This window comes from Thermostichus sp. MS-CIW-26 (genome assembly GCF_054059115.1).
In genome coordinates this window covers 1-57079 of the sequence record NZ_JBSSBV010000004.1, presented here as the reverse complement: position 1 = coordinate 57079, position 57079 = coordinate 1, and the positions used below count along the sequence as shown (strand labels likewise).

General features: G+C 58.8%; 49 protein-coding genes and 1 pseudogene (1 of these 50 cut by a window edge). 23 read left to right on the top strand and 27 right to left on the bottom strand.

Annotation, left to right across the window (positions count from 1 at the left end; translation table 11 throughout):
• From sppA to ACVWZU_RS02685, 5 genes are all read right to left on the bottom strand, one after another.
• Positions 1-665 carry the 5' portion of a signal peptide peptidase SppA gene (sppA, locus tag ACVWZU_RS02705; protein ID WP_414424508.1) on the bottom strand. 142 nt of this gene lie to the left of the window's left edge, so only the first 665 of its 807 coding nucleotides appear in the window; it begins with the start codon at positions 663-665; its stop codon lies beyond the left edge, outside the window.
• 74 nt (positions 666-739) lie between these two features.
• Complete coding sequence (fabG, locus tag ACVWZU_RS02700) at positions 740-1444, bottom strand: 3-oxoacyl-ACP reductase FabG (protein ID WP_457443230.1); 705 nt, start codon at positions 1442-1444, stop codon at positions 740-742.
• 105 nt (positions 1445-1549) lie between these two features.
• Complete coding sequence (gene rsmA, locus ACVWZU_RS02695) at positions 1550-2398, bottom strand: 16S rRNA (adenine(1518)-N(6)/adenine(1519)-N(6))-dimethyltransferase RsmA (protein ID WP_457443228.1); 849 nt, start codon at positions 2396-2398, stop codon at positions 1550-1552.
• A 75-nt stretch (positions 2399-2473) separates the two neighbouring features.
• Complete coding sequence (locus tag ACVWZU_RS02690; RefSeq protein WP_457443226.1) at positions 2474-4219, bottom strand: sensor histidine kinase; 1746 nt, start codon at positions 4217-4219, stop codon at positions 2474-2476.
• Between the two features lie 44 nt (positions 4220-4263).
• Positions 4264-5397: a PIN domain-containing protein gene (locus tag ACVWZU_RS02685; RefSeq protein ID WP_457387685.1), complete on the bottom strand. Its 1134-nt coding sequence runs from the start codon at positions 5395-5397 to the stop codon at positions 4264-4266.
• 221 nt (positions 5398-5618) lie between these two features.
• Here ACVWZU_RS02685 and ACVWZU_RS02680 point away from each other — a divergent pair, with 221 nt between their 5' ends.
• From ACVWZU_RS02680 to ACVWZU_RS02660, 5 genes are all read left to right on the top strand, one after another.
• The gene (locus tag ACVWZU_RS02680; RefSeq protein WP_011432622.1) at positions 5619-5861 is read left to right on the top strand and encodes a NifU family protein; all 243 of its coding nucleotides are present in this window, start codon (positions 5619-5621) and stop codon (positions 5859-5861) included.
• Between the two features lie 132 nt (positions 5862-5993).
• Positions 5994-7091, top strand: a complete 1098-nt coding sequence (gene rseP, locus ACVWZU_RS02675; protein WP_457443224.1) for an RIP metalloprotease RseP — start codon at positions 5994-5996, stop codon at positions 7089-7091.
• Positions 7092-7097: 6 nt separating this feature from the next.
• Positions 7098-7802: an endonuclease III gene (gene nth, locus ACVWZU_RS02670; RefSeq protein WP_457443222.1), complete on the top strand. Its 705-nt coding sequence runs from the start codon at positions 7098-7100 to the stop codon at positions 7800-7802.
• 102 nt (positions 7803-7904) lie between these two features.
• The gene (gene rapZ / locus ACVWZU_RS02665) at positions 7905-8888 is read left to right on the top strand and encodes an RNase adapter RapZ (protein ID WP_457443220.1); all 984 of its coding nucleotides are present in this window, start codon (positions 7905-7907) and stop codon (positions 8886-8888) included.
• Positions 8881-10245 carry a gluconeogenesis factor YvcK family protein gene (locus ACVWZU_RS02660; protein ID WP_414424283.1) on the top strand — a complete coding sequence of 455 codons (1365 nt, stop codon included), beginning with the start codon at positions 8881-8883 and terminating at the stop codon, positions 10243-10245. The genes rapZ and ACVWZU_RS02660 overlap by 8 nt, the downstream gene beginning before the upstream one ends.
• 24 nt (positions 10246-10269) lie before the next feature.
• On the opposite strand, the gene ACVWZU_RS02655 is transcribed toward ACVWZU_RS02660, so the two are convergent.
• Together ACVWZU_RS02655 and ACVWZU_RS02650 are read right to left on the bottom strand one after the other, a co-directional pair.
• A complete protein-coding gene (locus ACVWZU_RS02655) occupies positions 10270-11856 on the bottom strand; it encodes an ArnT family glycosyltransferase (RefSeq protein WP_457443218.1) in 1587 nt (528 codons plus the stop codon).
• A 75-nt stretch (positions 11857-11931) separates the two neighbouring features.
• Positions 11932-12753 carry a hypothetical protein gene (locus tag ACVWZU_RS02650; RefSeq protein ID WP_457402216.1) on the bottom strand — a complete coding sequence of 274 codons (822 nt, stop codon included), beginning with the start codon at positions 12751-12753 and terminating at the stop codon, positions 11932-11934.
• A gap of 631 nt (positions 12754-13384) precedes the next feature.
• Here ACVWZU_RS02650 and ACVWZU_RS02645 point away from each other — a divergent pair.
• Positions 13385-15130, top strand: coding sequence for a peptidoglycan D,D-transpeptidase FtsI family protein (locus ACVWZU_RS02645; protein ID WP_457443216.1), 1746 nt, complete (start codon positions 13385-13387; stop codon positions 15128-15130).
• A 111-nt stretch (positions 15131-15241) separates the two neighbouring features.
• On the opposite strand, the gene ACVWZU_RS02640 is transcribed toward ACVWZU_RS02645, so the two are convergent.
• The 4 genes from ACVWZU_RS02640 to ACVWZU_RS02625 form a co-directional block, all read right to left on the bottom strand.
• Positions 15242-16459, bottom strand: coding sequence for a glycosyltransferase (locus tag ACVWZU_RS02640; RefSeq protein WP_457443214.1), 1218 nt, complete (start codon positions 16457-16459; stop codon positions 15242-15244).
• Positions 16460-16680: 221 nt separating this feature from the next.
• Positions 16681-19179: an HD family phosphohydrolase gene (locus ACVWZU_RS02635; protein ID WP_457443212.1), complete on the bottom strand. Its 2499-nt coding sequence runs from the start codon at positions 19177-19179 to the stop codon at positions 16681-16683.
• Between the two features lie 66 nt (positions 19180-19245).
• Positions 19246-19695, bottom strand: coding sequence for a plastocyanin/azurin family copper-binding protein (locus ACVWZU_RS02630; protein ID WP_457402224.1), 450 nt, complete (start codon positions 19693-19695; stop codon positions 19246-19248).
• Positions 19696-19876: 181 nt separating this feature from the next.
• Entirely contained in the window at positions 19877-20614 is a 738-nt protein-coding gene (locus tag ACVWZU_RS02625) for a 4'-phosphopantetheinyl transferase family protein (RefSeq protein WP_457443210.1), read from the bottom strand.
• Between ACVWZU_RS02625 and ACVWZU_RS02620 the strand changes: the two genes are divergently transcribed.
• Together ACVWZU_RS02620 and htpG are read left to right on the top strand one after the other, a co-directional pair.
• On the top strand, positions 20613-22076 hold the full coding sequence (locus tag ACVWZU_RS02620) for an LCP family protein (RefSeq protein WP_457443208.1): 1464 nt from the start codon (positions 20613-20615) through the stop codon (positions 22074-22076). The genes ACVWZU_RS02625 and ACVWZU_RS02620 overlap by 2 nt on opposite strands.
• Positions 22077-22183: 107 nt before the next feature.
• Positions 22184-24043 (top strand): molecular chaperone HtpG, encoded by a 1860-nt coding sequence (gene htpG, locus ACVWZU_RS02615; protein ID WP_414348507.1) that lies wholly within the window; start codon positions 22184-22186, stop codon positions 24041-24043.
• On the opposite strand, the gene ribH is transcribed toward htpG, so the two are convergent.
• Together ribH and ACVWZU_RS02605 are read right to left on the bottom strand one after the other, a co-directional pair.
• On the bottom strand, positions 24037-24621 hold the full coding sequence (gene ribH / locus ACVWZU_RS02610) for a 6,7-dimethyl-8-ribityllumazine synthase (protein WP_011432636.1): 585 nt from the start codon (positions 24619-24621) through the stop codon (positions 24037-24039). The genes htpG and ribH overlap by 7 nt on opposite strands.
• An 82-nt stretch (positions 24622-24703) precedes the next feature.
• A complete protein-coding gene (locus ACVWZU_RS02605) occupies positions 24704-25921 on the bottom strand; it encodes an RNA-guided endonuclease InsQ/TnpB family protein (protein WP_457443206.1) in 1218 nt (405 codons plus the stop codon).
• Positions 25922-25982: 61 nt separating this feature from the next.
• On the opposite strand from ACVWZU_RS02605, the gene glnT reads away from it, so the two are divergent.
• Complete coding sequence (gene glnT, locus ACVWZU_RS02600; protein WP_457443307.1) at positions 25983-27278, top strand: type III glutamate--ammonia ligase; 1296 nt, start codon at positions 25983-25985, stop codon at positions 27276-27278.
• Between the two features lie 63 nt (positions 27279-27341).
• Here glnT and ACVWZU_RS02595 read toward each other — a convergent pair whose 3' ends face one another.
• The 5 genes from ACVWZU_RS02595 to ACVWZU_RS02575 form a co-directional block, all read right to left on the bottom strand.
• The gene (locus ACVWZU_RS02595) at positions 27342-28208 is read right to left on the bottom strand and encodes a shikimate dehydrogenase (protein ID WP_457443305.1); all 867 of its coding nucleotides are present in this window, start codon (positions 28206-28208) and stop codon (positions 27342-27344) included.
• 62 nt (positions 28209-28270) lie between these two features.
• Complete coding sequence (locus ACVWZU_RS02590; protein WP_457443204.1) at positions 28271-28774, bottom strand: hypothetical protein; 504 nt, start codon at positions 28772-28774, stop codon at positions 28271-28273.
• A 50-nt stretch (positions 28775-28824) separates the two neighbouring features.
• A complete protein-coding gene (locus ACVWZU_RS02585; protein WP_457443202.1) occupies positions 28825-30135 on the bottom strand; it encodes a response regulator in 1311 nt (436 codons plus the stop codon).
• Between the two features lie 494 nt (positions 30136-30629).
• The gene (locus ACVWZU_RS02580) at positions 30630-31385 is read right to left on the bottom strand and encodes an SIMPL domain-containing protein (RefSeq protein ID WP_457443200.1); all 756 of its coding nucleotides are present in this window, start codon (positions 31383-31385) and stop codon (positions 30630-30632) included.
• Positions 31386-31415: 30 nt separating this feature from the next.
• Complete coding sequence (locus ACVWZU_RS02575) at positions 31416-31727, bottom strand: hypothetical protein (RefSeq protein WP_414409074.1); 312 nt, start codon at positions 31725-31727, stop codon at positions 31416-31418.
• 9 nt (positions 31728-31736) lie between these two features.
• On the opposite strand from ACVWZU_RS02575, the gene ACVWZU_RS02570 reads away from it, so the two are divergent.
• The 4 genes from ACVWZU_RS02570 to ACVWZU_RS02555 all read left to right on the top strand — a co-directional run bounded on the left by ACVWZU_RS02570 (position 31737) and on the right by ACVWZU_RS02555 (position 33882).
• On the top strand, positions 31737-31877 hold the full coding sequence (locus tag ACVWZU_RS02570; protein ID WP_457443198.1) for a hypothetical protein: 141 nt from the start codon (positions 31737-31739) through the stop codon (positions 31875-31877).
• A 57-nt stretch (positions 31878-31934) separates the two neighbouring features.
• Positions 31935-32210: a DUF4404 family protein gene (locus ACVWZU_RS02565; RefSeq protein ID WP_414356579.1), complete on the top strand. Its 276-nt coding sequence runs from the start codon at positions 31935-31937 to the stop codon at positions 32208-32210.
• A gap of 81 nt (positions 32211-32291) precedes the next feature.
• Entirely contained in the window at positions 32292-33602 is a 1311-nt protein-coding gene (gene hemL / locus ACVWZU_RS02560) for a glutamate-1-semialdehyde 2,1-aminomutase (RefSeq protein WP_457443196.1), read from the top strand.
• A 1-nt stretch (position 33603) separates the two neighbouring features.
• Positions 33604-33882 (top strand): hypothetical protein, encoded by a 279-nt coding sequence (locus ACVWZU_RS02555; protein ID WP_457443194.1) that lies wholly within the window; start codon positions 33604-33606, stop codon positions 33880-33882.
• Here ACVWZU_RS02555 and ACVWZU_RS02550 read toward each other — a convergent pair.
• The 5 genes from ACVWZU_RS02550 to murQ all read right to left on the bottom strand — a co-directional run bounded on the left by ACVWZU_RS02550 (position 33879) and on the right by murQ (position 39902).
• Positions 33879-35279 (bottom strand): ferredoxin:protochlorophyllide reductase (ATP-dependent) subunit N, encoded by a 1401-nt coding sequence (locus tag ACVWZU_RS02550; protein ID WP_457443192.1) that lies wholly within the window; start codon positions 35277-35279, stop codon positions 33879-33881. The genes ACVWZU_RS02555 and ACVWZU_RS02550 overlap by 4 nt on opposite strands.
• 41 nt (positions 35280-35320) lie before the next feature.
• Entirely contained in the window at positions 35321-36298 is a 978-nt protein-coding gene (locus ACVWZU_RS02545) for a protochlorophyllide reductase (protein WP_457443190.1), read from the bottom strand.
• Between the two features lie 158 nt (positions 36299-36456).
• Positions 36457-37293, bottom strand: a complete 837-nt coding sequence (gene bchL, locus ACVWZU_RS02540; RefSeq protein ID WP_041437180.1) for a ferredoxin:protochlorophyllide reductase (ATP-dependent) iron-sulfur ATP-binding protein — start codon at positions 37291-37293, stop codon at positions 36457-36459.
• Positions 37294-37664: 371 nt separating this feature from the next.
• Positions 37665-38951, bottom strand: coding sequence for a recombinase family protein (locus tag ACVWZU_RS02535; RefSeq protein WP_457443188.1), 1287 nt, complete (start codon positions 38949-38951; stop codon positions 37665-37667).
• A gap of 24 nt (positions 38952-38975) precedes the next feature.
• Positions 38976-39902 carry an N-acetylmuramic acid 6-phosphate etherase gene (gene murQ / locus ACVWZU_RS02530; protein ID WP_457443186.1) on the bottom strand — a complete coding sequence of 309 codons (927 nt, stop codon included), beginning with the start codon at positions 39900-39902 and terminating at the stop codon, positions 38976-38978.
• Between the two features lie 351 nt (positions 39903-40253).
• Here murQ and ACVWZU_RS02525 point away from each other — a divergent pair, with 351 nt between their 5' ends.
• Positions 40254-41645: a histidine phosphatase family protein gene (locus ACVWZU_RS02525; protein ID WP_457439286.1), complete on the top strand. Its 1392-nt coding sequence runs from the start codon at positions 40254-40256 to the stop codon at positions 41643-41645.
• A gap of 2 nt (positions 41646-41647) precedes the next feature.
• Entirely contained in the window at positions 41648-43018 is a 1371-nt protein-coding gene (locus tag ACVWZU_RS02520; protein ID WP_457443184.1) for a dihydroorotase, read from the top strand.
• An 88-nt stretch (positions 43019-43106) separates the two neighbouring features.
• On the opposite strand, the gene ileS is transcribed toward ACVWZU_RS02520, so the two are convergent.
• From ileS to ACVWZU_RS02505, 3 genes are all read right to left on the bottom strand, one after another.
• Complete coding sequence (gene ileS / locus ACVWZU_RS02515) at positions 43107-45890, bottom strand: isoleucine--tRNA ligase (RefSeq protein WP_457443303.1); 2784 nt, start codon at positions 45888-45890, stop codon at positions 43107-43109.
• A 566-nt stretch (positions 45891-46456) separates the two neighbouring features.
• Positions 46457-47650 (bottom strand): RNA-guided endonuclease InsQ/TnpB family protein, encoded by a 1194-nt coding sequence (locus ACVWZU_RS02510; RefSeq protein ID WP_457443301.1) that lies wholly within the window; start codon positions 47648-47650, stop codon positions 46457-46459.
• A gap of 351 nt (positions 47651-48001) precedes the next feature.
• Complete coding sequence (locus ACVWZU_RS02505) at positions 48002-48916, bottom strand: hypothetical protein (protein ID WP_457443182.1); 915 nt, start codon at positions 48914-48916, stop codon at positions 48002-48004.
• A gap of 120 nt (positions 48917-49036) precedes the next feature.
• On the opposite strand from ACVWZU_RS02505, the gene ACVWZU_RS02500 reads away from it, so the two are divergent.
• Both ACVWZU_RS02500 and ACVWZU_RS02495 read left to right on the top strand, forming a co-directional pair.
• The gene (locus tag ACVWZU_RS02500) at positions 49037-49411 is read left to right on the top strand and encodes a rhodanese-like domain-containing protein (protein WP_011432658.1); all 375 of its coding nucleotides are present in this window, start codon (positions 49037-49039) and stop codon (positions 49409-49411) included.
• A 157-nt stretch (positions 49412-49568) separates the two neighbouring features.
• On the top strand, positions 49569-51371 hold the full coding sequence (locus ACVWZU_RS02495; protein WP_457443180.1) for an aminopeptidase P family protein: 1803 nt from the start codon (positions 49569-49571) through the stop codon (positions 51369-51371).
• A 27-nt stretch (positions 51372-51398) separates the two neighbouring features.
• Here the strand turns inward: ACVWZU_RS02495 and rlmN are convergent, their stop codons facing one another.
• Positions 51399-52457 carry a 23S rRNA (adenine(2503)-C(2))-methyltransferase RlmN gene (gene rlmN, locus ACVWZU_RS02490; protein ID WP_457443178.1) on the bottom strand — a complete coding sequence of 353 codons (1059 nt, stop codon included), beginning with the start codon at positions 52455-52457 and terminating at the stop codon, positions 51399-51401.
• A gap of 82 nt (positions 52458-52539) precedes the next feature.
• Here rlmN and ACVWZU_RS02485 point away from each other — a divergent pair.
• The 6 genes and pseudogenes from ACVWZU_RS02485 to ACVWZU_RS02460 form a co-directional block, all read left to right on the top strand.
• A pseudogene (locus ACVWZU_RS02485) lies at positions 52540-52726 on the top strand (hypothetical protein); the annotation flags it as partial.
• A gap of 429 nt (positions 52727-53155) precedes the next feature.
• Positions 53156-53812 (top strand): CpcT/CpeT family chromophore lyase, encoded by a 657-nt coding sequence (locus ACVWZU_RS02480; protein WP_457388211.1) that lies wholly within the window; start codon positions 53156-53158, stop codon positions 53810-53812.
• A gap of 48 nt (positions 53813-53860) precedes the next feature.
• Entirely contained in the window at positions 53861-54280 is a 420-nt protein-coding gene (locus ACVWZU_RS02475; protein ID WP_457443176.1) for a YihY/virulence factor BrkB family protein, read from the top strand.
• Between the two features lie 25 nt (positions 54281-54305).
• Complete coding sequence (locus ACVWZU_RS02470) at positions 54306-55397, top strand: L-threonylcarbamoyladenylate synthase (RefSeq protein WP_457443174.1); 1092 nt, start codon at positions 54306-54308, stop codon at positions 55395-55397.
• A gap of 14 nt (positions 55398-55411) precedes the next feature.
• Entirely contained in the window at positions 55412-55951 is a 540-nt protein-coding gene (gene purE / locus ACVWZU_RS02465; RefSeq protein WP_414384463.1) for a 5-(carboxyamino)imidazole ribonucleotide mutase, read from the top strand.
• Positions 55952-56017: 66 nt separating this feature from the next.
• Entirely contained in the window at positions 56018-56776 is a 759-nt protein-coding gene (locus ACVWZU_RS02460; protein ID WP_457443171.1) for a hypothetical protein, read from the top strand.
• Positions 56777-57079: the final 303 nt, after the last annotated feature.

The following is a 57079-nucleotide window of genomic DNA, read 5'->3' as shown; positions in this document are numbered from 1 at the left end:
AAACCCGCCAGCTCTGCCGCCCAAAGGCGGGCATCTTCTTCTGTGCCCAAGCGATCCACCACACCCAAGTGGAGGGCCTGCTCTCCGCTGAAAATGCGGCCATCGGCAAAAGTTTTGACCACATTCAAACTCAACTTGCGGGCAGCAGCAACCGTCTGCACAAACTGGCCGTAGGTGATGTCGATCAACTCTTGCAGGATGTTTCGCTCTTCTGGGGTCAGCTCGCGATCAAACGAGAGAATATCTTTGTAGGGGCCAGACTTAATTACCTTAAATGAAATCCCCACCTTATCCAGGAGGCGTTCGATATTGTTGCCTCGAATGATCACACCAATGCTACCGGTGATCGTTCCTGGGTTGGCGACAATTTTTTCGGCTCCCATGGCAATATAAACCCCCCCAGAGGCGGCAATGTTGCCAAAGCTGGCGACAATACGGGTGCCCTTTTTCTCCCGCAAACGCAAGAGGGCATTGTAGATTTCTTGGGAGTCGGCCACCGTCCCACCTGGACTATCGATGCGCAGCACCACGGCAGGGATATGGTTTTCTTCCACCTCTTTCAGGGCCTTGAGAACCCGCTCGCGAGTTTTACCATCAATGGCCCCTGCCACCTCAATGCGACCGATTTGCCGGCGCAAACCACCCAAGAATAACCGCTTTAGCATGGAAAAGAACTGGATAGGGATAAGTGCATATTCTGTATCATGAATGGCGGCTCATGGCTTGGTCAACCAGTTGCCTAGACGTTGCCATACACCGGGATCACCGCCCCTCGCAGATCCCGCGCTGCTTCTGAGACCAAAAAGGCGATCACCTGCCCGATGGACTCTGGCTTGACCCACAGCTTGGCTCGCTCGGATCCCATGGCAGCTCGGTTGGCCGGCGTGTCGATGATGCTGGGCAGGATGACGTTGGCTGTGATGTCGGTGCCTTGGGTTTCGGCGGCAATGGTACGGGTCAGGGCCACCACCCCTGCTTTGGAAGCGCAGTAGGCGGCCAATTGCGGGCCCGGCTCCACCGCTCCTCGGGATCCCACCGTTACAATCCTCCCATAGCCCTGTTGCCACATTCTGCGCAGGCTGTGCTTGCAGGTCAGGAATGTGGTGGTGAGGTTGAGGTCGAAGTCGCGATACCAGTCCGCCAAGCTGTACTCGTGGGTGGGGCCCATGGCAAAGCCCCCCACCAGGTGGATCAGCCCATCTACGCGGGGTAGGTCGGCAATGACGCGGGCAACCGCCGCCTCATCTGTTAAATCCACTTGCACAAAGCGAACCCGATCCAGAGCATTGGCCGGCAGGCGCTCCCGCAAAATGGTGAGATCTTTTTCTTGTCGATAGGTCAAGGTCAGCTCTGCTCCGCTGGCCAGCACCACGGGAACCACCCCCAAACCCAGCCCGCCTGTGCCACCGGTCAAGAGGATTTGCTTGCCTTGGTTGCCCTGCATGGATGCACCTGCATTGACGAAAGGGATCCAGAACAAGATCGGGAAGGGACTTCAAAAACCCCAGAGGATGTTTGGGTTCGTCCAACTGAGCTTCCCTCTCTCACCCTACCCCGGTTCCTGCTCCTCTTGAAGAACAACAGCCCTTTTGGGCGCTTTCTCCAGCAGCAGGTCGCTCAAGGCCAGCCAGTGGGGCAGGGCCAGCTCTTCGGCGCGGGCATCGGGGTTGAGGCGGAGCTGAGCCAAAGCTGCTGCGACCACCTCTCGCTCCACCAAGCTTCCCAGGGCATTGACGAGCTTCTTGCGGCGGGTGGAGAACCCCTGTCGAAGGAGGTGGTTAAACCAGCAGGGATCCCGGACGGGGGTGGGGGCGGGGCGGGGGGTGAGGCGAATCACGGCAGATTCCACCTTGGGGGCGGGCTTGAAAGCGGTGGGGGGCACCCTGCAGATCAGCTCGCAATCGGCCAAATACTGCGTCCGCAGGCTCAGAGCACCATAGGCTTTGCTGCCGGGGCCGGCCTGCAAGCGCTCTGCCAGCTCTTTTTGCACCAGAAGGACAATGCGCTCGAATTGCCGAACCGGCTGGGCCGGGGATCCGAGCACCTTTTCCAAAATGGGGCCGGTCAGGTTGTAGGGGATATTGGCCACCAGCAGGCGGGGTTGAGGGGGCAACGGCAGGCGAAGAAAATCTCCCTCCAGCAGGTGAAAACGGGGTTGGCCGGCGAACCGTTTTTGCAGCAGTCGGCACAGATCCCGGTCGATCTCCACCGCCACCACCTGGACACCCTGGGCCAGCAATCGCCGCGTCAGTTGGCCGGTGCCGGGGCCGATCTCCAGCACCCAAGTGGGATCCGCGTCTCCCTCTAGATCATTCAACTGGGCAGCCCGCACAATCGCCTCGTGAACAGCGGGATCCTTGAGCCAATGCTGACCAAACCGTTTACGAGGATAGGGCATGGGGGAATGTTCGCGCAGTGCTGCGCCGCAACCGAGAGGTACCCAGAGCGGTTGAAGGAGAAATGGCCGGGTGGGTCATCGCTGGACTGAGTTGGGAACAGAAATCAAGGTGGGATCCGCATCCTCAGGTCTATCTCGGGCGGGTTGAGCAGGGAGCGCCTCTGGGTTCGGATCCCCGCTCAGGAGCGGCTTGCGGTAGAGGGGCACCGTAAAGGTGACGGTGGATCCCAGCCCTTCGCCCAGGCTGTAGAAATTGATCTCCCCTCCCATCGCCTCCACCAGGCGTTGGCTGATGGCCAGGCCCAAGCCGGTTCCTCCATATTGGCGGGTGGTGGAACCATCCACCTGCGTGAAAGCCTGAAACAGCTTCTGCTGCTTTTCCAGCGATACCCCGATCCCGGTGTCGATGACGCGGATGCGGGCCAAACCCGGGTTGCCGGGCAGGATATCCGCTCGCACGGTTACCGAGCCCTTGGGGGTAAACTTGATGGCATTCCCCACCAAATTGAGCATGACCTGCAACAGGCGTTGGTAATCGCCCAAGAGCAAAATCTGATCCGAGGTGTTGGGCAGGTGGAAGCTCAGTTGTAGGCCCTTTTGGCTGGCCTGCAGGCTAGTCTTGGCCTCCACATCCTTAAACAAAGCTCGCAGGTCGCAGGGCTGGAACTCCAACTGCATTTTGCCCGCCTCGATCTTGGCGATATCCAGCACATCGTTGATTAGGGCCAGCAGGTGCAGGGCAGAGCGATAGGCCTCTTGCAAAAAGTCCAGCTCCTCTTCGCGGTTTTCGGCCATCCCGTCCAGCACCAGCTTGATAAAGCCGATGATCCCGTTGAGAGGGGTGCGCAGCTCGTGGGAGGTGTTAGCCAAGAATTGGCTTTTGAGCTGGTTGGCCGATTCTGCTTGGGCACGGGCCTGCTCCAGCTCCTTATTTTTCTGGCGCAGCGTCTGGTTGGCTAACTGCAAGCGGGTTGCCAGTTGGCGACTTTGATCCAGCAAAATGGCGTGGGCAATGGCTGCGCCCAGGTAGGTGGCAATGCTCTGGAGTACCTGAATGTGGCTTGGCTGCCAAACAGGAACCCTGTTCGGATCCAGCATTTCCAGCCAGAGCAGGCTGTTGGCGTAGCCCTGGTAAGACATGGCAATGGCCAGATGTCGCCCCGCCTCCACCGGTTCTTCCTGTCTGAGGGCCTGCAACAAATGGGGGTAATCTGCCAGCTTCAGGGTCTGGTGGAGCAGGGAGGGATCCCCAGGATGGCGGCGGTACTCGGCATTGACCGTGAGGGAGTCTTGCCCCACCTCGTAGAGGGCCATCAGGCAGCGATCTACCTCAAACAGTTGCCCCAACTGCTCCACGGTCTGCTGGCACAGTTGCCGGATATCCAGGGAATGCCGGATGTTGCGCACCAACTGCGTCGTGATCCCCTGTACCGGATCGGCCGGGACAGGATGGGGCTGGCTGTTGGGGCTGCTGGCTCCTCCGGCCAGCGCAAAAGGTGTGGCCCCCAGCAACTTGCCCACCACCGAAATCGCCACCACCTCCCCTTCCGTGTCCCGTACAGGGTTGAGCGAAAGATGCAGATGCAACTTGTAGCGGGGCGAGAGCACCTGGCATTCGTAGGAGAGGGGATCCCCGCTTGCAAAGACCTGGTTGAGCTTGGCTTCGTACTCTCCAGCGTTGGCCACCTCCCAGATTTGCTGTCCGCTCACGATGTGCTGAGGGTGGATGCCATATTTCTCGGCATCTTCCCAGTAAAAACTCCAGAAGCGCCTCTGGCGATCCTGCGTGTAGAACATCGGAGTGGGTCGGAGGGCGCCCATTTGGGATGAAGCCACCATTGCGCTAGGGGAACGTAGGCCAAAACTCAGGTTTTTCCAGAGGAAGCCGGGCTGGCCGGATCAGAGGCCGGGCGGGTTAGTGGGGCAGAGTCCTTGTTGAGGCGGGCGAAGATCATGCGGCCTGCTGAGGTTTGAATGGCGCTGGTCACAACCACAGAGCGGGTTTTGCCCACAGAGCGCTGCCCTTCTTCCACCACCACCATGGTGCCGTCTTCCAAGTAGCCTACCCCTTGACCTGGCTCTTTTCCTTCGCGGGTGATCTTGATATCAAAGCTGTCGCCGGCAACATAGATGGGCCGCAGCGCCTCGGCCAACTCATTCACATTCAGCACCTTGACCCCCTGCAGAGCCGCCACCTTCTTCAGGTTGTAATCGGTGGTGAGCAGCGTTCCCCCCACGGTTTGGGTGAGGCGCACCAGCTTTTCATCGACAGTGGTCAGATCTGGATAGTTGGCTTCGTGAATAACGAAACGATCGGGGTAGGCCTCTCGCAAAGACTGCAGGGTATCCAAGCCTTTGCGGCCCCGCTCTCGTTTTTGGGCATCGGCTTTGTCGGCAATGGTCTGCAATTCCGTCAGCACAAAGCGAGGAACCACCAGGGTTCCTTCCAAAAAACCTGTCTCGATTAACTGAGCCACTCGGCCATCGATGATGGAGCTGGTGTCCAAAACCTTGGCCGTGGCAGCCACCACATTGCCCTCCGCCCAGAGGGCTGCCTGCAAAGCATAGTTGGGGTTAAACAGCCGCAGCAGCGAGGGGCCGTGGGTATCGGCCAGGCTGACCCCCAGGTAAGCAAAGGCCAAGCTGAAAAAGACCGAAGCCAGCGGCTCGAGGAACCTATTGAGTTGGGGGGGCAGGGGCAGCAAGTAGACAGGAGCCATGGCCAGATTGGCAATCACCAAGCCGATCACCAACCCCACCGAGCGGCTGATCAACACGTCCGGCGGCAGGGAGCGCACATTGGCCTCGAAGCGACGGTAGCTCCAGCGCACCAGGGATCCCAGAGCCAGTCCTGCCAGCACGCCAAAGCCGCTGGTGACGACACGGGCTCCTTCCACATTGGCCCCCTGAATGGCAGCAGGAGGGAGCAAATCCAGGCCATAAAACCCGAGGCCAGCTCCCGCCAACATGAAGATCGCGATCAGTAAAGCGTCTAGCATAAGAAAAAAGACGGCCCTGCTGAGTGGGTGATGCTGCTGGGAATAGGCAAATCTGCTTCCTACTCATTCTAGTCGTCTGGTGTTGGAGGGATCCGGACAACCAAGCCAGCCCTCCCCCAGAAGGATTCAGACTATGCTGAAATCATAGCGATCCCTTGCCAGCTTGAGGGATCTGTGGATAAACCGCTACAATCCAAATCTCAACGAGGCTAAAAGCAACCATGGCACAAGCACTGGAACTCAATACCGAGAACGTCGAGAAAGTCCTGAACGAGCTGCGTCCTTACTTGATGGCCGATGGGGGCAATGTGGAATTGGTGGAAATCGATGGCCCGGTGGTCAAGCTGCGCTTGCAGGGGGCCTGTGGAGCCTGCCCCAGCTCGACCATGACTCTAAAGATGGGCATTGAGCGCAAGTTGCGGGAGAGCATTCCCGATATTTTGGAGGTGGAGCAGGTATTCTGAGGGGCCCTGTAGGTTTTTGTGAGATTCCTTTAGGGTTCTTTATCATGTGTTGGATTATGTGCCTTGATAAATAGCCTCGGGTGGCTCTCTGCTCCCCACTTCTTTCTTCTGTGCCTTCTTCAGAGCTAGCGCATGTCTGTTCTCCTCTCCATCGCCATTCTCGCCCTGCTGATCCTGGTGCATGAGGCAGGGCACTTTGCGGCAGCCAAACTCCAAGGGATCCATGTCAACCGCTTCTCGCTGGGGTTTGGGCCGGTGCTGTGGCGATACCAGGGCAGGGAGACAGAGTATGCCATTCGCGCCCTGCCGCTGGGGGGCTACGTGGGCTTTCCTGACGAGGATGAACATTCCCCCTACCCGCCCGACGACCCGGATCTGCTGAAAAACCGCCCCGTGTTGGATCGCCTGGTGGTGATGAGTGCGGGGGTGATGGCCAACCTGCTCTTCGCCTATCTGGTGCTGGTGTTGATGTTCGCCTCGGTGGGGATCCCCTCGGTAACGCGCCTCCATCCCGGCATTCTCATCCCTCAGGTGATGCCCGATAGCCCGGCGGAGCGGGCCGGCCTGAAGGCAGGGGATGTGGTGTTGCAGGCAGCCGATCGCGATTACAGGGGGATTGCCGACGAGACGGCGGCCTTGGCAGCTCTGAACGATTTTCAGGTGCTGATCCGCAGCAGCGAGAACCGGCCCATTCCCCTGGAGGTGCAGCGTGGGGAAGGGGATCCCCTGCAATTGACGGTGATCCCAGAGGTGCGGGGAGAGACGGTGGCCATTGGAGTGACCTTGGCCCCCCACCAGGAGGTGACCTTGCGTCCCCCTCAGAGTGTGGCTGAGATCCTCACGGAGGCGGGAAATGCCTACCAGCGGGTGGTGATGCTCAATCTGAACGGCCTGCAGCAGTTGGTTCAGAATTTCCAAAGCACGGCTGCTCAGGTCTCCGGCCCGGTGGGGATCGTCAAGATTGGGGCGGATCTGGCCCGCGATGACGCCGCCAGCCTGTTTAATTTCACCGCTTTGATTAGCATTAACCTGGCCTTTCTCAACCTGTTGCCCCTGCCCGCCTTGGACGGGGGACACATTGCCTTTTTGATCCTGGAGGCGATTCGCGGCAAACGGCTGCCCAAGCATCTGGAGGAGCGGGTGATGCAGACGGGCTTGGTGTTGTTGCTGGGATTGGGGGTGGTGCTGATCTTCAAAGACACCCTCGCCATTGTCACCGGGTCGGGCTAGGGGAAGATGGCCAGCAAACGGGCCCTGCGCCAGCGAGCTTTGGAGATCCTGCTCCGGCTGAAGCGCCACTACCCCAACTCCACCTGTGCCCTCCACTACCAGACGCCGCTGCAGCTCTTGGTGGCAACCATCCTCTCGGCTCAGTGTACGGATGAGCGGGTGAATCAGGTAACGCCAGAGCTGTTTCGTCGCTTCCCGGATGCCCAGGCCCTGGCGACAGCGCCGCGAGAGGAGATCGAGGCTCTCATCCATTCCACCGGCTTCTATCGCAACAAGGCCAAACACATTCAGGAAGCCTGCCGCAAGATCTTGAGCGATTTCGGTGGTCAAGTGCCCCGCACCATGCCGGAGCTGCTCACCCTACCCGGCGTAGCCCGCAAGACGGCCAATGTGGTGTTGGCTCATGCTTTTGGCATCAATGCCGGGGTTACCGTCGATACCCATGTTAAGCGCCTCAGCCGCCGCCTCGGCCTCACTGAGCACGAGGATCCCGTGCGCATCGAAAAGGATCTGATGCAGTTGTTGCCGCAGGCGGATTGGGAGAACTGGTCTATCCGTCTGATCGACCACGGGCGGGCCATCTGCACTGCCCGCAGGCCTCTGTGCCAGCAATGTTTTTTGGTGGATCTCTGCCCCAGCGCTCCTCTTCTGGGATCGGCTGCACCGTCCGAGAAAACGGATAAAAAAGCTACAAAAGCCTCGCCGGCCTGAGATGATGGTTTCTAGGCGCCCCGCGTGGCTGAGCCCCCCATTCTTCCGGCGCTTGTTTTGGCCGCCCCTCGCCCTAGAATAAGCTCCATGCAGGATAAACCCATGTCAGTCGCGCCCCCCGTTCTGGTCATTGCCGGCCTGACGGGATCCGGGAAAACTTTGGCCATCCAGCAGTTGGAACAACTGGGGTACACCGGCCTAGAAGGGATCCCACCGGCCCAGGTGATCCCCTTGGTTGAGGCGATGCGGACCCATCACGCTGCTTTGGCCATCAGCTTGAATCTCCACGCCCAGGAGTACCGGGATCAAGTTCCCACCCTGGCTGCTTGGGTGCAATCGCAAGGGATCCCTTTCCTATTCTTGGAGGCCCGCTCCCCAGTGTTGCTCAACCGTCTCAGCGCCCACCGCCGTCCCCATCCCTACGGGGAAGCTGCCGGTTTGTTGGAGGCCATTGAGCAAGAGCGGCTGGCTCTGGCCCCGGTGCGGGAACGCTGCACCCACTGGTTGGATACCTCCGACCTCAATGCCCAGCAACTGCGGCAGCAATTGCAAGCTTTGGTGCAAGGGATCCCCCAGCCCCTCAACCTAAGGCTGGTCAGCTTCGGTTTCAAATACGGCGTTCCCCCCGATGCCAACTTGCTATTTGATGTGCGTTTTTTGCCCAACCCCTTCTTTCAGCCCCATCTGCGTCGCCTCACTGGGCAGGATCCCCTGCTGCAGGAGTTCTTGTTTGCGGATCCCATTACACAATCCACCTACCAGCACATCTTGTCCCTGGTCAAAGCGTTTTGGCCCCACTACCGCGCAGAGCGTCGCCCCCACCTGACTTTGGCTATCGGCTGTACCGGCGGTCAGCACCGCTCGGTGGCCCTGGTGGAGCGCCTGGCCCAGGATTTGCAGCCTTGGACTGTCCCTGCCGGCAACCACGCCCTTCCCGACCTGAATGTTCAGGTTCAGCATCGCCATCTGCTCGACTCTCAGCGGGAGCTGGAAGCCCGCTTTGGCCCGGTGCCCGGCGAAGTTGGCGTTGCGCAGCAACAGGTTAGGATCCCTTTGGCCGGCGTTCCTGCACCTTCCCATGCCTAAGCCTGTGCCCAGCAACAAGTCCGCCGCTTGGGGCATTCGTCGCCGCAAGGCTGCTTGGTCGGGAAGTGGCTGGAAATGGCTCTTTCCCGGTTTAGCCGTTAAACGCTGGCTGAGCCTGGCGGTTGGGGGCGTGCTGCTGATGGTGCTGGGCATTGCCATCTGGACGGAGTTGACCCCCATCTTTCGCCTGAAGCGGCTGATCGACATCACCCTGCGCTTGATTACCACTTGGATCCCGAACAACATCAGTGGCCCCCTGGTGACTGGGATCGGGCTGGTGATGGTGGTGCTGGGGTTTCGCAGCGCCATGCGCTCCATCGAGGATGTGCTGATCCCCGAGGGAGATGAAGCGCTGGTGGATAAGCTGTTGTCGCGGCGGCGTCTCAGCCGTGGTCCCCGCATTGTGGTACTGGGGGGCGGCACCGGCCTCTCCAACCTGCTGCGGGGTCTGAAGCGCTACAGCTCCAACATCACAGCCATTGTCACGGTGGCCGATGACGGGGGATCCTCAGGGCGTCTGCGGCGGGAGATCGGCGTTTTGCCCCCCGGCGATATCCGCAACTGTCTCACTGCTCTGGCCAACGAAGAAAAGCTGCTCACCGAGCTGTTTCAATATCGCTTCCAGTCGGGGGAAGGGTTGAGCGGCCACAGCTTCGGCAACCTGTTCATCACTGCCCTCACCGCGGTAACCGGCGGCGACTTGATTCGGGCCATCACTGCCACCTCGCAAGTCTTGGCCATTCAGGGGCGGGTGCTGCCGGCCACCCTGGCGGATGTTACCCTCTGGGCGGAGCTGAGCGATGGCCGCCGCGTGGTGGGAGAGTCCAACATTGCCAAAGCCGGAGGACGCATTTGCCGAATCGGCTGTGACCCCCCCAACCCTCCCGCCCTACCGGAAGTCATCGAGGCTATTGAGGCGGCAGAGTTTGTGGTGCTGGGGCCGGGTAGCCTCTACACCAGCATCATCCCTAACCTGTTGGTACCGGAAATTGTGGAAGCTCTGGCCAAAAATATGGCCCCCCACATCTACGTCTGCAACATCATGACCGAGCCAGGGGAGACGGACGGCTATACCGTTGGGGATCACGTCATGGCTCTGGATCGGGTGGCAGGAGTGCGCCTATTTGACGGCGTGCTGGTGCAGCGGGAGCCACCCTCCCCACGTGCTTTGGAGCATTACCGCCGCAGCGGTTCTGAGTTTGTGGTGTTGGATCCCGACAAACTGGCTTACCTGGGCTGCCGTGCCGTTTTGGCTAACGTCATGCAAGAGGATCCAGAGACCGGCTTGGTGCGCCACAACCCCGAACGCTTGGCTGCAATGCTGATGCGCTGGTTCGACAGACATCGCCCCCTCTAGCTTTGCCCAGGATGTCCTCTGCTGTTATTGCAGGCGGGAATAAGGGCGGGGATAGGGCTTGCGCATCTGTCGAGCCAGGTACACCTGAAAGGTTTGCGCCACCGCCCCTGCCCGCAGCAGAGGGATCTCTGCCACCGGTTCGATTTGTTCAAAATAGTCGCCGTAGGTGGCTGGGATCCCTGCCCTCGGCTGGAACAGCTTGGAAGTGATGAGCAGCCCATCCTGCCCCAGCCAATCCTGCGGCTGCGACCAAAAGGCAAAGCCCCGCAAATCTGCATCCAGGCAGGTCAGAGGCTTGTCCGTCAGCGGAGCCAGGGCCATGGCGATCTGACCGCCCAAAAAATAGACATTGGTAAAAACGAACTCTGCCTCCTCAAGGGCTTGAGCCAGGTGGGGATCCGTCCGAAACCGCTGCCGCAACTGCTCAATTTCAATGAGCTGAGTAGAGGGATCCTGCTCCACGGGCCACAGGCCCAGCCCGCCAGGAGCCTGCAGCAGGCCATAGCGCACATGGGCCAGCCCCACCCCCACCACCAAGCTGACCATCACCGCCGTCCCCACTAAGGTTCGCTTCGCTCCCGGCCACCGTTCCCAGAAGGATCCCAGCAGCAGCGTCAGCACCCAAAACCCCGGCATGGGCCAGGTGGGCAAGATGGGCCGGTAGCCTCCCATCAAGGTAAAGGCCAACACCAGCGGTAATCCACAGGCCAGGATCAAAAGGTGCTTGAGCTCTTCATCCGTCAGCCGCATCCCGCGGAGAATCTGCAGGGCCACCCGACCCGTCCCTGCCAAACTCGCCCACCCCAAAGGGATCCCCAAGCTGGGGAACAGGTAAAAGATTTCAGAAAGGATCGTCAGCCCCAGCGCTTGCAGTTGATACCCTGCCTCCGGCACCGCCCGCCCCCCCTGGAAGCGAAAGGAGACCCAATCCTGCTGAGCGTTCCAGAGCAGCACCGGGCTAAAGGCCAGCACAAAACCCAGCACCGCCAGCACCGTCCAGCCCGACCTCAAGGCACAGCGATGAACTGGGCTGAGCAGACAAAAGAGTACCAGGCCGAACCCCAAAGCCAAGCCGTGGTATTTCCCCAGACAGGCCAGCCCCACCAAGAGACCTATGAGCGCTAGCCTAGGCCCTGGCCGATAGCGAGCCGCCCCATAGACAGCCAATTTCCCCTGCCCCAAAGGAGCCGGAAAAAACTCCTGAGCGGCCACCCACAAGGTTGCTGCCGTAAAAAAGATCAGCGGGCTATCCGGCAAGGTCAGCACCCCAAACCCAATCCAAAGGATCGGCGCGATGCTGATAGCCGCCAAGCTGATCAGTCCTGCCCGATCAGAGAAAAGGCGCGCTCCGGTGTAGTAAAGGAGTAGGGAAGAGCCAGAATAGAGCAGCAGGGATCCCAGTCGAATAGAAAAAGCCGACACCTGACCGGTCAAAAGAGGCCCCAAGCCCGTTGTCCAGGCCACCAGCGGCGGATGGTCAAAATAGCTCCAATCCAGATGGCGGGTGTAGAGGTAGTAGTAGGCTTCGTCAAAGCCCGGCGGCAAAAGGGCAGCCACCAGGCCCCGCATGAACAAGCCCAACCCCAGGATTAGCCAAACCGCTCTAGGCAATGGAGGGGATCCCTATGGGCAGATGGACAGATCTAACTTACCTTGAATACCTCTCGGGGCTACGTCCCTCTAGCACTATGACTTTGTTTCCCGCAAAAAAATGACCGGACACCCCAAAAATTGACCCAGCTTCTCGGCCTCTGCCCGCGCCTCTGGTTCCTTATCAGTGTAGCAGACTGACAGCAAAGGTTTCCGCGATTGCAATTTCACTTCTACCGAAAAGAATTCAACAAAATTCCTTTTGGCCTGAACCAAAATCTGCTGTACATCTCCAAAGGAATAAGTTTTCCGCCCTAGCGACCCAAAAGGAGTAAGGTGCTCCTCTTGGATTTGGTACCTAGAGCGGTCAAACGTTAGACGGCGACACCAAAAAGACACCTTCAGCATGAGAGCTCCTACCCAAAGAAGTAGAGCCAGAAATAGCCCTGGAAGGAGAGAATACAAGATCGCAAACACTAACTCCAGTAAGTGAAATCTATCGATATCTATCAAGAGCCGACTCTCTGTACTGTTCACAAAAGAATCAACGCGCCTTGCCAATTCCTGAGCTTCACTTTCACCAAAGGCCAACCAGGCTGGAGTTTCCCCTGTAGGCTTTTCCAGCGTGACATAGTAGCGCTCAGTCCTTTCTCCGTCGTCATCCTCCACAATTTCAGTTTTGACTGCAGCTCCTCTTACATCTATGTGAAGTGTAGTTTGGCTCGGCAAAGGTAGAAACGGCTGGAAAGACACTTCACAATTAACCGTAGACTGGTCAACTCGAAAACAAGTGAAACGGCGCTCACCCTGGGAAGACCAGATCGAAGATAAAGCCATAAAAAGGATGAACGCAAAGAAACAGATAAAAACAAAAGTAGCAAGAGACCCAAGGAAACCTACAGAAGACTCTTGGTACACGCGCTTGTTGGGGCTCTCCTCCACGCATTTCATAGACTCAACTCCGGGAAAGCTGAATTTGTTCAGATTATTACTTACTAGTCCGTCGGTTGTCTGTTTCCGAGAGTACAAGGCACTTGAAAAATTACAAAAAGCTGTGAATTCTCCGATTTCGGCTGCGCTGTATCCAGATTCTCCTTATCCTTAGCTGGCAGGGGAAGTTGGGGTATCGGCTGCGCGAAGGGCTGGGGAAATGTTTCCAGTCAAACAAGTTAAAGTATGGACTGCTGGATGAATGCAAGTAAAGGTTAGGCTTTCCGCATTCATGTTCTGAGGCATTCAGTTATCTCCAGTACTCTAGAATTGCTGGGGCTGCTCTTCGGGACCCCTAAGGTTTCTCTCAAAAGCTAGAGGGCGGCAGGGTTGCTACGCAGCGCTGACATGAAGGTGAGATGAGGGCCAAACTAGCGGTGGTGCCTACATGGGGATGGTGATGGAAGGTAGATCTAGGGCTGGAGTAAGGCGGCTTGTGCCGAAAACCCTGGAGACAAGGCAAAATGGCCGGCAACTTGCTCAACGGCGCCGACGCAGAGGTTCTTGGATCCCTTCACCGCGAAGCTCCAGGCAGTGGGGAACAACGCTGGGATGGCTCTTGGGGAATCGGATCCCGACGGCCCGCCAGCTTGACTTTCGCGCCGGCATGACCGGACTGGCTTTGATCATCGCCCTATTTGTAACAGGAGCACGTCTGGTTTATTTGCAACATCAACAGGCACCCCTATTGCAGCAGCGAGCCGAAGCCCAGCAGCGAGCCCAGCTAAGACCTTTCATTCCTCGTCGCTCAATTGTGGATCGTCATTCTATTGCCAAGCAGCAGGCAGAATTGCTGGCCGTAGATCGCCCCGTCTATACTCTCTGGGCCCATCCCCGCCTCTTTGGCAAACGCACTCCAGAGGAAATTGCCACCGCTCTTGCTCCCCTGTTACGGCGTCCGGTGGAGCAACTGACGCAGCGGCTGTCGGTTAATCATGCGGTGCGGGTGGAGCGCTGGGTATCCCAGGAGGTGGCGGATCAAATTCAGGCTCTGCATCTGGATGGCCTGGAGCTGGTGAGCGAGCGGCAACGCATTTACCCCCAAAAAGAGATGGCCGCTGAGGTGGTAGGCTATGTAGATTTGGATCATCAGGGCCAAGCGGGAGTGGAATATTCCCGGCAAGAGCTGCTGGAGCGTACCGTTCAACCTGTTACTATTCCTCGCGATGGCTACGGACGACTGTTGGCTGCCGAGGTGCCGGAAGGGCTGCTGCAATCTGGCGAGACGGTGCTGCAACTTACCCTAGATATGCGCCTGCAAAGAGCTGCCCGCGCTGCCCTGAAAGTGCAACTGGAGCGGTTTCGAGCCCTGCGGGGCACGGTGATTGTCCTCCAGCCCCAGACAGGGGAAATCCTGGCGCTGGTGAGCGAGCCCACCTATGACCCCAACCGCTACTTTGAGTATGACCCCGGTCTTTTTCGCAACTGGGCCGTAACGGATTTGTATGAGCCGGGATCCACCTTCAAGCCCATCAACATTGCCATTGGGTTGGATGCTGGAGCCTTTACAGCAGATGAACGGGTCTATGACGAGGGTCGGATTCTCATCGGTCAGTGGCCCATTCAAAATTACGACTACCACCAGCGAGGGGCCCATGGCTGGATGAGCGTCACGGATATCCTGCGGCAATCCAGCAATGTGGGTATGGTACACCTGATGCGCAAGCTGGATCCCCGCCAGTACTACAATGCCTTGGTGCGGCTGGGGTTCAACGAGCGCAGTGGCGTGGATTTGCCCTTTGAGCCGGCCAGCCGCTTGAAACCGCTGCGACAGTTTGTTACGGTGCCGGTGGAGCGGGCCACTGTCGCTTTCGGCCAGGGGCTGGCCCTCACTCCTCTACAGTTGGCTGCCATGCACTGCATCATTGCCAATGGCGGACTGAAAGTACAGCCCCATGTGGTGCGAGGCTTGGTGGAAAAGGATACGGATACTCTGGTTTGGGGATCCCCGCAGCCGCAGCCGGTGCGGGTACTATCCGAGCAAGCCACGCTGGCAGTGCGTATCCAAATGCGGGATGTGGTGGACTTTGGCACGGGGCAATCGGCCAAGATCGAGGGGTATGAGATCGCTGGCAAAACCGGCACTGCCCAGAAAGCCGGGCCACGGGGGGGCTATTTGCCCGGCAAGCGCATCACCAGTTTTGTGGGCTACTTCCCGGCCATTCGCCCCAATTACGTGATCTTGGCGGTGATCGACGAGCCCCAGGGGGAAGATGCCTTCGGCTCGACGACGGCTGCTCCCGTTGTTCGCTCGGTGATCCAGGAGATCATCGCCCTAGAGGGGATCCGCCCCAACTCTACTTAGCGCAGCCATAGGAACAAGGGGCGAAGGTGGATGCCAAAGGGGGCCCAGACAGTGAGGAAATGAGCGAAATGCCCATACCTCCGGATTGGCTCTTCCTGGAAAAAGCCATACTCAAGACTGGCCACCCGTAGAGTCCGACTTAACCTCCGCACTCCTCCAGCTCAGCTTGGAGTTGAGGTAGAAGTTCCAGAATACGACAACACCGATGGCAATTAAGTTGGCCAACAAATAATGAATGCCCAAGCGCTCGCTCAGCAAGGTCACCAGTGAAGTGTTGAGAACCAAGCCAATTAAGCAGATAACGTTAAACTTCGCCAACCGCTGCAGGCGATTCCAGGGCCCCGGCTGCAAGCGGGTCACATGGCGAAAAGTCCACAGGTCGTTCCAGAGGAAGTTATTGAGAATGGCCACCTCCGAAGCAACCAGCTTACTGGTTATGAGATCCCATCCTAAGTTGGTGGGATCGTGCAAAACATAGAGCAAAGCCATGTCCACCAAGGTGCCGGATAGGCCAACCGTGCTGAAGCGCAAAAAGGATCCCACCTGCCCTAGCGAAAAGCGCAGCACCATCAGGTGGTGGAGATATTGGAGACAAGTTTGCAGTTGGATTTTGCTCTCCCCGTTTTGGCGCTCCTGAAAGATGTAGCCGACTTCAGCAATGGTTTTCACCCGGCCCCGCGCCAGCACCTCGATCAGCAGCTTGTAACCCTTGGGGTTGAGCGGGATCCCGGCAATGGCTTGGCGTCTGACCAGAAACAGTCCGCTCAACGGATCGGAAACACGGCTGAAAACTCCCGGCAGCAGAACCAGCCCAATCCATTGGGCCCCGCGGGAGACAATGCGCCGGCCCAGGCTCCAGTGGCTCACCCCTCCCGATGGTGCATAGCGGCTGCCCACCACCAAATCTGCCCCTTTCTGGATGAGCGGCCACAATTTGAGGACAATCTCCGGCGGATGCTGCAAATCCCCATCCATAACCCCCAACACCTCGCCGCGGGCAGCTTGCCATCCTCGCACCACTGCTGTAGCCAGGCCCCGTTCCCGCTGCCGGCAGATAACGCTGAGTTGGGGAAACTCCTCCTGCAGCTCCTGGGCCAACTTGGCGGTGTGATCCGGGCTGTTGTCATCCACCACAATCAGCTCATAGGCCCCCGGTAGAATCGTGTCTAGGTGGGCACACAATTGTCTGACCAAGCTGCCAATGCTAGAGGCTTCGTTGTAGGTGGGAATGACCAGCGAAAGTTGCACAGGGCTGGGGCAAGACAAAGGCGGGATCTGAAGAGGGACTACAGGGGGATGGGTGGATGAAGCAGGAGCTACATAAGGCATAAAGACTCAGTCCCGCTGACGCGAACAGCAGGCCATCCAAAAACAATGAAACAAAGACTCTCAGCCCAGGGCTGCAGATCCCAGGACTGCCTTGGTTCACATTGGATCCACAGAACGATCCCCTATCGTACTGATCGATGAGCCGCAGGGCTAGACCTTTCTCCACCTACTTAGCTTCTGAGGACTCCGTCTCACTGACGCGAACGGGAGAGGTCACCTGGCTAAGGGGATCCCGTGGAGTGGCTCATCGACACCGGGATCCGGGCCTGAGCAGAGGCAGTCTCAGGCAGCGAGGGGGCAGGGGTGAAACTGGGGTAGGGGATGCGCTCGTGGTTGGATTCCCGCCAGACCTCCACGAAAGCGTCTGCCACCACCTCCAAATCCTCCAGCGTCAGCCCACTATCGACCAACTGGCCATCTTGCCAACGGGCCTGGGCAATTTTGCGGACAACAGCTTTTGCCCGCTCGACCACATCGGGGCCGAAGCCATCGCTCAGAGTCATGCTGCGCAGGGCGGCTTCACAGGCATCGGCCATCATCACCACCCCCGTCTCCTTGCTCTGGGGGATCGGGCCATCGTAGCGGAACGGCTCTTCGGGTACGGGCTGACCCCCGGCTTTCATCTGGGCTTGATGGTAAAAGTAGGCAATCAGAATTGTGCCCTGGTGCTCAGGGATAAACGCCTGGACGGCGGTAGGCAGGTTGTATTGCTTGGCCAGGCGCAGGCCATCGCTGACGTGGGCCTTGATGATCTGAGCACTGCGATAGGGATCGTCCAGTTGGGTGTGGGGGTTGAGGCTGCCCATCTGGTTCTCGATGAAGTAGCGGGCCTGCAGCATCTTGCCGATGTCGTGGTAAAGAGTGCCGGTGCGCACCAGCTCCACGTTGAGGTTCAGCTTCTGGGCAGCCCGTTCTGCCAAAGTGGCCACAAGCAGAGTGTGCTGGAAGGTGCCGGGGGCCTCTGCAGCCAGCCGCCGCAGCAGCGTGCGATTGGGATTGCTCAACTCGATCAGACGAATGGGGGTGGCTAAGTCAAATAGGCGCTCCAGGTAGGGGCTGGCTCCCAGGGCAACAATGCTCCATCCCAAGCTGGTTCCCCCTGCCAAAGCCATGGCCAACAGGTCGATGCCACCGGTGGTGGCCAAGCTAACCGCCCCGTAGGCCAGCATCTGCACCGCTGCCGCTCCTCCTCCCAACAAGGCCAGCTCTTCGCGGGAACGGGAACGCCCGGCCAGGGCAGAGGCCACCACGCTGCCGGAGAGCAAGGGTACAAGGGTGAGCAGGTTGACAGGGGAGACCAAGGGCAAAAACAGCGCCTGGCCTACCACCACCACCAAGCCCAGCCCTGCCCCGTAAAAACTGCCCAGCAACAGCCCCACTGCCGGCAGGGAGCTGAACTCCAGCTTGAACAAGGCCGCCAAAAGGGGAGCGGTCAGGGAAACTATGAGGATCAACACCCGATCCCGGCGGCGCAACCCTGGCCGCAAGCGTTGCTGCAGAGGCACAAAGACAGCCAGGCCCATGCCCATCACTCCGGCCACTCCCACCAAGCCCCAGATGTTGATCCCGCGCTGGGTGAGCCCAAAGTGGTCCAAGATGAGGAAAATTTCGGGAGTGATGACCTGATCTGCTCGCACGATCACCTGGTTCTCGGCAACCGAGATCAGAACCGGCTCGACTTTTTCCAGCTCGGCGCGGATGCGCTGCTCGGTGCGCTGGGGATCCACCTCCACGTTGGGAATGAGCACCTGCTGCAGCCACTGATAGACCAGGGCCTGCAGCTCCTGTCGTTGGGCGGCGCTGCCCGGAAAAATCAAATCGTCCAGTTGGGCTTGGATCCCTTCGGCGCGAACTTCGCGGGGCAGGCCATCCACAATCCCTATCTTCTGCAGGCGCTCCAAGACCCGCCGGCTCAAGGTTTGCAAATGCTGCCAATCCGCATCTGCCAAGTTGAGAACTGTGGCCGGAACAGGGGGGGTGAGCTGCTCCAGAGCCGGCAAAGCTGCCCGATAGCGCTGCTGCGCCGCTTCCACCTGGGCAATCAACTGGGTATAGGGATCCGTCGCCGCCATCTGGGTGGCCGATCCGTCCAACCAGACCCGCTGCCAAACCTCGACAAGCTCTTGCTTGGCCCGCTGCTCCGGAGGAAGCTGCTCCGGTCGCCCCGAAGAAGGCTCTTCCAAAGGAGATGGGGTGGCTGCACGGGCGCGGATGGCCTCTTGTCGGGCGCGAGCCTGAAGGAGTTCCCACTCCTCTGGGGAAAGCTGGCGCAGATAGATCTGCGTTGGCAGAGACAGCAACTGGACAGAAACATAGGGCAGAGAACCTGCCTCTTGGCGGATGGCCTCCACCTCAGCCAGGAGAGCCTCCAGATTTTGCCGCATGCTGTCGTTGGCGGTGCTGTTGATTTTAAGGGCCTGAACCACCCGCCGCCGCGCCTCAGCTTGTCGGGCCTGGGTAGCCTCCACATCTTCAATCTCCGCCGCAGCAGGGGCAAGAAACGTCTGCGGGGAGCGGCTGCCGACGGTCAGTTGTGGTTCGTTGTAGTAGCGGATCCCGTGGACAGCAGTGAGGGAGAGAAGCGCTATGGCATAGCCAGCAACCCGTTCCGAAAGGGAGAGCCTGCTCTTTCGAGGGGGGGCTGCCTGGCATCCCCGAGTCCAGTGTTCCGCGTTCGCGTCGGCAGCGCGAAGGGCTTTGGGCGTGAGCGGGTTTTTCATGGATTGGCCTGGCAGCGTCTTTCTCTTTTCTATCCCCTTTTGGCCGGGTAGCCCAGGAAGAGGATCTCAATCGCCGATGGTAATCTGCCCCACCATACCTGCTTCTGCATGGCCGGGAATGGTGCAAACCAAAGCGTAGACTCCAGATTTCAGGGGAATAAATTGCCACTCCACCGAAGCGCCTGGCTTCAGTTCCAATTCTCGGATCTGGCCCTTAATTTCCACGCCGGCCACGTCCAACTTACGGGTCCAAACGGCATCGGCAAAATCTTTGGCGCTGAAATAATGTTTCAATTGGCTGGGGTTGCTCAGGCGAAGACGGTAGAGGCTGCCGTTGTGAAAAGACAGTTCCTTGGGCGCAAACACCAACTGATTGTCGGCAGTACCCAACTCAATAACCTTCTCCTGCGGCGTTTGTCTGGAGAGATCCCGCGCCTGCGCCAGGCCAGGGATCCCAATCATGAGGGCCGATAGCCAGATTCCCAGCACCAGGAAATGACAGAACCTGTTTAACATTGCAACAACGAGGAGAGAGGAAAGAGCAAAGAGAAAAGAGCAACGAGGAGAGAGAAAAGAGCAAAGAGAAGAGATTTCTCCTTCTCACTTCTCACTCCTCCCTTCTCACTCCTCTGCGAGTAGCCTGGAAATTTAAGATAGCATCTCTAGGCGGAGAGGTTTTGATTCCCTTCTGCCCTGTCTAGCCATCCACATCCTCGTAGAGCTGCACGGCTGGGGCTTCCTCTCCGTCTTTCCTTATTTCAAGGGCTACCGCAGCGGCGTAGCCACCGGCAACCTGAAGCGGTAAGGTCACCCAGCGGGAGTCCTCGCCCAAAGCTGCAGAGCCGGCCAGACCCCTGCCTGTTCCCTTCAGGAGCGCCTCCTTTTGTGTCCACATTTGAAAGAAAAGGGCATCCCGCTCTGGAGCTGGACAGCTGGCCAAACGGCCCTGCTCAGCAGCCGAAAAATAGCGTTGGGCGATGCGCTGCCAGCGGAGCACAGGTCGAACCCATTCCAGATCCACTCCAATGCGGTATTGCCATCTCAGGCCGATCAGGACGCGCTCGTGGGAGTGGCTGAGGTTAAACTGCAGCGGCAGGGGTGGATCCCGCCAGTAGGGTTTGCCGGTAGAACTGTGGTCGAGGGGGATCCCCTGGGGCGGAATGCCGCTGTAGCGGCTAAGCAAGCTCCGCAACCCAAGACGACCGGCCAGAAAGCGGCGCCGATCTGCCGGCAGTTGTAAACGCTCTGCCCGCCGACATTCTTCAGGGGAAAGAAGGCCGAGCTGGGGGAGCAACTTCTCCAACGGGGGGACTGTCTGCAGCCAAAGATGCACCTCTGACTTTCCCGACAACGGCTGCAGGGATCCCCCTGTGGCGACTGCTACCTCGCTGAAGTTGGATCCAGACAACTCTGAAAACTGAGGATAGGGTAACATGGCCTTGAATTGGTGGAGTTGGCAACACCACCCAGACAGTACACCCTTTCCTGTACGCGCTCGCGAGACCTGGTCTGACCTGATGCCCTCCTTCCACTATCCCCCCCGTCCTGACCGTGTCCGCGCAGCTCGTCAGCAGGCTATTCGTCAGGGGATCCTCTGGCTGTTGTTGGGGTTCACGGCTGTGTTGGCGGGTTCTGCCGGTGCCCTCCTGGCCGTGATGTTGCCCCGTCAGGTGATCCCAACTTCCCTCACACCTGCAGAACAAGAAGCCTTCCGTCCTGATGCCTTACGGGCTGCGGCTCTGGATCGCTCGTTGCATATCCTCATTCTCGGCACAGACAACCCGGATCCCAGCCTGGTCACAGAACGGGATCGCCTCAACACCCGCACCGACACCATTCTCTTGGCCCGCTTTGATCCCCAGGCGCGGCGGATTACCGTTTTGTCCATCCCCCGCGACACTCGTGTGCGCTTGCCTGGCTTTGGTGTGGCCAAGATCAATGCTGCCAACTTGGCAGGGGGCCCGGCGCTGACGGCTCAGGTGGTCAGCCACTTGATGGGTGGGATCCCGATTGACCGCTACATTCGCCTCAATACCGACGCTCTGGAAGAGCTGATCGATGCGGTGGGCGGCGTGGAAATCTACGTGCCGGAACCGATGCAGTACGCAGATCACACCCAGCAGTTGTTCATCCACCTGGAGCCCGGCTGGCAACGCCTCAACGGGGAACAAGCCCACCACTTTGCCCGCTTTCGCCGCGATCACCTGGGATTGGGGGATATCGGTCGGGTGCAACGGCAACAGGAATTGCTGCGGGCCCTGAGCCGGGAACTGCTCTCCCCTGCTGTCTGGCCGCGGATCCCGAAGATTTTGCAGGTTATCCGCACCAACCTCGATACCAACCTCACCTGGGAAGAGGTTCTGAGCTTGGCCAAGTTTGTCCTCACCTCTGGGGGCGATCGCATCGACCTGGTGCTGCTGCCGGGCCGCTTCAGTCAGCCGGGAGAATTCTCCACCAGCTACTGGCTGCCGGATCCAGCCGGGATCCGACGGGTGGCCGTCTCCCACTTTGGCCTGGAGGCAGAGGTAGCCCGCATTCCTCCACACCGCCTGCGCATAGCCGTGCAAAACGCAACCGGAGAGCCGGGGATGGCCCGCCGTATGGTGCAAGAATTGGTGAGACAAGGATACGTCCATGCTTTTGCCGTGGAAGACAGCACTCAGGTGCTGCAGCAAACGGAGATCCTCGCCCAGAGCGGGGATCGCGAAGGAGCCAAACAGATCCGCGCCGCCGTCGGCCTAGGAGAGATGCGGGTAGAGTCCACCGGCGTTCTCAACTCCGACGTCACCATTCGGATCGGCCAGGATTGGGCCCAACAACTTGCTTTGGATGAAGCGCTCCGCACCACTGATGGGAACGGCCAAGCCCAAGCTCCGCCCGGAGCAGCTCAGCTCTAGAGAGCCGGTTCGGTTGCGAGTGCGGATTTCCGAAAAAGAGCCTGCTTGTCGGGGGCTTCTCAACCTCTGTAGATTAGCACTGAGCTTGTTTGAGTGCTGAGCCACCTATGACCGTGCTGGAACAGGGATCCATCACCATCCACACCGAGAACATTTTTCCCATCATCAAGCAGTCTCTCTACTCGGATCGAGAGATCTTCTTGCGGGAGCTGATCTCCAATGCTGCTGATGCCATCACCAAGCTGAAGATGGCCAGCCTTGCCGGCGAAGTGGCAGATCTCCCAGAGCCGGAGATTACGATTGCCCTCAACAAGGAGGCCAAGACCTTAGCGGTGGCCGATAACGGCATTGGCATGACTGCCGAGGAAGTGAAAAAATACATCAACCAGGTGGCTTTTTCCAGCGCTGAAGAGTTCATTCAAAAGTACAAGGGCAAAGACGCAGAGCAAGCAATCATTGGCCACTTTGGTCTAGGATTCTACTCCTCCTTTATGGTGTCGCAGCGGGTGGAGATCGACACCCTCTCCTATCGGCCCGGCAGCACGCCGGTAAAGTGGGCTTGTGACGGCACCACTACTTTTACCCTCTCCGATTCTGAGCGCTCCAGCATCGGCACCACCGTTACCCTTTACATCACCCCCGAAAATGAAGAATACCTGGAGCCAAGCCGCATTCGGGAATTGGTTCGCAAATACTGCGATTTCATCCCCGTTCCCATCAAATTAAACGGGGAAGTGATCAACAAGCAAAAGCCCCTGTGGAGAACCTCACCTTCCGAACTCAAAGATGAGGATTACCTAGAGTTTTATCGCTACCTCTATCCCTTTCAAGAGGATCCCCATTTCTGGGTGCACATCAACACCGACTATCCCTTCATCGTGCAAGGGATCCTCTATTTCCCCAAGTTGCGCCCGGATATTGATCCCACCAAGGGTCAAGTCAAGCTGTTCTGCAACCAAGTCTTTGTCCAAGATAACTGTGAGGAAGTCATCCCCAAGTTCCTCCTACCTCTGCGGGGGGCCATCGACAGTCCGGATATTCCCCTCAACGTCTCTCGCAGCTTCTTGCAAAATGACCGCACCGTAAGACGCATTGGGGATCACGTTGCCAAAAAGGTGGCGGATCGTCTCAATGAACTGTACAGGGAAGATTACGAAAAATACGTCAAGGTCTGGCCCGACATCAGCCTCTTTATGAAGTTTGGGGCGATGAACAACGACAAGTTCTTTGCCCAGATTAAGGATATTCTCATTTTCCGAGTGGCCGGATCCCCTGCTGACAAACCCGAATATGTGACCCTGAAAGCGTACCTGGAGCGCACCCGCGACAAGCAAAACAAGCGAGTTTACTACGCCACCGATGAGGCTGCCCAGAGTGCCTACATCGATCTCCACCGCTCTCAAGGACTGGAAGTGATCATGCTGGATAGCTGGATCGACAGCCACTTCAGCAGCTTTTTGGAGCGGGAATACAAAGAAGAAGGGATCCAATTTAAGCGGGTGGACTCTGAGCTGGACGAAACGCTGGTAGATAAAGACAAAGCCGCCGAAATTGTGGATCCGGTCACGCAAAAAACCCGCAGCCAAAAGTTGGTCGATCTCTTTCGGCAGGCCCTGGGCAAAGACAAGTTGCAGATCAAAGCAGAAGCTCTTAAATCAGAGTCGGTTCCGGCCATGATCTTGCTGCCGGAGACGCTGCGGCGCCTGCAGGAGCTCAACGCCGTCATCCAGCAAAAGCCGCTGGAGTTTCTGGAAGAGCACACGCTGGTTCTGAACACGGCCCATCCCCTTATCCAAAACCTGCAGTCTCTTGCCGATCAGGGTCGGGATCCCGACTTGGTTCACCTCATCTGCAATCACATCTACGATTTGGCTTTGATTACCCAGAAAAGCTTTGATCCAGCAGCCGCGCGGGCCTTTGTGCAGCGCTCCAACGAAGTGCTGACTCGGCTCACCCGCCCTCAATAGGCAGCGCTGTCCAGGGTAGACTGCAGGGCTTCCGCTCCACCGGGCAGAGACGGACGGGATCCGGCCCCGTTGCCGCTGTGGCCGTAGCTGCCTTGGAGCACGGGGGCAACTTGGCGCATCAGCGTCGCCATCTCCAGGGCACTCATGGCGTATTCCCAACCTTTGTTGCTCTTGACCCCGGCCCGCTCCAGAGCCTGCTGCAGGGTATCGGCGGTGAGGATCCCGAAAATGACCGGCACTCCGGTACGAAATCCTGCCGCCGCAATGCCTTTGGAGACCTCCGCCGCCACATAGTCGAAGTGGGGAGTTTGCCCGCGAATCACTGCCCCCAGGCAGATGATGGCGTCATAACGGCGAGATTGGGCCAGTTGGTGGGCCAGCAAAGGCACCTCAAAACTGCCCGGCACCCAGTAGTAGTCCACCTGCTTGCTCTCCGGGCCGACATCCACACCATGCCGCTTCAGCGCGTCCTGGCACCCTTCTAACAATTTGCCGGTGATTAGGTCGTTAAACCGACCGATGACAATGGCCAGACGCAGATCCTCCGTCTGAACAAAATTGCCCTCGTAAACTGCCATCTGCGCTGCTCCAGACCTACCCAAGAGAAGAATAAGCGGGCCGACACGGCAAAACCACGCTTTCCCATCCTAATTCAGTAAACTACCCGACCCTGACTGCTTCGCAGTACAGGGCGGGCTTTCGGTAGCCCTGCAGTTGGCAAGCCAACCACGAACCTCTAGGCTGGTTTACAGCAGCCCCCAAAAGCGCAATCACATTCGCACCATTCAAATCCGCATCCCCTTCCCATCCACAGTGTCCACACTTAAACTTCTTTCCACTGCGATAGGATTGCGTAGGATCGGGATGGATGTGCAAACACCGGTGGCAGGTCTGCGACGTGTAGGCAGGCGGAACCAGCACCACAGGTACTCCGGCAATGGCAGCCTTGTAGACCACGAACATCCTAAGCTGGTAGAACGCCCAGTTATTGGTTCTGCGGCGCTCAGCTTTGCTGCGTGGCTGTTGATTGACCCTTTCCCGGATCCCTGTCAAGTCTTCCAGAGCAATAGCGCTGTTTGTGGTCTTTGCCCTAGAGACAATAGCTTTGGAGATGCGATGATTGACCCACGCCTGAAAGCGCCTCTCCTTGCCAGACAGCCGTTGCAACAGTTCTCTGCATCTGCGCCGCGAACTGCGGGTGCCCTTACTGGCTTTGCGTTGGAGTACCGCCCTCAACCGGGAGTGATGGTCTCGGACTTTGTTCAACTGCTGTCCATTCCAGTTATCTCCTTCCGATGTATGAGCAATATCCGTCCTTCCCAAATCCACGCCCAGCACTCTATCCGTGCGTTGCGGTGGGGATGGCTCCGTTTCCACACAGATCTGAATAGAGTAGGAGCCGTCTTTACGCTTGACCAGAGTGGCAGATTTGGGATTGGAGCCTGCCAGCCGTTCTCTCTGGTAGCGGCCAATCGCCAGCTCAAAGCGCTCCCGACCCTCCACCGTGGTCAGCGACACCGACCAGTCTTTCTCGCGAAACGAGAAGATACGGGCATCGTAGGTCGCAAAGCCTCTCTTGAACGCTTTGACCGGACGGTTTTCCTGTCGGGCAACTTTACGGGCACCGGCCAGCCGTCTGCAGACCTGCTGGTCGCGTAAGCGGGACGTAGTCCTTGCCAAGTTACTGGACAAGCCAAACCGAGCGCGAATCTGGTAATAGCAAAGGGACTGGAGTTTGACTGCGTTGACTACTTTTTCTGGTGTGTTTTGGTTGACCCAGTTCAACGCCTGCACAAAGGCATCCATTGTCGCATCCAACTTTGCGGCTTGCGACTGGGACACCTTGAGCTTGCAGGAGACGGTCAGGACTTGGGTCATGGTTCTATCATAACTTCCGCATTCCTCCCGACACTGACCCTACGGGTACAGTGCGGGGCTCCTGCGATTTCTAGCTGAAATTGCCCGCGCCCAAGGGATCAACTACTTTCTGCTCTCTTTTACCGACCTGCTTGGGATCCAACGGGCCAAGCTGGTGCCTGCCTCAGTTATCGACTTCATGGCAGAGGGTCAGGCTGGATTTGCCGGGTTTGCTGCCTGGTTGGACTTGACGCCTGCAGACCCCGATGTGTTTGCCCAGCCGGAGCGCGAGCGCCTGTTTCAACTGCCCTGGCAGCCGGAAGTGGCCTGGATGCCTGCCGATCTAGTCCAGGTCAACGGGGATCCCTTGCCACAAACCCCCCGCTGGGTGTTGAAGCAGGTGTTATCCCAAGCAGAAGCCATGGGCTTTCAAGTCAAGACGGGGATCGAATGCGAGTTCATGCTTCTGTCGCCCGAAGAGTGGGCCATTTCCGATGAGCGCGACCAGCAGGCCAAGCCCTGCTATGACCAGCAAAGTTTGATGCGGCGTTTTTCGGTGATCCGGGACATCTGCGATGGCATGCAGAAGCTGGGCTGGGATCCCTACCAAAACGATCACGAAGATGCCAACGGCCAATTTGAAATGAACTGGCGGTTTGACGATGCCCTAGTTACGGCTGATCGCCACGCCTTTTTCAAATACATGGTGAAAAGCATTGCCGAAAAGCATGGCTATCGAGCTACCTTCATGCCCAAACCCTTTGCCCATCTGACGGGCAACGGCTGCCACACCCATATTTCTCTTTGGCAGGGGGAGCAAAACCTATTCGCCGATCCCCAAGGGGAATTGGGGCTTTCTCAACTGGCCTATCACTTCATCGGCGGGGTGCTACACCATGCGCCTGCTTTGTGTGCCCTCACCAACCCGACGGTCAATTCTTATCGCCGCCTCAATGCCCCCGTCACGCTCTCTGGGGCCACCTGGTCTCCCAATACGATCAGCTACAGCGGCAATAATCGCACCCACGCCATTCGGATCCCGGATGCCGGGCGGTTTGAACTGCGTTTGGCCGATGCTGCTGCCAATCCCTACCTTTTGGCTGCCGGTCTCATTGCCGCCGGCCTGGACGGGATCCAACACCAACGGGATCCTGGCCCCCGCTGCGACAACAACACCTACACGGATCCCCTCCCCAATGCCCAAACGTTGCCCGGCTCTCTGGTCGAAGCCCTCAACCACTTAGACCAAAGTACCCTATTCCGTAGCAGGCTGGGGGATCCCTTTGTGAATGCCTACCTCAAGCTCAAACGCCAACAGTGGCAGGAATACAACCGTCAGATCACGCCCTGGGAGCGGGAAACAACCTTGGATTGCTAGCCCGGTAGTTGTTGTTATCTCATTACACCTTGAGAGAGGGCTTCCAACTGGCCTGGAGTGACCCTAAACCTGGGCCAACTGGTGTTGAGCTGCCTGCCGCATCACCTCTACTGGCACAGGCTTGCCTCCCAGCCAAAGCGATAGAGCCTTGGCCCCCTGGTGAACCAGCATCTCTAGTCCACTGATGGGGGTATGTCCCAACTCGGCGGCCATCCGCAGCAGAGGAGTGGGATCCGGCACATAGATCAGGTCGTAGACGATGGCACCCGGAGACAGCAGGCCCAGTTGCTCCCGGCTCAGGGGGGAAAGCCCTTGACCGGCGGGGGATCCCGGCTTGTGCATACCCACAGGGGTGGTGTTGACCAAAAGCCGCGTCTGAGGTAAATGGCAATTCAACTCCGCCCAGTTCACCGTCTCCACCTGAGGCCAGGTCTGTTGCAAGGCCAGCAATGAGTTGGGGGATCGCCCCGCCACCCGCACCGGCCCCAGCCCCAACTCCAAACAGCCTTGGATGGCCGCCCGCGCTGCCCCCCCGGATCCCAGAATGAGAGTAGGGATCCCTTTTTCCAGACCCAGCAAAGGCTGCACAAAGCCATCGATATCGGTATTGGTGCCCGCCCACCCGCCCTCTGGCAAGGGGTAAACCGTATTCACCGCCCCCACCGCTGCTGCCCGCGATTCAATCTGATCGAGCAAAGGGAGAATGGCCTGTTTGTGAGGAATCGTCACATTAAACCCCCGCACCCCAATGGCCGCCAGCCCTGCCACCGCCGCCGCCAAGTGTTTTGGAGCCACCGGAAACGGCACATAGCAATAGTTTTCCCCCATGGCTGCCAAAGCAGCATTGTGCATGACTGGGGATAAGCTGTGGGCCACCGGATCCCCGATTAGACCGAGCAATTGGGTGCTTCCCGAAATCCGACCGTCCACCGGCTCAGCCAACTCCTCAAGGGATCCCTTAAGCCACTCAAGATTTAAAGACGATTTAAAAACTACTGAGACTCCGACTCAACCCGCTGCAGAGTCTGGCGGTAGCGATGGCGCCAGCCGGCCAACGATTCTTCCGAAATGTGGTCGATCAAGGTGCTCATCTCCGCCAGGATCTGGTAAACGCGGTCAAAGCTTTTTCGGGTTCGCTCTTCCTGCTCCGGTTGATGGATCTGCACCATGTATAAGCTCATCTTGATGGTTTGCAGGCGGTTTTTGCCCAAATCTTCCAGCATTTCCCGAATTTGCCCGATTGCCTCCCGCCTCACCTGTCTCTGCCGCCGTCGCAACAGCCAAAAGAGGATCCCGTGGATAACCCCCACCAAAGTGGCGCTGACCGCCGTTGCCGTTTCTAGCGAAAAAGCGCTGCGGCTGGCCACAAAACCACTTAGCAGAATCACCCCTATTCCCACCGCCGTCAAGATGAGCTCAATGTTGTTCAGGAACCATCTTCCTGCCGGTCTCCAGATCCCAGATCCGGCCATTTGACCCTGAAGAATGCTCGCCATGGCCTTTGGCACCTCCTTTGTGTCTCTCCCGTCGTTCGCTCAGCCCATCGCTACCTGCTCAGCCGTCCCAAAGCCAGGCGCGGTCTTCTGCGGCTCAGTTGACGCTTCAGACAAAGCTGCCGGAGTTTTCGCCGCCGCAAGCGCAAGGGTCTATGGGCCAGGGATCCCGCTGTGGACAGTTCCGGTGCAGGAGCCTGCATCTTTCGACTCAGCTCTTGATGGTGTTGGCGGAGATCCTCAATCTGCCTGAGGCGAGTCTCCAGCTCTCGGCGCAGTTCGGCGTTTTCTTTTTCCAGACGCTGCAGGCGTTTCAGCAGCTCTGAGGACTCCGTTCCGCTGACGCGGTCGGAAACTGGGATGGGATGGGGAGCAGTCACCACCGAGCTGTGCACATTCCTGCCATCTCGCATGGCCTGGGCAGCCCGACGCAACAGAGCCACCCCCTTGGGATCATCGCTGTCCATGAGGCTGGCCGCTCCAAACTGGAGCTGTACCGGCAGCGCCCGTCCATTCACCACAAAGGGATCCTGAATCATCCGCTGACAGCAGCGTTCGGCAGCAATTTGCGCAGCAGCCAAGGTGCTCCCCGGCAGCAGAATGATAAACTGCCCCTCGTCGTAGCAAAACAGGTCGTCTCCATCGCGCAGGTTATTGGCCAAACGCTCCCTAAACAGTTTGAGCAGATCAGCCCGACCGTCAGCATCCAGCCCTTGTGCCAGAGAACCGAGGTTGGCCAAGCGCAGCACAAACAAGCTGAGGGGTTCCGATTGAGCACGGGCCTGGGCCACCCGCAGCGGCAAACGAGCCACCAAATCCTGACGGTTACCCACCTCCAAACCAATCGACTTGGGGGGAGAGGGAGGAGATTTTTGCCCAGTTTTGAGCAGATATTGCTGGCGGCGACTTTCTACAATGCGCAGCCCTGCCCGCACCCGCGTCAGCAGCTCTGCAGCCTGAAAGGGTTTGGAAAGAAACTCATCGGCGCCTGCCTCCAAAGCCCGCTCCATGCTATCGTTGCCCTCGCGGGCAGTCATAATGATGTAGTACACCCAAGCATATTCCGGCAGTTGCCGCAGTTGACGGCACAGGTCTAGGCCGTTCAGGGAGGGCATGACCCAATCGGCAATGATCAGATCTGGGGGTTGGCGGCGAATTTGCTCCAGCGCGGAGAGGCCATCCAAAGCATAAGAAATACTGCAGCCCTGCTTGCCCAAAAAGTTGGACAGCATTTCTGCCACCATGTAGCTATCATCCACAATCAGTACACGGGCTTGCAGACTGCCGTCTTGACTTCTGCCAGAGACGAGTTTCGCCTTCTCAGGCGCAGGAGCTGCACTAGCGCTCTCCGGTCTGGGATCCATAGACAAACCGAGGCAGGATGGCGCGGGAAAGCAAACTACCCGCAACTTTCCATCGCTATTCTAATGAATATGGTATCTCCATCGTTATTCTAATGCGGTAGCAAACAGCAGCCGCTTCCACTTTGCCGAGTTGGTTAAATTATAGTCATTTAAATAAACAGGAATGAAACATTTCTGTTGCATCGCTTCCCAACTCCCCTCTCCCAGAGGGAGAGGGGTTGGGGGTGAGGGCTGACTCCTTCTGGGGGAGGGGTTGGATGTGAGGGTGGTTTCCAGAAGCAGCGCGGAGCGCTTGGGCAGCAGTGCGGAACGCCTGGGGAGTGTCTCAATCTAGTTTGGAATGACCATAACCAAGTAATTGGATTATTGACAGATCATTGCGGAGCCGGTGTCTGTTGCTGTCCAAGGCTTGCCCTGAGTAGGAATCTTTTGGCGGGAGAGCTGAAATCCATGCGGTGAACATTTGTGAATCATTCCAGCAACAGAGCAGAGGCTTAGTAACGGAGCTCGAGGGTGACTTGGGCGCGCACGGTTTGCTGTCCCCCCTCCACCGGTGTGGATGCCGTTTCTAGACGGGCATAGTCGGCGCGGGCAAAGGGGATCGGCGGCGGGATCATGTAGCCATCGCTCTGAATCTGGATGCGCTCGACGGAACGGATGCTCAGGTTCAAGGCCCCCAGCACATCCTGGGCTTGACGTTGGGCATCTTGCACGGCTTGGGTTAGGGCTCGGCTGCGCGCCTCCAACAGGGTGGCTTCATCGGCCCGGAAACTGACCGATTCCACCTGGGTGGCTCCGGCGGCCACGGCTTCATCCAGCACTTGCCCGGCTCTGGCCACGGGCACCTCGAATTGCAGACTGTTTTGCCCCTGTACACCCGTTAGGCGAGGCTGGCCATCCCGGTAGTCGTATTGCGGGTAGAGGGAAATGCCGGTGGTTTGCAGAGCGCTTACTTGCAGCTCCTTGAGGCGATTGACCAGCCGCTCTGAGCGTTCTGCCACCTGTTGTTGTACTTGTTGTACCGATTGCGCCGTCTCCCCTTGAATGACTACCCCTAAGCGAATGAGGGCAATGGAGTTCTCCACCGAGACCGATCCCTGTCCTGTAACCGTCAACATTCGGGATCCCTCACCAGGACTGGCCATCGCTCCACCTCCGGCGATTGCGTTCCAACCCAACAGGGCCACCGCCAGTACCAGGCCCAGCCACGCCACCCCCTTCAGCTTTTTCCACCCCTTGATCCCGTTCATTGCTTTCCCCTTCTGTGGTTCAATCCCAGCCTACTCCCACCGCTCCTCAGCCTGATCCGACAAAAGCCCCAGCCACCAGTTCCCTAACCTCACCCAGCCGGTGCGTTCTTGCCCCCACGGATCCCGTATCCGCACACGGAATACCCGTTGATACTTGGAAGTGCTCCCGGAAAAAGGCCCCAGCCGCCAGTACCGTGCCTCCTGGCTCAACAGGGAGTAGCCCTGCTTTGCCGCCCACCGCTGCAGCAATTCTTGGCTGCGTCTTTGTTCCCAGACGAAAATCCCAACGAAAAGGGCAGCAGCAACCGCCGCCCCTACTAGGGCCAATGCCAGCTCAGACATGGGGCAGACATGGGGATAGACTCTACCGCCCATCCTACAAAGGTTGCTCCAATGCTGGGATCCCCGGCGGTCAAAGTTCACCTTCGTCGCCTCACCCGCCCTCAGACCTTGGACAAAGAGATCCCTGCTTCAACCCATCAGGCCGTATGATCGAGGCAGGGTGGTCAAAGCTTAATTTGTTCTCAATTTGTTAAGGTCTCTTTAAGAATGGCCGAATCGAAACTGCGACAACTGCTGCACGATCTGGATGTTGAGCTGCAAAAAACCCCTGGCCTGGACGAAAAGCAGCGGCAGCACATTGCCACCATTCGCCAGGAAGTGGAAGCGGTGCTGGCCGAGCTGGGATCCCCGACCGAGAGCAAACCGAGCCAAGGCCCCAGGGATCGCATCGGAGAGGCGCTGGGCCTGTTCGAGACCTCGCATCCCAACCTTACCCTGATCCTGGAGCAGGTGATCGACACGCTGGCGGGAATGGGTTTGTAGTTTCATGGTCGGTAAAAGGGCTCACCAGAAAGCTCCCTTGCTTGCTAGCCTTGGTAATGCGTTGAAAGCTCCTTATGCTCTATGACCAGCACTCTCCACTCCACCTCGTTTAACACCACCCGCTCCAAACAGATTTTTGCCCGGGCACAAAGCCTCATGCCGGGGGGAGTGAGTTCTCCGGTGCGCGCCTTCAAGTCGGTGGGCGGGGATCCCGTCGTGTTCGACCGTGTCTCAGGGGCCTACGCCTGGGATGTGGACGGCAACCAATACATCGACTACATCGGCAGTTGGGGGCCGGCGATTGTTGGCCACGCTCACCCCGAGGTCATTGAGGCTCTGCGCCGAGCTTTGGAGAAAGGCACCAGCTTCGGCGCCCCTTGCGTTCTGGAAAATGAACTGGCGGAGCGGGTCATTGAGGCGGTGCCCAGTGTGGAGATGGTGCGCTTTGTCAATTCCGGCACCGAAGCTTGCATGGCGGCGCTGCGCCTGATGCGGGCCTACACGGGTCGGGAAAAGGTGATCAAGTTCGAGGGCTGCTACCACGGCCATGCGGACATGTTTTTGGTGAAAGCCGGTTCGGGGGTGGCCACGCTGGGCTTGCCAGACTCGCCGGGGGTGCCCAAGGCAGCTACCAGCGCTACGCTGACGGCTCCCTACAACGACCTGGAGGCAGTCAAGGCCCTGTTTGAACAGCACCCCGACTCCATTGCCGGAGTCATCCTAGAGCCGGTGGTGGGCAATGCCGGCTTTATTCCCCCCCAGCCGGGCTTCTTGGAAGGCTTGCGGGATCTCACCCAAAAGTACGGAGCCCTGCTGGTATTTGATGAGGTGATGACCGGCTTTCGCATCAGCTATGGCGGTGTACAGGCCAAGTTTGGGGTCATCCCCGATTTAACGACCCTGGGCAAGGTCATCGGCGGCGGCCTGCCGGTGGGGGCCTACGGCGGTCGGCGAGAAATTATGGAAATGGTGGCTCCAGCGGGGCCGATGTATCAGGCAGGGACTCTTTCCGGCAACCCCCTGGCCATGACAGCAGGGATCCAGACACTGGACATTTTGCGCCGCCCGGGCACCTACGAGTATCTGGAGCGGATTACCGAGAAGTTGGCGACGGGGCTATTGCAGATCGCGCGGGAAACGGGGCATGAGATGTGCGGGGGCTATCTGCCCGGCATGTTTGGCTTCTTTTTTACTGCCGGCCCGGTGCGCAACTACGAAGAGGCCAAGACTGCTGATCTGCAGAAATTTGCCCGCTTCCATCGCGGCATGTTGGAGCGGGGAGTCTATCTGGCGCCCTCGCAATTTGAGGCCGGCTTCACCTCCCTGGCCCACACAGAGGCCGATGTGGAGAAAACCTTGGCCGCCGCGCGAGAGGTGTTGAGCACCCTCTGAGTTGACAATTACCCCCTCGCAAGCCGGGATCCCTGCTATGGCCGAGCACATCCACCGCAACTGGAGCATTAGCACCCAGGCCACCGATAAGGGCTTTATCTTCTGCTGTCGGCTGCTCCAAGAGGATGGCTCATATGATGCAGGCACCCCTGCCAAAGCCTATGGCTACTTTCAGAACGAGGCCGAGGCGATCTTGGCGGGCATGGTTTGGATCGACCGGCAGCGACTGCCGGATCACCTGGACGGCCTACTGTTCGACAACGAAGAGCCGGAGAATTAGACAGGGGCTTCTTCCCGCACCAACCGTTCCCAACCCAAGCCTTTGAGGGCTGCATTGCGCCGCAGCGGTCGGGTCACCAGCTCCAGCAGAGCCTGGGTGTTGCCGAAGCCGTGGATCTGGGCGAAGGTAAACTCCACCGACCACTTGGTGGTTATCCCGCGCGCCTCTAGGGGGTTGGCGTGGGCCATACCTGTGATCACCAGATCCGGCTGCAGGGCCTTGATGCGCTGGATTTGGTTGTAGTTATCCGGCTTCTCTACGATAGTGGGCTTGGGTACCCCCATCTCTTCGCAGGTGCGCTCCAAGAGGGCCAGCTCAGCCGCTTGGTAGCGTTTGTCCATGTAAGGGATCCCGATTTCCTGCACCGTCATGCCACAGCGCACCAGGAAACGGGCCAGCGAGATCTCCAGCAGGTTATCGCCCATGAAGAAAACGCTCTTGCCCCGCAGCAGCTCCCGATAATCCCGAACCTGGGGATGGTTCCACACTTCCGCTTCCCGCTCTACCAAGCCTTGAGTTGGGATCCCCAATTCGCGGGCAATGGCTTCTATCCAGGCGCGGGTGCCATCCGGCCCGATGGGAAAAGGAGCGGTGATGAGCTTAGCCTTTTTGCGGCGTACCAGCGTGGTGGCCGTGCGGCTGAGGAAAGGATTCACCCCCACCACGTAGGTGCCCGGCTCGATCACTGGCAGCTCTCCATAGCGTTTGGCCGGCAACCAGCCGGAGACGCGGATCCCGTGTTTCTTCAGCTCCAGGGTGAGTTGGGTCACCACCGGATCGGGCACCGAGCCGAAGATCACCAAGGGGGGATGCTTGTGGAAGCCTTCCTCCTCTTTCTTTTTTCCGGAGCGGAGCCCGTAGAAAAGGGCCTGGAGACCCCCGCGGGTTTCCTGCTCCTCTGCCCGCACCTGCTCTGGGCAGCGCTGAGCCATCGAGGCCAAAACCGTATCTTCCCCTTGGGTAAAGGCGTAGTCGAGGCCATTGGCCCGTGCCACCACAATCGGGATCCCGATCTCCCCTTCCAGCTTCTGGGCTAGGCCCTCCAGATCCATTTTGATGATCTCGGTGGTGCAGGTGCCGATCCAGACAATCACGCTGGGATTGCGATCTCGTTGAATTTGCAGGCACAGCCGCTTCAGCTCCTCATAGTCGTTGAGCTTGGCGCTAATATCCCCCTCTTCCAGCTCCGCCATGGCATAGCGGGGCTCGGCAAAGATCATCACCCCCATGGCGTTTTGCAGAAAGTAGCCACAGGTTTTGGTGCCGATGACCAAAAAGAAGCTGTCTTCAATTTTTTGATAAAGCCAAGCTACACAACTAATCGGGCAAAAGGTATGGTAGTTGCCGGTTTCGCACTGAAAGTTAAGGGCATTGGCACTATCCAAAGCAGCATTCATGCTCGTCTCCTAACAACATATAAAGAGGGGAACATTTCGGGCTAAAGGGCCGCCAACTGGGGCACACCCACCAATTTTTCGCTGAGATCCCAAAGCAGTTTGGCCTTGGCATCGTCTGCCGCCTCGTCAGAGACTTCTTGGTTAAAGGGCTTGGCATTCTTGCGTTGCCGGTTGCCCCAGCTCCAGTAGAACCCCGACCGACGAAACTCGGGATCGGCCACCACTTGGGCCACCCGCTCTCCGGCTAATTCCTGAGAAACAAATCCGCCCGTGATGTTTTTTTGAAACCAGGGGAAAAGTTTTTGAAACAGGGGATAGTGATGGCGGAACAGAGCCGTGGTGGCTACACACCCCGGATAGAGGGAGAGGAAGGTGATGCCAGTGCTTTCGTGGAAGCGACGGTGTAGCTCGCGCATGGTGAGGATATTGCAGACTTTGCTGTCTTTGTAGGCTTTCACCGGTTCAAATTTGCCGCCGTCCGCCATGCTGATGGGATCCTTAAAGCCCTGGGCAAACCCCCGCAGATCCCCCAGGTGGGGTTGGGGTGGGATCTTACCCCCCAGCTCTTTGGGATTGTGGGTAACCGTGCCCAAGATCACCAGCCGCCGATCTGGATAGGTGGAGCGTTTCAGATCCTCCAACATCAAATGGCAGAGCAAGAAATGCCCCAGATGGTTGGTGGCCATGGTCAGCTCATATCCTTCCGGGCTGCGCAGGGGCTGCTTGAGCAGGGGCATGTAGATGGCGGCATTGCAGACCAAGGCGTCCAAGGAACGGCCCCAGTTGCGGAACTGCTCGACAAACCGCCGCACGCTGGCCAAGCTGGCCAGATCGATCTGCATCAGGGTATAGCTGCCCTGGGGGATCCCCACTTGTTGGGCCACCCGGTAGGCTTTGTCCAGATCCCGACAGGCCATCACCACGTGCCAGCCGCGCTTGGCCAAGGCCAAAGCTGAGTACAGGCCAACACCCGAGGAAGCTCCGGTAATCACGACGGTGGGTTGCTCTTGTCCTTGCATATCCAACTCCTGTGCCATTTCCTTCCCAAAGCGGGATCCCTACAGGATCCATCTTGGGGGGGAAAGCGGATCGGACAACAAATTGATAAGGTTTGCGACAGTCTTCCGAAACAGTGGCTTCATTTTTGGACACACTGCCCAAGCCGGCAGGGGATCCCTTACACCAAGGCCAGTTGGCGGGCTGGAGTGTTGTAAAAGTCGGAGAGCAAAGCAAACAGCTCCCGATCTTCGGCAGGTTGGGGCACGATCCCTTCCGGACGGGCCAGCAGCTCATCGGCAATGTTCAGGTAGTACTGGCAGACAGGCTCCAGGCTGGGATCGGTTTCCGCCATCTCGAAGAGGGTTTTGCCCTTGACCCGCGAGACGCGAATATCTTCAATGAGGGGAAGCACCTCGATAACCGGCATGGGAACTGCCGAGACGTATTTGTCAATCAGATCCCGCTTACTGGTGCGATTGCCGATCAGCCCGGCCAACCGCAGCTTGCGAGTTTTGGCCTTTTCTCGCACCGAGGCAGCAATCCGATTGGCGGCAAACAGGGCATCAAAGCCGTTGTCGGTTACGATCAGGCAGTAGTCGGCGTAGTTGAGGGGAGCCGCAAAACCGCCGCACACCACATCCCCCAGCACATCGAAGAGGATGACATCGTACTCATCGAAGGCGTTCAGCTCCTTCAGGAGTTTGACGGTTTCCCCCACCACATAGCCGCCACAGCCGGCCCCTGCCGGGGGCCCACCCGCTTCCACGCAGTCCACGCCGCCGTAGCCGCGGTAGATCACATCTTCTGGGTAGATGTCTTCGTGGTGATAGCCCTTGGCTTCCAGAGTGTCGATGATGGTGGGGATGAGAAAGCCGGTCAGGGTGAAGGTGCTGTCGTGCTTGGGATCACAGCCAATCTGCAAGACCTTTTTGCCCCGCCTGGCCAAGGCCACCGAGATGTTGCAACTGGTGGTGGATTTGCCGATCCCACCTTTTCCGTAAACCGCCAATTTCACAGCGCGTTCCTCCATGGGGCAGACAAGGGACATTATCGGCAGCCAACCCGCCCCCTGAGAACTGTTGCGAAGGATAAAGGTGGATCCCTCAAAAAGCTAGAAGTTCCCAGATCTTGCAAATGGTCCTAAGAAAGTTCCCAGGGCTTCTCAAGTCGATTTTTGATGTTTTTCCCGATTTTAGTTTTAGATATACTTTCATCAGTGATCAAAAGAAAACAATTCCAGATGACAATTCACCCAAATCGGGAAGGATTCAGCTATGCCATGGCGCTGATCCCGTCCTCTTGGCTTGGCGCTGAGGCAGGTCTGGGCTGAGAAAGAATCAAGAATGGTCTCAATTCTGGGGGGAAGGTGGGGGGAACCCTTCGCTCTCAGGGATCAAAGGCAAACGTAACTCGCACCGCTCCTGCAGAATCCACCTCGATCCTGCGCAGGAATTCCCGCAGGTAGGCACGCCGTTCGGTCTCGCTGAGGTCTTGCCAGAAGGGCGGGATGGAGAGGGTTTGGATGGTCTGGGTGAGGTTGGCGGGGGGGAGTTGCTCCAGCTTTTGGGCCAAGCGGGCCGTCTCTGCTCGCAACTGGTAGCGACGCTGGGCCAGAGAGGCTTCGTCCATCAGTCCAGATTGCTGTAGCTCTTCCAATTGCCGCAGCCGCTCGGCATTGGCCTGGATTTGGGCTTGCAGCTCTTGGCGGGCTTGAGTGAGGGCTTGTCGATCCAGCGTCTGGGCGCGTTGGGGCAGTTGTTCGCACACCTGCCGGATCACCTCCTGCAGGACTTCGGTGTAGGGGAGGCTGTAGCGACAGGTTTGGCAGCGCAGATAGAGGTAGGGGGATCCGTTCTTTTTCCCCTTGCGAGGGGTGGTTTGCACAATGCGCAGAAGGCTGCCACAAGCGCAGCAATGAACCAGGCCGGCCAAAGCGCGGGGAGCACTGGCGCTGCGACGCGGGATCCCTTGGTTGCGTTTGAGCCAGCGATCGATCTGGGCGGCTTCCGTGCGGCTGAGAAGGGCCGGGTGAGTGTCCCGCAGGGTGGTGCCGTCGGCATAGGCCAGATCCCCGCGGTATACCGGGTTGAGCAGCCAGTTGCGTCCGGTGGCCACAGAAATCCGCTTGTGGTGTTTTTCCTCCAAGAAGCGCACCGCCTGCCGCAGGGATCCGTAGAGGAGAAAGTGCTGGAAAAAATCCTGAACGATGCTGGCCTGCCGGCGATCCAGCACGTAGCGTTCCCCTTCGCGGCGGTAGCCAAAGGGGGCAGGGCCAGGGGGGGGTTTGCCCGCCAGGCGGTTTTGGGCTTGGCTGCAGCAGAGGCGGCGGCTTTGCAACTGATGGGGGATCTCGGCCAGCAGGGGGATCCAATCGGCAGCCTCGGTGGGGGTTTGCAGGCCGGATTCGGTGACCAAGCTGAGGCGGATCCCGGAGTGTTGGATTTGCAGCAGCCGCTCGTGGATTTCATCCGCCCGATCCCCCAGATCCGCCAGGCGCAAGAGCAGCACTTCCTGCACCCAGCCGGCTGTGATGCGTCGGAACAGCTCCTCCAAATGAGTTCGGGATCCCCAATCGTGCAGGATGGGATCGGCCCCTCGCCCCTGGAGCCAGGCCAACTCCTGTTCCGGCAAAGGAGCATGGGAAGGCGTGTAGAGGTAGCCGCAAACGCTCATGGACAAGCCACCCAGCTGTCATCACTACTGCTGCGCCAGAGCAGCATCAAGCACCTGGCGAATGTTGCCCTGGGCCTGTTGCAAGTGCTGACGGGCCTCTTGAGCAGAGCACCCCATCAAGGCCACAAGGATCGCGGTTTTCACCTCTCCATCACAAGCCTGCAGCAATTGGGCAGCCGCGGCGGGATCCAGATCGCAGGCCAAAGCCACTATTCGCTCCGCCCGCTGCTTGAGCTTGGCATTGCTGGCCTGGAGATCCACCATCAGGTTGCCATAGGTCTTGCCCAAGCGGATCATCACTCCAGTGGAGATCGTGTTCAACACCAGCTTTTGGGCTGTGCCGGCTTTCATGCGGGTGGATCCGAGGATTACCTCCGGCCCCACCAAAGGGGCAATGGCAATGTCCACCTGCTCGGTTAGCGGGGAAGGGTGATTGCAGGCCAGGCCAATCGTGAGCGCCCCAATACTTCTGGCGGCTTGGATCCCACCCAGCACATAGGGGGTACGACCGCTGGCAGCAATTCCCACAACACTATCTTGAGCCTGGAGGTGAAGACCCTCCAGCGCGCGGGCAGCCGCTTCTGCGTCGTCCTCTGCACCCTCTACCGCCTGGGTCAGGGCTTTTTCCCCCCCGGCGATCAAAGCCACCACCTGTGCGGGGGAAGTGCCAAAAGTGGGCGGGCACTCAGCCGCATCCAGCACCCCCAGCCGACCTGAGGTTCCTGCCCCGATATAGATCAGCCGCCCGCCGTGACGCATCCGCTGGGCAATGGCATCGATGGCTTGGGCAATCGGCTCCGCCTGAGCAGCCACCGCTTCCGGCACCTGCCGATCCTCGGCGTTGATCCGTTTCACCAGTTCCAAGGTGCTGAGACGGTCGATCTCGGCTGTAGCCGGGTTGGGGCTTTCGGTCAGGGATCCGGGATCCCAAGCCAATTGTGGAGAAACCATGGCAGCGCTTGTCCAGGCAAGAGGGATCCGCCTTCAGGGATCCTACACTTTGTCTTCTCGGATTCTATCGGTGGCAGGGGGCTCTCCTGAGGGAGCAGTGGAGGGAAAAACTGCGCCAACAGCGTCGCCAGCATCCATTCCCGCCAAAACCCCTGCCAACGGGAACGCAGCACGGCCACGGTAGTCCTTCTCCCAGGATGCCCCCATCACAAGCGGCAACCAGCCCAAATACGCCTCAGTCGGCAGCCCAACCGGTGAATTGACGAAGGCGAGCGCCGCCCAGTGGCGGTACTCTAGAAGGTGTTCTAAGGACTCCGTCCCGCTACTGCGATGAGTAAGTCCGTGCAAGCGATGGCAAGGACTCCGTCCCGCTACCGCGACCAGCCTGCCCTGCGCATCTTGATCGTGCGCCATGGTGAGAGCACCTTCAACCTGGAAAATCGCATTCAAGGCCGCTCCGATCTCTCCCGGCTCACCCCCACTGGAGAAGGGCAGGCGCAGCGTGTAGCCGAGGCCCTGGCCGGGATCCCGTTGGATTGCGCCTATTGCAGCCCCCTGTCTCGCGCCCTCGAGACAGCTCGCATCCTTTTGAAAGACCGAGAAGGGATCCCTCTGCACGTTACCGATCAACTGCGGGAGATCGACCTGACAGCCTGGGAAGGGCTGACCTTTGCTGAGGTGCAGGAGAAATACCCCGAAGATTACCACCTGTGGCGGCACCATCCCGACACCCTGGAGCTAGAGGGCCGCTTTCCGGTGCGGGATCTCTGGCAGCAGGCGCAGGGGTTTTGGGAAATGCTGGCTTTCCATCTGCAATCGGCTTCGGGCCCCTGGAACCATGGAGCGGATCCCTCCCAGAGACAGACCCTCAATATCCTCATCGTGGGCCACAGCGGCATCAATCGGGCCCTGGTCAGCACCGCCATCGGCCTGGGGCCACACCACTATCACCGCCTCGGGCAGGATAACTGCGCCATCAGCGTTCTCAATTTTCCCGAGGGCCTGCAGGGGCCGCCACAACTGGAATCTCTGAACATCACCGCTCACCTCGGCCAAGCCCTGCCCAAGCGCAAGCAGGGGATGCGCATCTTGCTGGTGCGGCATGGGGAAACCCAATGGAACCGAGAGCGCCGTTTTCAAGGGCAGCGGGATATCCCCCTCAATGCCACCGGGGAGGAACAGGCAGCCAAGGTGGCAGAATTTTTGGCCACTCAACCTCTGCAACTGGCCTTCTCCAGCCCCCTGAAGCGCCCTTGGGCCACAGCCGATGCCATCTGCAGCAACCACAGCAACCTCATTTTGCGCCCAATGCCCGACTTGCAAGAGATCTGCCACGGCGACTGGGAGGGCAAGCTGCAAAGCGAAGTCGAAGCCGAATACCCCGGCGAGCTGGAGCGCTGGCAACGGGATCCCGCCAGTGTGCAGATGCCCAATGGGGAAAACCTTCACCAGGTGTGGGAGCGCACTCGCTCCGCTTGGCAGGAGCTTTTGGCCATCACCGCAGCCCAGTTTCCTCAGGGCACGGCGGTTGTTGTTGCCCACGATGCCATCAACAAGGCGATCATCTGTCAGTTGTTCGACCTTTCCCCCCAAGCCTTTTGGATCTTCAAGCAGGGGAATGGCGCCATTACGGTGATCGACTATCCAGAAGGCAAGGAGGGTGCCCCGGTTTTGAAGGTGTTGAACCTCACCACCCATCTGTCCGGCCAGATCTTGGACTGCACCACCGCTGGAGCTTTGTAAAGATGGGCTCATCCCCTCTCCGCGAGCTAACAGGACGACTAACAGGACAAAATGTGCATCTCCAGGGAGTGCGCCTGTTGGATCCTTGGCGTCAGCGGGATGAAGTAACCGATGTGTGGTTGCAGGAGGGTCGTCTGCGGGCCACCGAGCCGGCAGGGATCCCTGCCGACATCCCCACCATCAATGGCTCAGGCTGGGTAGTGGGGCCGGGTTTGCTGGATCTGTATGCCCACAGCGGCGAGATGGTTGGCAGCGGTCGCGTAAGCGGTGCGGAGCACTTTCTGGCCCACAGTCGGGAAACCCTGACCTCTTTGGCTGCAGCGGCTTTGGCGGGAGGCTTTACCCAGGTGGGGCTTCTGCCCACCCCCCTTCCCGGAAGCGGCTTTTTTCTGGTGCTGGATCACCCGGAACACCTGAACCGCTACCCCCGCCAATTGGGGGATCCCCGCTGGCTGCCCTGGGCTGCCCTGAGCGTGGGTGGCCAGGGAGAAACCCCAACCCCCTGGGGAGAACTGGCGCAAGCGGGAGCAGTTGGTTTTGCAGAGGTTCAGCCGCTGCGCTCCCTGGCTCTGCTGCGGCGGGCTCTGGAGTATTTGCGGCTGGAGAATAAACCCCTGCTGCTCTGGGCCTGGGATCCCACCTTGGCCGGGCAAGGTAGCCTCTACGAAGGGATCTGGGCGCTGCGCCTAGGGCTGAAAGGGATCCCTGCCAGTGCCGAAACTGCCGCTCTGGCCCGTCTCTTGGAGGTGATCAGGAGCGTTCCTTCCCCTCCGCCTGTGCATATTATGCGCCTGAGCCAAGCCCGCAGCCTGGAGCTGATCCAACAGGCCCAAGCAGAAGGACTGCCGGTTACCGCCAGCACCACTTGGATGCACCTGATCTTGTCCGAAGAGGCCGTCCTTGAGCATCGCTACGATCCCCACCTTCGTCTCCTGCCCCCTCTTCCCAGCGCTGGCGACCGAGAGGCTCTGATCGCCGGGATCCGTTCCGGCAACTTGGGGATCGCTACGGATCACCACCCCTACACCTACGAAGAGAAAACCCTGCCCTTTGCCGATGCCCCGCCGGGGGCGATGGGCCTGGAGCTGGCTCTGCCGCTGCTGTGGCACCATTTGGTGGCAACGGGATCCCTGACGGCGCTGCAACTGTGGTCTGCCCTCAGCCTGTACCCGGCCCGCTGCCTAAACCTAGATCCGCCCACCCTCACCCCCCACAGCGACTGGGTGCTGTTTGATCCCACCCACCCTTGGACGGTTTCTGTTGCCACTCTCCACTCCCGATCGCCAGCGACTCCCTGGCTGGAGAAAACCCTGTGCGGCAAGGTGTTGCACACCCATGTCGAGGGGATCCCATCCCGCAGCTCTGCCCCTTGATCCCGAAGAAGGCCGACAAGACCTGTCCGGAGAAAGAGCCAATTCAAAGAGGGGGATCCCTTCCCGCCAGCGGGACGGGGTCCCGAATTCAAAACTCCCCGGCCAGAGCGGCTACACAACGCTCACACAGCTCTGGATGTTCGGCAAATTCCCCCACACGGGTGGAATAGTTCCAGCAGCGCACGCACTTTTGGCCGTCAGCCGGAAAAACAGAGACCTCCAAGCCTTGACCTGAGGTTTTCTCCAGTTCCACCTGTGAGGTGATGAACAAGTAGCGCAACTCGGCAGCCCGCTCCTGCAAAAGAGCGTATAGGCTGGGATCCGCTACCTTCAGGATTACCTTGGCCTCGGTGGAAGCGCCGATGGGCTTAAAGGACTCCGTCCCGCTAACGCGACCGGTACGGGCTTGCTCCAGAGCCTTGTTCACCTCTTGGCGCACCTCTCGCAGCTGCTCCCAAATGGCCGCCAACTGGGGATCCCGCCAGTGCTCCGGCAGCTTCATCCACCCCCCCTCAAACACCGAACGGGTGGGCTTGGGATAGGGCAGATGGCTCCAAATCTCTTCGGCCAGGTGGGAGAGAACGGGGGCGATGGCCTTGGCCAAGTTCTCCAGCAACAGGGAGAGCACCGTTTGACATTGGCGCCGCCGTAGACTTTGGGCATGGCTAATGTAGAGGCGATCCTTGGCAATATCCAGGTAAAAGTTGGAGAGATCCACCACACAAAAGTTCTGAATCGCCTGGAAAAATCGGTAGAACTGATAGCTGGCAAAAGATTCGCCGATCTCGGATCCCACCTCGTGCAGGCGGTGCAAAATGTAGCGGTCTAGCTCCGTCAAGGCTGCAAAAGGAACGGCATCCTGAGTTGGATTGAAGTCGTAGAGGTTGCTCAGCAAAAAGCGAGCTGTGTTGCGGATTTTGCGATATACATCCGCCATTTGCCCAAGAATGGTCTTACCCAGCGGCACATCCCCGGAGTAGTCCACACTGGAGACCCACAGGCGCAGCACATCCGCCCCGTAGGCGGGATCCGTCTGGGGATCTTTGCCGCCGTTAATTAACACCAGCGGATCGATGACATTGCCCAGGGACTTGCTCATTTTCTGGCCTTTCTCGTCCAGCACAAACCCATGGGTGAGCACCGCCTTGTAGGGGGCATGGCCGTTGACGGCCACGGAGGTAAGCAAACTGGATTGGAACCAGCCCCGGTGTTGGTCGGAGCCCTCCAAATACAGATCCACCGGGTAGCCCAGCCCTTGGGCCTTGGCCACCGCTGCCCAGGAGGAGCCGGAGTCAAACCAGACATCCATGGTGTCTGTGCCCTTGCGGTAGGTGCGGCCATTGCGGCGGTACTTCTCCGGCAGCAACTCCTCCACCGGGCGCTTCCACCAGGCGTCGGATCCCTCTTGGGCGAAGATGGCCTTGATGTGGTCGAGGGTCTCGGCGGTGAGCAAGGGCTCGCCGGTTTCTTCGTCGTAAAAGACGGGGATGGGCACACCCCAAGCCCGCTGGCGGGAAATACACCAATCCGAACGCTCCGACACCATAGCAGTGATGCGGTTCTCCCCGATGGCCGGGATCCATTTCACGGTTTTAATGGCCTGCAGGGCCAGCTCCCGGAAGCCAGCTACAGACGCAAACCACTGCTCGGTGGCCCGGAAAATCGTTGGCTCTTTCGTGCGCCAGTCGTAGGGATATTTGTGGTTGTAGGGCTCTTCCTTGAGCAAAGCCCCCGCAGCCTGCAGAGCCTGGATGACAGCAGCATTGCCGCTGGTCTCCGGCTTCTTGGAGAGCACATCCAACCCGACGAACTGGGATCCGGCCTCGGCGGTAAATCTCCCCTGATCGTCCACAGGGCTGAGAATGGGCAGACCATACTTTTGGCCGGTTTTGAAGTCATCTTCCCCATGCCCCGGAGCTGTGTGCACAATGCCGGTGCCGGACTCGGTGGTGACATAGTCCCCCAGCACGCAGAGGCTGGCGCGGTCAAAGAGGGGGTGCCGTCCTTGACTGTATTCCAGGGCGGATCCCGGCAGGGTGGCCTTGATCTCCAGAGGCGTCTCCAGAACCTTCTCCAGCCGCTCCCGCAGATCGGCGGCGATCAACAGCAGGCCGAAGCGGGGAGACTCCACCACTGCATAGGTGAGCTTGGGGTTAAAGCAGAGAGCCAGGTTGGCCGGGATCGTCCAAGGGGTGGTGGTCCAGATGGCTGCCCGCAGGCCCGGCATGAAAGGCTCCAAAACCGGCTGCGCCGCCGGACTCAGGCTCTGTAGCGGAAAGGCCACGTAGATGCTGGGGGAGATGTGGTTGTCAGGGTACTCCAGCTCCGCTTCCGCCAGAGCCGTCTGGGAGCTGGGGCTCCAGTGGACGGGTTTGAGGCCGCGGTAGATGTAGCCCTTGAGGGCCATTTGTCCAAACACCTCAATCTGTGCGGCTTCGTACTCCGGCGACAGCGTCAGGTAGGGCCGATCCCAGGATCCCCATACCCCCAGGCGCTGAAAACTGGCCCGCTGCACATCAACGTAGTGCAGGGCGTACTCCTTGGCTTTTTGTCGCAGCTGCAGAGGGGTGAGGTTTTCCCGCTCCTGCGGAGTGAGGCTTTGCAACACTTTCAGTTCGATGGGCAGGCCGTGGCAATCCCAGCCGGGCACATAGCGCACCTTGCGCCCTTGCAAGATGTGGTACTTGTTCACAATGTCCTTGAGGATCTTGTTGAGGGTGGTGCCCATGTGGATATCGCCATTGGCGTAGGGCGGTCCATCGTGCAGGACAAAGGGATCCCCAGGATTGTGGTCGGCAAGGCGCTGGTAGATTTGCTCTTCCTGCCAAAAGGCTTGAATGGCGGGTTCTCTCTTGGCGGCCTCTGCCCGCATGGGAAACTGAGTTTGGGGCAGGTTGAGGGTACTTTTGTAGTCCACGGCAACTCGAGCAACCTAAAGGGCGTCTCTCTATCCTACGCTGTCGCCTCATCCTCAGCAGTCCATCCCTCACCCCTCTTGTGGGACAGGGGATCCGAAGCCCACGGTCACCCAGAGCGCCTGGAGCTCTCAAACGGCTCCAACAAACCACCGCATGAACTCCCTGATCGAGAAAACAAGAAAAGATTTGTGCTAGTCTCAGGGTGTCGTTTAGTAAGGGAGGTTCCTGCGGATGCCAGATAGTAGTAGTTGTAAGGGTCGTCAAGTTGGGTTCAGCCGGCTGTGCGCCGGGGCTGTTCTCTAACGGTCTGAACTTAGATCCTTCAGTCTGCTGAAGAGTCTTCGCGTTCTGGCTCGCTTGGAGTTCCTCCCGGCAGTCAGGTTCCAGTTGAAGGCCCGCTAGACCGCTCTTTCCCTGACCGCCTGTTGTTGCCTTGGGGGTGGGAGAGAGCGGATAGTTTTGCAGATAGCTGTAGCGGGGCTTGGAATGGACGGGCGTGTAAACTACCCGGCTCCGACCGCTAAGCGGTACGGAGCGGGCTTTCAGTAGCCCTGAGCCTGCTCTGCTCTACCAGAGAACAAAACAGGCCCGAACCTCTAGGCTGGTTTACGGCAGCCCCCAAGAGCGCAATCACATTCGCACCATTCAAATCCGCATCCCCTTCCCATCCACAGTGCCCACACTTAAACTTCTTTCCACTGCGGTAGGATTGCGCAGGATCGGGATGGATGTGTAAACACTTGTGACAGGTCTGCGACGTGTAAGCAGGCGGCACAAGAACCAGAGAAACCCCTGCAACCCTCGCCTTGTATTCCAGAAATTGACGTAGTTGGTAGAACGCCCAACTGTTGGCCCTGCGCCTTTCGGTTTTGCTGCGTGGCTGTTGATTGACCCTTTCCCGGATCCCTGTCAGGTCTTCCAGGGCAATAGCACTGTTTGTGGCTTTTGCCCTGGAGACAATAGCTTTGGAGATGCGATGATTGACCCACGCTTGAAAGCGTCTCTCCTTGCCAGACAGCCGTTGCAGCAGTTGACGGCATCTGCGCCGCGAACTGCGTGTGCCCTTACTGGCTTTGCGTTGGAGTACCGCCCTCAACCGGGAGTAGTGGTCTCGTACCTTGTTTAACTGCTGTCCATTCCAGTTCTTCCCCTCTGAGGTATGAGCGATATCTATCCTTCCCAAATCCACCCCGATCACCTTGTCGGTATCTTGTTGCTTGGGTGGTTTTTTCTCTACGCAAATCTGGATGTAGTAGGAGCCATCTTTGCGCTTGACCAGGGTGGCAGATTTGGGGTTGGAACCAGCCAGCATCCCACGCTGGTAGTTGCCAATGGCCAGTTCAAAGCGTTCTCTCCCTTCCACCGTGGTGAGCGACACCGTCCAGTCTTTTTGACGGAACGAAAAGATACGGGCGTCGTAGGTAACAAAGCCGCTCTTAAACTCCTTGACGGGACGCTTTTTCTGCTTAGCCACTTTGCGGGAACCCGCTACCCGTCTGCACACCTGTTGAGCCAAGTTACTGGACAAGCCAAACCGGGCTCGAATCTCGTAGTAGCAAAGGGATTGGAGTTTGACTGCGTTGACTACTTTTTCTGGTGTGTTTTGGTTGACCCAGTTCAATGCCTGTACAAAGGCATCCATCGTCGCGTCCAATTTGGCGGCTTGCGACGGGGACACCTTGAGCTTACAGGATATGGTCAGGACTTGGCTCATAAGTTCATTGTACTTCATCAAAGCGCATTCCTCCCGACACCGACCCTACGGGTACAGTGCGGGGCTCCTGCGATTTCTAGCTGAAGATGCCAATGTTTCTTGAGGTTGGGTCCTTTCAAGACACCTCGACCCAACCTTTCGAGACCCCTCGGGATTGTTCGGTCAATTGCTGGCAGGAGTGGGGCGATCCACCACCGGAGCACCAAGGGAGTCGCCGCTATCGCAACCGCTCAAAAATAGGGCCAGCACCAGAAAGCAAACAAGCTGAGGGGCGCATAGTTTCCCATCTTAACAAGCTCAACTGCCTGTCCAGATTACCCCAGAGCCATTCCTCATCATCCTGAAGATTTCCTAAGGGACGGTGGGGATGGCCAGGGATCCCTCCAGAGCCAAGCGATCGCTGACGGTGAGACGCCGGCTCTCCAGTGTGATGCCCGTTTGGTTAACCAACATCACCGAGATCCACTCAGCACCGGGTTCTTGGGGAGCATCCGCCTGTAGGAAGATCCCTCCGGCCTGTAGAGGTTCGAGAGCAAACGAGGTCACCTCTGGGTAGCCCGCCCCGGCAACGGGTTGTTCGGCAACGGCGCCCAACAGCAAAGAGTGGGTGAGAGGCTCTGCCACAATTGCCTGCAGCGAATAGGTGGATCCCGGTTTGACCACCTCTGGCAGGTTCAAGGTGACGGTGGGAGGGGCAGATCCAGAGGTGAGGGTGCTGGCCTCCCGCAGCACTTCTTGGTCAATCAACAGCAGTTGTCCGGGATTGGCTGGATCCGGGCGATAGCGATTGCGCACCAGGGCAGAGGCTTCTACCTGAAAGTCCCCCCGCACCGAGGATTGGGATCCCTCTACTTGGCTGAGAATATCGGCAACAATCTCAGGGCCCACCTGCCGCCAGGAGAGGATCTGGGCCGAATAGGTGAGCTTGGGATGAGAGCTCCACAGCTTGCGGATGGCACCTTCCACCTCTTCCCGGTCCAGCCCATCTCGGTGGCGGAAGTCGGGGCTGTAGCCGGCCATCACCCCTGGCAAATCCCGCCGGTTGGCGGCGGCCACCTGCTGGCTTAGCCACTCCACCAGGGCGGCTGGCGGTGGGCTGGAAACTTGCCGTTGGATCCCGCTTTCTAGGGGCATCGGGGCAGCTTGGGCCCAGGCCGAGGACTCCGTCCGGCTGACGTGACCGGCTGTCAATCCAAGGGGGATGCTCCAGCTCACGGCCAGAGCAAGGGGCCAAAGCAGTTGCGGAAAGTTAGATCGGGATTTCAAGCCATGGGCCTCCAGCCGGCAAATCTGGATCCCAGTCTAGCCTTAGGGCAGTTGGGATCCCAAAGTCCAGACCAGATAAGATCGATTGGAATAAGCTTTGGCTCATAGCGCCTGTTCTCCATGGCTCCCCAGCACTCTCCAGCTTTCTTGGCCCTGGTCAACGAGGCCAAAAGCCGCATCCAAGAACTGACAGTCGAGCAGGTCAGGCAAAAACAACTGCAAGGGGATCCCTTCTATTTTGTGGATGTGCGGGAAGAGTCGGAGTGGCAAGCCGGCCACGCTGCCGGAGCCATCCACTTGAGCAAAGGGATCATTGAGCGGGACATCGAGAGGGTGATCCCCGACAAAGAAGCGGAGATCGTCCTGTACTGCGGCGGCGGGTTTCGTTCGGCGTTGGCAGCCGATAATCTACAGAAAATGGGCTATCGTCGGGTGATCTCGATGGATGGGGGCATGCGGGCTTGGCGGGAAGCGGGTTTTCCTGAGGAGCGCTAGAGCTGGCGGATTTCTTCCCTCACCCATAGGAAGAGGGAGGTATTGGCTGCTATCTGGCTGCTATCTGAAATGGCCGACCACTGAAGGCGGGAAGTGGGGGCGGCCCAACCTTGTTTAGAATGGCGATAGCCTGGCCGTTTAGCTTTACCCCTCTGCCATGCTCCAAACCCTGCCCCGCCTGGATGTTGCTGCCCGTTTGCAGCAGTTGCGCCAGCTTCTGCGAGAACAAGATCTGGATGGCTTTTGGGTTCCCTCTGCTGATGAGCATCTCAATGAGTATTTGCCGGAACATCGCAAGCGGCGCCAGTGGATCACAGGCTTTACCGGCTCGGTGGGGGATGCCTTGATCACCCGGGACAGGGCTTGGCTGTGGGTGGATCCCCGCTATCACGAACAGGCGGAGCGGGAGGTGGATCCCAATCTATTGACAGTGATCAAAGGAGGTCTGCCGAATCAGCCCAGCCTGATGGAGATTGTGGAAGAGCTGGGATCCGGCTTTCGCCTGGGGGTGGATCCCTTTACGGTGGCAGTGGCCACCTATCGCCAGTTGCAGGCCCATGCCCAAGCGGGAGGGGTGCTCTTGATCCCGGTCATGGAAAACTTGGTGGATAAGCTGGCTCAGGGATCCGCTCCTGTCGCTCCCTTTGACCGGCCCATTGACTCGGTACCCACCCACCTAAGCGGGGCCACCCCTGCAGAAAAGCTGGCCCAAGTCCGGCAGGAGATGCGCCGCAAGCGGGTGGGACTGTTGCCCCTGACCAAATTGGATCAGGTGGCCTGGCTGTTTAACCTGCGGGGATCCGACATCCCCTACAACCCAGTGTTTTGGGCCTATGCTTTGGTCAGCCTAGATAGAGCGGCTCTATTCACAGATCTGGAGCGGCTCAGTCCCCCATCTCGGCAATTTCTGGCAGAAGCCGGGGTGGAACTCTGGCCCTACGAGACCTACAGCCAACAACTGCCCCAATGGGCCAAGAGCTATGCGCCGGTGGGCTTGGATCCCAAGCAGACCACCCAGGGCACTCAAGAGCTGCTGCAGGATGCGAGCTGCCGCGAGCTGGAGCACCCAGTAGAAGCCCTCAAGGCCGTGAAAAACCCCACCGAGCTGGAACAGATGCGCCTGGCCAACCGCAAAGCCAGCCGGGCCAAGATTCGCACCCTGGCCTGGATCGACCGGCAAATCCAACAGGGGATCCCCATCAGCGAAGCCGACGTGGCCGCGATCATGGAGGCCCACTACCGGGAGGAAGGGGAGTGGGTGGGTCTGAGCTTTAACACCATTGCCGGCGCCGGCGCCAACAGCTCCATCATCCACTACAGCACTCCAGATCCCCAAAAGCTGCTGCAGCCGGGCGAACTGTTTTTGTTGGACTCCGGATCCCACTACTTGGGGGGCACCACCGACGATACCCGCACCGTTTGGATTGGCCCGCAACCCGCGGATCCCTTGTGCAAGCGGCGCTATACCGAGGTGCTCAAGGCCCACATTCAATGCGCCCGCCAGATCTTCCCCCCCGACACCTATGGAGTCTCGTTGGATGGGATCGCCCGCTCTACCCTTTGGCAGGCCGGGCTGGACTATGGCCATGGCACCGGCCACGGTGTCGGCGCCTTTTTGAATGTCCACGAGGGGCCCAACGGGATCCACCGCCGCGCCAGCACCCCTCTCAAAGTGGGCATGATCAACAGCATTGAGCCGGGCTACTACCAGCCGGGATGGGGTGGGATCCGCCTGGAGAATCTCTACGAGGTGATTGCCATTCCCGAGCCGGAGGGCTGGATGGGCTTTCGCTCCCTAACTTGGATCCCTTTTGATGGGCGCTTAATCGATTGGGAACTGTTGAACGAGGTGCAGCGAGCCTGGCTGGACGAGTATCACCGGCAGGTTTACGCCATGCACCACGCCACCTTGCCAGAACAGGATGCCGCCTGGTTACGACGCGCCTGCGGACTGAGCTGATGTACTCGCGCAAGCGTTGCGCGGCGATTACAAATCCCCTGGCAAAGAACGCAGGAAGGATCCCCGCAGTTGACCACATGCGGCATTGCCATCCAAACCACGGGTTTGGCGCACAGTGGCCCGCACTTGGTGCTGTTCGAGCTGGCGGACGAACTCTCTGACCCGTGTCGGGTGGGGGCGTTGATAGTCAGCTTCAGAGATGGGGTTGTAAGGGATCAGGTTCACGTGCAGTTGCACCCCTGACCGGCTGGCCTGCTGCAGCAATTGCGCCAGTTGGCGGGCATGAATGGGCAGATCGTTGACCCCCGACAGCAGGGTATATTCAAAACTGACTCGCCGCCCGGTGCGCAGCATGTAGTCGCGGCAATCCTGGATCAGAGTGTCCAGAGGGTAGTGGGCTGCCGAAGGGATCAGCTGTTGCCGCAGGTCTTGATTGGGGGCATGCAAGCTGACGGCCAGGGTAACTTGCAGATCCTGCTGCGCCAGCCAGGCAATTTGCCGGGGTACCCCCACCGTCGAGAGGGTGATATGCCGTTGGCCGATGCCGATATCTCGATTCAGGCTGCGGATGGCTTGTACCACCGTATCGCGGTTGAGCAGGGGTTCCCCCATGCCCATAAAGACCACATGGCTGACGCGACGGCCAAAATCTTCCTGCACCGTCAACACCTGATCCAGAATCTCGTGCAGCTCTAGGTTGCGCCGGTAGCCCATCTTGCCGGTGGCACAGAAATCGCAGGCCATCGGGCAGCCCACCTGAGAAGAGACGCAGACCGTCAGACGCTTGGCCGTTGGGATCCCTACCGTTTCGATCAACTGCCCATCCGCCAACCCCAGCAGAAACTTCACAGTACCATCGCGGGCCTCTGTCCGCTGCACAATGCGCGAGCGTCCCACTGGGTAGCTTTGCACCGCCTCTCGCCAAGCCCTAGGAAACACCGTCACCTGTTCCAGGGAGCGGATCCCTTTTTGGTAGATCCAAGCATGCAGTTGTTGCCCGCGATAGGCCGGCTGTCCTTGGGCAACCGCCCAGTCTTTCAGAGCAGACAAGGATTGCCCCAGCAGCGGAATGGGTAGGGCCGACATCAATACCATCTTAGACGAGATCTCAAGAGCATGACTCTAGTCAATAATAAGCTCAACTATACTGAAAATAATGTATAATATGTTCAGTACGGATTACTACCACCAGTTGATCTTTCTGTTTACTTTCGAGTCTGCCAACATGGTAGCCAAAGCAAAGCAGAAAATTGGTAGTAAGACGACACGGAAACTGCGCTTTGGGTATTCTACTCAAAGCTTTGCGGGATACCGCCATTCTGGTTGGAAACAAACAGAATGCTATCGCTGCATAGTTGAACAGTGATGTTCAGCAGTGTTCAGCGTAAATGTATCAGGCACAGGAGTCCGGCTCCTCTACTCTAGCCTGTCCCTGCAACCCAATCCCCTTCAAGAACTCCGTCCGAGTGGCGCGAACGGCCTCGTCGCCACAGGGTTGCGGTTCCCCTGCCCATGGCAACAACTCCGCCAGAGACAGGGCGGGTGACGGTAAGCAACAATGCTCTCTTAAATCCCTTAAATTCCCTTAAATCAAGTTGCCCAAGGGCTTTTCCACCCCGCACTCAAGTACAGGGCTACCAAGCTATTCCCTGGTGTAGTTTTGTAGAGTGTGTTATGGAGTGCGCCATCGGGACGGAGTCCCTGACAGTTGGACAAAGTCTGCAGGATCAGGAGCGCTCGATCTGAATCTTCTCGATTTCAATCCATTGAATCCATCTGAACCTATGTCTGTTTCCCCCCAACTGGCCCAACTGGCCACCTGGATGGCAGGGCACTTCAACAACCTGCAGCAGGCGCTCGCAGAGCCCGTCTGGTTTGCCAACATTCATGTGTACCAATGTCCCTTGCCTTGGTCGGTGTTGCAGGGGGTGGGGTTTTATGTGGAGCAACTGTACGACATTTATCCTGAGCAGCCTTACCGACAGCGGGTGATCCACCTCTTCGATACTCCAGATGGGATCCGGATTCAAAACTATGCTCTGACAGCTCCTGACTCCTACAGGTGCGCCGGTCGGGAGTTGTTGCTAAGCAACGCTTACGCGAAGGGGAAATTGGCCGGTCTGACAGCAGCGGAGTTGGAACTCTTGCCCGGCTGTGTCACCCAAGTGGAATGGACGGGATCCTGCTATCGGGGCCGCAGCCTGCCCGGCAAAGGCTGTATTGTTGAACGCAAAGGCAGAACCACCTATTTGTACAGCGAGTTTGAGATCGGAGCCGACTACTTTCACAGCTTGGATCAAGGTCGGGATCCGGAGACCGATCAAGTGATCTGGGGATCCCTATCCGGGCCTTTTCGGTTTGTCAAAAAACAGGATTTTTCCCAGTACCTACCGCAGTGGGCTGAAGTGCTGAACCATGAGGCTGCTGGAGCAACTGGTTGAGCAGCTGCGGGCGCTGGGGATCCCGTTCGCGTCGTCAGTGCCAGCTTTTTGCGCTTCTTGTACAGGAAAGCGGGATTCTTAGCCCAGGAGGTTGGCGGGCCGACTCAGTTGGATCCCTTGCGAGAGCTGGGGTTGAACTTGTGGGGGATCCTCACCTGGCCGATTTCGCTGGGGTTGGTCGTCTTCTCCTGCTGGGTGCTGTATCGATTTGGCCCCAGCTTGCGCCGACCCCAAATGCCGATTTGGCCGGGAGCCATCGTGGCCAGCCTACTGTGGGTTGGGGTGTCTTGGGGGCTGCGGATTTACGTCGAGCACTTTGGGCAGTTCAACCAAGTCTACGGGGCGGTGGGGGCAGTTATTGTGCTGCTGCTCTGGGTTTGGCTCACTTCCTTGGCGCTGCTGTTTGGGGATCAGATCAACATCGCCCTCTACCAGGCGCAAAAATGGATTGAAGAACGGGATCCCTAGCCCTTACTCCAAATCCGAGTTATGGATGCAGACGGAAATTCTCTCACCCACTCCTGAGCACATTGCCGTAGCGGCGGCAGCCTTGCTGCAGGGCCAGTTGGTGGCCATCCCCACGGAGACGGTTTACGGCCTGGCGGGCCATGGCTTGGATGAGCAGGCAGTGGCAAACATTTTTGCCGCCAAGGAGCGCCCCCGCTTCGATCCCCTGATCCTGCATCTGCCGGCTGGGGTGACCCTAGAGCAATTGCAGGGGTGGCTGGTGGATGTGTCGGCTTTTACTCCCACCGCCCGTGCTCTGCTGGGATCCCTGATCGACACCTTCTGGCCGGGGCCCCTAACCTTGGTGCTGCCCAAGTGTCCCACCGTGCCGGATCTGGTGAGCAGCGGGTTGCCTACTGTTGCCCTGCGGGTGCCTGCTCACCCGGTGGCTCAAGCTTTGTTGCAGGCGGTGCAAACCCCTCTGGCTGCCCCCAGTGCCAATCGCTTTGGCCGCATCAGCCCCACCTCAGCCCAGGCCGTCTATGCAGAGTTGGGAGGGCGGATCCCTTACATCTTGGATGGGGGAGAGTGTGCTGTGGGCCTGGAGTCCACCGTGCTAAAGCTCAGCCCCGAAGGGATCCCGACGCTGCTGCGCCCAGGAGGGATCCCACTGGAAGCCCTGGAGGCCCACCTGGGGTTGCCCATCCGGTTGCCCCCAGAACAGGCCCCCAAGGATGGCACAACGGGCCCGCCAGAAGCGCCGGGACGACTGAGCAGCCACTATGCCCCCAGTAAGCCCCTCCGGCTTTTGCCCACCCCTTTTGCCCAGCTTCAGCCCGGCGATTGGCAACAGGTGCAGCACCTGACAACCGGTCATTCCCACCTGGGCATCCTCAGCTTTGCCACGGATCCGCAGGCTCTGCTGAACACCCTCTCCCGCCATTGGCCGGGGATCACGTTCAGTTTGGAGTGTTTGGGTTCGGATCCCAAGGCAGCCGCCCGCGCCCTCTTTGCCAGCCTGCGCCGACTGGATGAGGGAGATGCTACGCTCCTGCTGGCAGAGCCCCCACCCATCTCGACGGGGTTGGGCTATGCGATGATGGATCGGCTACGCCGGGCCAGCAGCGTTTCGCGTTAGCGTCGCTTAGCGATATGGAACTCTCCCCCCTCGTTGCCATCGTAATGGGCAGCGATTCCGATCTGCCCACCCTTGCACCTGCCGCCCAGGTGTGTGAGGAGTTTGGGATCCCTTACCAATTGCAGATCCTCAGCGCCCATCGCACTCCCGAGGCCATGGTAGAGTTTGCCCGCTGCGCCCATACCCAAGGGATCCGCGTCATTATTGCCGGGGCAGGGGGAGCAGCCCATTTGCCGGGGATGGTGGCCTCTCTCACCCCCCTGCCGGTGATCGGGGTGCCGGTGCTCAGCCCATCCCTGCAGGGGATCGACTCCCTGTACTCAATTGTGCAAATGCCCAAAGGGATCCCGGTGGCCACGGTGGCCATTGGCAACGGCTACAACGCGGGTCTGTTGGCGGTGCAGATCCTAGCCAGTGGGGATCCCGATCTGCTCCGGCGGGTGATCGCCTATCGGGAAAGCCTAAAACAGGCGGTGCAGGAGAAAAACGACCAGTTGCAAACCCAAGGGTGGAAAGCCTACCTCGACTCTATAAAGCATAAGAGCATAATTTAAGGAGCGTTGATCTATCTTGCCGCTTGCAAAGGGTCAGGTGCGACAGAGTTTTGGGAGTTGCCATCGGTGAAGCATCAATCGGGTCGCCCTTCTTCCGGCCAGGGATCCTGGCCAGAATATCTGCAGCGGGTGGGGCGTGGGGCAGTGGAGACGGGATCCCAAGTTGCTCTGTGGATCCTATCGGGGCCGCAATGGCGGGTTCTGGCCCTGTCGGGCTTGGCATTGGCGGGGCTGGCCTTCTGGAACGGGCGGCTGGCGCTCTCTCTGGGGGTGGGTACCTTGGTGATGTTGGGGCTACAGGGGATGCGCAGCCCTGAGTTCAACCGCCGCTGGCAGGAGTGGCAAGCTTGGTTTCGGCAGGCGGATCGCTGGCTTTTGCTGGCAATTGGTTCGGGAGCAGCCGCCACCTTGGGCACCTACACCCTCATCTCCATCTGGGCAGAATCCACCCAACGCTGGCTGGCCACCGGTGCCATTCTACAGGGATTGGCCACTCTAGCCTTGTTGTCGCTGCTGTTTGGGGAGTGGCTCAGGGGCCGACAAGAGCGGCAACGGTCTCAATTGGAGCGCGACCTCAGCGACATTGCTTCTCCCGATCCCTTCCGACGGCTGGCGGGCGTTCGCCGCTTGCAGAGCTTAATGTCCCACCTGGATCCCGAGCAAACCCGGCTGGCGGTGGATTATCTGCGGTTGGCCCTCGACCAAGAGACGGTAGCGGTTGTGCGGGAAGCCCTGCTGGAGGCCCTACAGGGATGGGGGATCCTGCGCCGCCTCAACGATTTGACCAATCTCAAACACCCCAGCAGGGATCCCTCTTCAAACTAAGATAACGGCTGTCTTGGTCCTCAAGGGTTTGACTGGGATGATAAATTCAGTCCCTTGGGCAATCCGCCAAATAGATTGCTCACCTCAGGTTTAGCTAAACCGCCGAGAAGCCCCGCGCTGTATGCGTAGCAACCCTGCGGGAAGCTAGCTACAGGGTCGGGAGTATGTTACGCGGCATACCCCCTTTCCATCTAGGCTCAGGCTTGTCCCTGATACATTCACGCTGAACTCTCCTGAACATGGTTCAGGAAAGAAGCGATCGCATCCTGCCTATCTCTGTTCGCGTCAGCGGGACGGAGTCCA

Excerpts from the sequence above, each read along its gene's own strand:
- hemL (WP_457443196.1), top strand. The coding sequence starts at position 32,292 with ATGACCAGCACTCTCCACTCCACCTCGTTTAACACCACCCGCTCCAAA.
- ACVWZU_RS02470 (WP_457443174.1), top strand. The coding sequence starts at position 54,306 with ATGCAGACGGAAATTCTCTCACCCACTCCTGAGCACATTGCCGTAGCG.
- ACVWZU_RS02525 (WP_457439286.1), top strand. The coding sequence starts at position 40,254 with ATGGCAAGGACTCCGTCCCGCTACCGCGACCAGCCTGCCCTGCGCATC.
- ribH (WP_011432636.1), bottom strand. The coding sequence starts at position 24,621 with ATGGCAGTTTACGAGGGCAATTTTGTTCAGACGGAGGATCTGCGTCTG.
- rapZ (WP_457443220.1), top strand. The coding sequence starts at position 7,905 with ATGTCAGTCGCGCCCCCCGTTCTGGTCATTGCCGGCCTGACGGGATCC.
- ileS (WP_457443303.1), bottom strand. The coding sequence starts at position 45,890 with ATGCGGGCAGAGGCCGCCAAGAGAGAACCCGCCATTCAAGCCTTTTGG.
- ACVWZU_RS02535 (WP_457443188.1), bottom strand. The coding sequence starts at position 38,951 with ATGAGCGTTTGCGGCTACCTCTACACGCCTTCCCATGCTCCTTTGCCG.
- fabG (WP_457443230.1), bottom strand. The coding sequence starts at position 1,444 with ATGCAGGGCAACCAAGGCAAGCAAATCCTCTTGACCGGTGGCACAGGC.
- ACVWZU_RS02480 (WP_457388211.1), top strand. The coding sequence starts at position 53,156 with ATGTCTGTTTCCCCCCAACTGGCCCAACTGGCCACCTGGATGGCAGGG.
- ACVWZU_RS02590 (WP_457443204.1), bottom strand. The coding sequence starts at position 28,774 with ATGGCGAGCATTCTTCAGGGTCAAATGGCCGGATCTGGGATCTGGAGA.
- rlmN (WP_457443178.1), bottom strand. The coding sequence starts at position 52,457 with ATGTCGGCCCTACCCATTCCGCTGCTGGGGCAATCCTTGTCTGCTCTG.
- ACVWZU_RS02570 (WP_457443198.1), top strand. The coding sequence starts at position 31,737 with ATGGGGATAGACTCTACCGCCCATCCTACAAAGGTTGCTCCAATGCTG.
- rsmA (WP_457443228.1), bottom strand. The coding sequence starts at position 2,398 with ATGCCCTATCCTCGTAAACGGTTTGGTCAGCATTGGCTCAAGGATCCC.
- ACVWZU_RS02635 (WP_457443212.1), bottom strand. The coding sequence starts at position 19,179 with ATGAAAAACCCGCTCACGCCCAAAGCCCTTCGCGCTGCCGACGCGAAC.
- ACVWZU_RS02500 (WP_011432658.1), top strand. The coding sequence starts at position 49,037 with ATGGCTCCCCAGCACTCTCCAGCTTTCTTGGCCCTGGTCAACGAGGCC.
- ACVWZU_RS02520 (WP_457443184.1), top strand. The coding sequence starts at position 41,648 with ATGGGCTCATCCCCTCTCCGCGAGCTAACAGGACGACTAACAGGACAA.
- ACVWZU_RS02585 (WP_457443202.1), bottom strand. The coding sequence starts at position 30,135 with ATGGATCCCAGACCGGAGAGCGCTAGTGCAGCTCCTGCGCCTGAGAAG.
- ACVWZU_RS02545 (WP_457443190.1), bottom strand. The coding sequence starts at position 36,298 with ATGCAAGGACAAGAGCAACCCACCGTCGTGATTACCGGAGCTTCCTCG.
- ACVWZU_RS02575 (WP_414409074.1), bottom strand. The coding sequence starts at position 31,727 with ATGTCTGAGCTGGCATTGGCCCTAGTAGGGGCGGCGGTTGCTGCTGCC.
- ACVWZU_RS02620 (WP_457443208.1), top strand. The coding sequence starts at position 20,613 with ATGGCCTTGAATTGGTGGAGTTGGCAACACCACCCAGACAGTACACCC.
- ACVWZU_RS02630 (WP_457402224.1), bottom strand. The coding sequence starts at position 19,695 with ATGTTAAACAGGTTCTGTCATTTCCTGGTGCTGGGAATCTGGCTATCG.
- ACVWZU_RS02680 (WP_011432622.1), top strand. The coding sequence starts at position 5,619 with ATGGCACAAGCACTGGAACTCAATACCGAGAACGTCGAGAAAGTCCTG.
- murQ (WP_457443186.1), bottom strand. The coding sequence starts at position 39,902 with ATGGTTTCTCCACAATTGGCTTGGGATCCCGGATCCCTGACCGAAAGC.
- ACVWZU_RS02510 (WP_457443301.1), bottom strand. The coding sequence starts at position 47,650 with ATGAGCCAAGTCCTGACCATATCCTGTAAGCTCAAGGTGTCCCCGTCG.
- ACVWZU_RS02605 (WP_457443206.1), bottom strand. The coding sequence starts at position 25,921 with ATGACCCAAGTCCTGACCGTCTCCTGCAAGCTCAAGGTGTCCCAGTCG.
- ACVWZU_RS02495 (WP_457443180.1), top strand. The coding sequence starts at position 49,569 with ATGCTCCAAACCCTGCCCCGCCTGGATGTTGCTGCCCGTTTGCAGCAG.
- ACVWZU_RS02565 (WP_414356579.1), top strand. The coding sequence starts at position 31,935 with ATGGCCGAATCGAAACTGCGACAACTGCTGCACGATCTGGATGTTGAG.
- ACVWZU_RS02580 (WP_457443200.1), bottom strand. The coding sequence starts at position 31,385 with ATGAACGGGATCAAGGGGTGGAAAAAGCTGAAGGGGGTGGCGTGGCTG.
- ACVWZU_RS02690 (WP_457443226.1), bottom strand. The coding sequence starts at position 4,219 with ATGGGCGCCCTCCGACCCACTCCGATGTTCTACACGCAGGATCGCCAG.
- ACVWZU_RS02685 (WP_457387685.1), bottom strand. The coding sequence starts at position 5,397 with ATGCTAGACGCTTTACTGATCGCGATCTTCATGTTGGCGGGAGCTGGC.
- purE (WP_414384463.1), top strand. The coding sequence starts at position 55,412 with ATGGAACTCTCCCCCCTCGTTGCCATCGTAATGGGCAGCGATTCCGAT.
- nth (WP_457443222.1), top strand. The coding sequence starts at position 7,098 with ATGGCCAGCAAACGGGCCCTGCGCCAGCGAGCTTTGGAGATCCTGCTC.
- htpG (WP_414348507.1), top strand. The coding sequence starts at position 22,184 with ATGACCGTGCTGGAACAGGGATCCATCACCATCCACACCGAGAACATT.
- ACVWZU_RS02640 (WP_457443214.1), bottom strand. The coding sequence starts at position 16,459 with ATGCCTTATGTAGCTCCTGCTTCATCCACCCATCCCCCTGTAGTCCCT.
- ACVWZU_RS02660 (WP_414424283.1), top strand. The coding sequence starts at position 8,881 with ATGCCTAAGCCTGTGCCCAGCAACAAGTCCGCCGCTTGGGGCATTCGT.
- rseP (WP_457443224.1), top strand. The coding sequence starts at position 5,994 with ATGTCTGTTCTCCTCTCCATCGCCATTCTCGCCCTGCTGATCCTGGTG.
- ACVWZU_RS02550 (WP_457443192.1), bottom strand. The coding sequence starts at position 35,279 with ATGAATGCTGCTTTGGATAGTGCCAATGCCCTTAACTTTCAGTGCGAA.
- ACVWZU_RS02625 (WP_457443210.1), bottom strand. The coding sequence starts at position 20,614 with ATGTTACCCTATCCTCAGTTTTCAGAGTTGTCTGGATCCAACTTCAGC.